The sequence below is a fragment of the Pseudoalteromonas sp. OF5H-5 genome (genome assembly GCF_021530695.1).
In the GTDB taxonomy this organism is placed as follows: domain Bacteria; phylum Pseudomonadota; class Gammaproteobacteria; order Enterobacterales; family Alteromonadaceae; genus Pseudoalteromonas.
Genome location: NZ_JAKGBF010000007.1, coordinates 230685 through 287717, shown reverse-complemented (window position 1 = coordinate 287717; position 57033 = coordinate 230685). Strand labels below are relative to the sequence as shown.

The window sequence follows — 57033 nt, the reverse complement described above, 5'->3', positions numbered from 1 at the left end:
TTTGAGCGCCGCTGATTTTCACAATATCAAACTCATTTTAAAATAGGCTCTCACTCAATCCCGAACTCTCCCACATATTCCCGTAGTTTTCGCACAATTAGCTATAGAGTTTTTGTACATTGGATCAAGTTTCGGCTCAAAGATAATGTGGAACACCCATGTACATCAAAACCCGTTTCAACAATACGACGGTTTTTTCTGTTTGGGTATAGCTTTGGGGCATAGAAAGGCTCGCGAGGTGCACTCACTCCCACCATAAACACAGTATTGTGGGAGGTTTGAGAGGGTTAGGTGGTTAAATAACGCGAGAGAAGCGGGTGTTTTTGACTTGGTTTTGTAAGTAAGCATCAAAGCACATGCAGATGATGCGAATAAACAAATTGCCGTTACTTGTGACTTTTATGGTGTGTTCATTCAGCTCTACCAGTCCATCTGCTGCTAGCGGCTCTAGAGCGTTAAGTGCTTGATCGAAATATTCGTCAAAATTTATATCATAACGTTGCTCGAACACCTTTTTATCTAACTCAAAATGACAAATAAGCTGTTTGATCACAGCCGCGCGTATTTCATCATCACCACTTAAGGTTATCCCTTTAGTGATCGCACATCTTTTATCACTTAAAGCATGATAATAAGGTTTTAACTCTTTCTCATTTTGCAAGATCATATGACCAATTTGAGAAATGGATGACACACCAAGACCTAACAGGTCGCACTCGCCATGAGTGGTATAGCCTTGAAAATTACGGTGTAGATGCCCTTCATTTTGCGCCACAGCTAGCTCATCGTCTTTTTTGGCGAAGTGATCCATACCGATGAATTGATATCCAGCAGTGGTCATCTGTTCCAGTGTTTGCTTAAAGATCTCAAGTTTTTCTCCCGCACTTGGCATGTCGGCCTCTTTTAGCTTTCGCTGTGCTGCAAATCTATCCGGAAGATGGGCATAGTTAAATACAGAGACTCTATCGGGAGAAAGCGCAATAAGTTGCTCAATCGTTTGCTTGTAGCTCTCTACTGTTTGAAATGGTAACCCATAGATCATATCCATATTAATAGATTTAAAACCGAGCGTTCTCGCTTCAGTTAAGATAGCCAGCACTTCATCTAGATGCTGTGGGCGGTTTACCGCAGCTTGTACTTCATCATTAAAATCTTGTACGCCAAAAGACACACGATTAAATCCGAGCTCGTGTAGGTGACGCATCATATTTGGTGCAAGTGATCTTGGGTCTATTTCAATACCACGCTGTGCACTTTGAGAGAAGTTAAATGCACTATTGAGCATTTCGATTAGACGTGTCATTTGCTCTGTAGTTAAGAAAGTTGGTGTACCACCGCCTAAATGAAGTTGTTCTACACGATACTCAGAAAATAGCAGCGCTTTTGCTGCGATTTCTTGTGCTAAGTAATCTAGGTAAACGTCAGCTTTGGATTGATGACGAGTAATGATTTTATTACAGCCACAGTAGTAACATAGTTGATGACAAAAAGGGATATGAATATACAGCGAGAGTGAACGAGATTTAGAGCCCGTAATAGCCGCTTGTAACTCTTTTTGGCTATAACCAGACTCAAGCGATAAGGCCGTTGGATATGAGGTATATCTAGGACCAGATATATTGTACTTGTTGATAAGGGAATCATTCCAAATAGGTAAATTAATCACGATACGCACTCTCGAGTTTTATTAAGAGTGTCAGTGTACTTTTTACCGTCTAGGTTAGATTTGCCTCAGATCAAAACACGCCGCGATTGCGACGTGTTTTGGTGTTTGATTAAAGCTTAAATTGGTTGACTGTTGAGTTCAGCGCCTTGGCTAAGTCGTTCAAGTCACGGGCTTCATCTGCCAGTACATTGGCGTGGTTGGCCGTGCTATTAACGAGCTCATTAATTTGGTTAAGACTATTGTTAATATCTTCTGCAACAACGGTTTGCTGCTCTGTTGATGTCGCAATTTGATGGCTCTGGTCTTGTACTGTCGTGACCGACTCTGTGATTTCTTTTAAGGCATCAAGCACGGCTTGCGTTTCCTCTACGGTCCCCTCTGCGCGGTCTTGACCTTGCTGCATCATCACTGAAGCTTGTTGTGCAATTTGCTGTAAACGAGAGATCATATTACGAATGTCATCGGTAGACTCTTGCGTGCGGCTTGCAAGCGATCTGACTTCATCAGCAACCACCGCAAAGCCTCGACCTTGCTCGCCCGCTCTGGCGGCTTCTATGGCGGCATTGAGTGCCAGTAAGTTCGTTTGTTCAGCAATACCGTTAATCACATCGATAACAGCACCTATGTTACTGGTTTCTTGTTCAAGTCCGGCAACCACTTTTGCGGCCTCACCAATATGGAGTGCTAGTTCAGTCATGACTTCTTGGGCTTGTGATGAACGTCCTGCACCTTCATTGGTAATACGTTGTACGACATCAGCGGCTTGGTTGGTCTCTTGTGCATTACGTGAGATTTCAGTCACCGTAGCTGCCATCTCGGTCACTGCCGCGCTTACGCTATCGACCTGTTCTTTTTCGCGCTGAATTTCGCTGTTAGTATTGTTTGATACTTCACGCAATTGGGCGGAAGCATTACTTAATTGTTCAGCTTGTGCTGCGGTATCGAGCATCATTGCTCTAAGTTTATCGATGAAGGTATTCATATGCAGCGCGAGTTGACCAACTTCATCTTTACTGGTGATATCGATACGTCTAGTTAGGTCGCCTTCACCTGATGCGATGTCTCGCATGGTTTCGGTAAGCGCTACAATCGGTTTGGTGATCATTTGCGTGGCGAGCAAGATCATTGCCACGATAATGGCTAAGATAATAATCAAGGCTGTGATTGTGCTCATTACGGCGTCATTTACAGGCGCTTCGATCAGCGACACCGGAATAAGTAGGCCAACGTGCCAATCCAATAGGGGGTTGTCTAATTTCACATTGTCATAAACAACATAATACGCTTCCCCTTTGAACGTGACTGTACTATTGCCAACGGGGTTACGCTTGATAGCGGCATTTAGAGCGTCAAAGCCTGATGTATTGGCAAACTGGGATTCAAGGCCATCTAAACCTTCTTTGCCTTTCTCGCCTTCATCTGTGGTAGAGAGTGAATGACCAGTACGCTTGGATAAATGCACAACATTTAAATCACCATCGAGCAAAAAGCCAAAACCTTTATCTTGAAACTTGATACGTTCAACCATATCGTTCAATTTATTGATCTGTAAGTCGACGCCACCCATGGCGACGAGTTTGCCGCCGTTATTGTAGATAGGTTGACGGATCACAGCAGACACTGCACCGGTATTGATATCGGTGGCAATTGGACCAACATACAATTTACCTACATCAAGCGTATCCTGCCACCATGGGCGCTGATAGGCGTAGTAAGGTCGACCATCTGAATATGCTGATGTACGATCATTTTCTTTAAAATATTCACCGGTGTTTGCTGAGGCAATAAATGCTGAGAGAATATTTTCATCACCTTTGGCGATTCTAACCAAGTCTTCATTGACCTCTTGATAGTCTTTATCTTTAGTCAGATCGGCGCCACGGGTATTATAATTTTCAAACCAATGAATGTTGTGAGGCGTAGAAACAAAGGTTTCAACTACTTTGCCGTATTGGCCAAAGAATGCTTCCATCGCCAATTTTTCAGCTTGAATATAGCTTTGCGTTTCTCGTTCAATTCCATCTCGAGAGAGCGTTGCAATATGGCTGACGAAAAAGCTTGATGCAATAATTAATAATACGGAAATGGTGCCGCCAATTAGCAGCAATATTTTCTTTCTAAGGGATAAATTCTCAAGCATGACACTTCTTATTTTTAGCTTATGCAAACGGTAATCAAACCATAGATAACAGGAGAACGCCACCGTTTGCGTTAACTTCTTTTACATAGATAATACAAGGTAACTTCTTGGTTAAGGTAATATTCATATGAAAGTATTAAATCGCAGTCTGGTGGTACTGGGCGCGGGTTGGCTCGGTGAAGCGTTGTGTCGCGAAGCTGAGTTGCAAGGGTGGCAAATAGAAGGCACCAGAACCCAAGCTAGCGAGATGCATAGCTGGTCAAGGCAGCTGGTCTTGACTGAAAATGGCACCTTAGCGCACTCAATTTCTTTACACAGCGCGTATTGGGTGTGTGCGATCCCACCAAGAGCTAGGTATGTCGATAGTAACTATTTAGAAACGCTAGAACAGGCATTGTTACTTGCAAAGAAGATGTCAGCAGCAGGTTTCTTATTGTGTTCGACCACTGGCGTTTATAGCACCGAAAATGGTGAATATGATGAACAAGGTAAGTTAGCAGATAAAGCCAACCGGCGTGTTGATATACTAAGAACTGCTGAAGAGATGGTGCTTAACACAGGCGGCAAGGTTGTACGCTTAGCAGGTCTTCAAGGTCCCGGTAGGGAGCCTGGGCGATTTGTAGCAGGAAAAGCTTTATCTAGCTCAGCGAATGGTAGAGTGAATATGGTTCATCGCGGTGATGTTGTTACCGCAATCAATACCGTGATCGCGCAATGGCAGGATGCTGCAGACATTTATAATGTTTGCTATCCAGCGCACCCCACGAGACAGGCGTTTTATCAATATCACTGTGAAAAGTTAGGGACTGAGATGCCAAGTTTCGCTTCGTCAAAAGAAGAAGCGCGCATTATCAAAGCCGAGCGTATTACCAAACTCGGCTTTGCCTACCATCATCCGATTGTTAATGAATCTAAGTTAGGCTGAAGGTAAGAGTTGTGCTGGTAGCAAGTGCGCCAGTGCAGCTTGACCCAATAACGCATTAGCACTTTCAATATCAGGTGCAAAATACCTATCTTTGTCATAAAAGCTCACGACTGCTCGTAATATTTGCTGAGCTGTAGCCACTTTGTCAGATGGCTTAAGTGGCGCTCTAAAATCTAACCCCTGCGCTGCAGCAAGATATTCAACTGCGAGTACACCTTGGGTGTTGTCAGCCATTTCCTGTAAGCGTCTTGCCGCAAAGGTTGCCATGGAAACATGGTCTTCTTGGTTTGCCGAGGTTGGGAGGCTGTCAACACTGCCAGGATGTGCGAGTGTTTTGTTTTCAGAGGCCAGTGCTGCAGCGGTGACTTGCGCAATCATAAAGCCCGAGTTTACACCGCCATTGTTAACTAAGAAAGGAGGCAGTTTTGATAAGCTCGAATCAATAAGCAGCGCGATACGACGCTCAGCCAATGCACCAATTTCAGCAATGGCTAGCGCTAGGTTATCAGCCGCCATCGCGATAGGCTCAGCATGGAAGTTGCCGCCAGAAATAATATCTCCAGCATCAGCAAATACCAGCGGGTTATCTGTTACCCCATTGGATTCTACAAGGATCACCTCAGCGGCCTGGCGGATCTGAGTTAAACAGGCACCAAGCACCTGTGGTTGACAACGTAAGCAATAAGGATCTTGTACTTTTTCACAATCAACATGAGCATCACTTATTTCTGAGCGAGTTTGTAAGATATCTCTAAACGCCAGTGCGGTGTCGATTTGGCCTTGCTGGCCACGGACTTCGTGAATACGCGCATCAAACGGCGAGCGGCTGCCCATAGCTGCTTCAATGCTCATTGAACCAACGACACAGCTTTGCGCATAAAGATCTTCTGCTCTGAATAGGCCTTGCAGTGCAAAGGCTGTAGATGCTTGTGTTCCGTTAAGTAGTGCGAGACCTTCTTTTGCAGCTAAAGTAAGTGGTTCAAGTCCTGCTATTTTTAACCCATCGAGGGCATCGATAAGCTCACCACGATAGCGGACCTGGCCTTCGCCAAGGATCGGTAAACACATATGCGATAGTGGTGCGAGATCGCCTGATGCCCCGACCGAGCCCTTCTTGGGCACACAAGGATAGACCTCGGCATTAACCAAGGCCGCTAAGAATTCAATTACATCCAAGCGGATCCCAGAGAAACCACGAGAGAGTGAATTGATTTTTAGCACCATCATGAGTCGAACGGTGCTATCGTCCATTAACTCGCCAATACCGGCTGCGTGCGACAGTACAATAGAGCGTTGTAGCAACTCTAATTCGTCTTTTGCAATTTTGGTGTTGGCCAGCAAGCCAAAACCAGTATTAATACCGTAAACGGTGCGCCCTTCTTTGATCACTTGCTGAACTGTATCTGCACTGTTAGCAATAGCGGCTTTCGCTGATTCGTCTAAGCTGAGATGAACAGGCTGTTGATTGATTTGTCGTAACGTGTTTAAAGTCAGTTGGCCTGGGATTAAATTTAGTGAGTACATACTTACTTTCCTTCCAGCATAGGTAAATCTAGTTTTTGTTCTTTTGCACAGTCTTTGGCTATGTCATAGCCGGCATCGGCATGACGCATTACACCGGTACCTGGGTCATTCCATAGTACGCGAGATAAACGGGCGTCTGCTTCGTCTGTGCCATCTGCCACAATAACGACTCCCGAATGTTGACTGAAGCCCATACCAACGCCACCGCCGTGATGCAGTGAGACCCAAGTTGCACCGCCAGCCGTGTTTAACAAGGCATTGAGTAACGGCCAGTCCGATACTGCATCTGAACCATCCATCATCGATTCCGTTTCACGGTTTGGACTGGCTACAGAGCCAGAATCTAAGTGATCACGACCAATCACAATCGGTGCTTTGAGTTCACCATTTTTGACCATTTCGTTGAATGCTCGTGCTAAACGCGCTCTGTCCTTCAGTCCAACCCAGCAAATACGAGCTGGCAGGCCTTGGAATTGAATGCGCTCGCGCGCCATATCTAACCAATTGTGAAGGTGTGGGTCATCTGGGATAAGCTCTTTAACTTTCGCATCTGTTTTATAAATATCTTCAGGATCGCCAGACAGCGCAACCCAACGGAATGGACCTATGCCTTGGCAAAACAGTGGACGAATATAGGCTGGAACAAAGCCCGGGAAATCAAAGGCGTTATCAACCCCTTCTTCTAAGGCCATTTGGCGAATGTTATTCCCGTAGTCAGTTGTTGCGGCTCCGCGCGATTGCAGCGTTAGCATGGCTTGTACTTGCACCGCCATAGATTGTTTTGCGGCTTTTACAACTGCTTTTGGAGCGCTTTCGCGAAGCGCGGCTGCCTGAGCCATAGTCCATGTTTGCGGTAAGTAGCCGTTTAGTGGGTCGTGCGCAGAAGTTTGATCGGTCACTACGTCAGGCGTGATATTGCGCTCAACCAATTCAGCATACACATCCGCTGCATTGCCCAGCAGGCCAACCGATACTGGTTGTCCAGCAGCCTTAGCTTCATCAATAATAGCTAATGCATCATCAAGTGTGGTTGCCTTTCGGTCAACATAACGTGTGTTAAGACGAAAATCGATTCGTGACTCATCACACTCAACAACGAGGGCGCTAAAGCCTGCCATAGTTGCTGCGAGTGGTTGTGCGCCGCCCATCCCGCCAAGGCCACCCGTTAATATCCACTTGCCTTTTGCCTCACCATTAAAGTGTTGCTTTGCCATTGCTACAAAGGTCTCGTATGTGCCTTGTACTATGCCTTGTGAGCCAATATAGATCCAAGAACCAGCGGTCATCTGGCCGTACATCATCAGGCCTTTTTTATCGAGTTCGTTGAAGTGATCCCAGTTAGCCCAATGTGGTACTAAATTTGAGTTAGCAATTAATACGCGAGGAGCGTTGCTATGAGTTTTGAATACGCCAACAGGTTTACCTGATTGCACCAGTAAGGTTTCGTCTTCTTCTAAGCGGTCTAACGTTTCAACGATTTTATCGAAGCATGCCCAGTCGCGAGCGGCGCGGCCAATACCGCCATAAACTACTAGTGCATTTGGGTGCTCCGCAACTTCAGGGTCAAGGTTATTCATCAACATTCGCTTTGCGGCTTCAGTAAGCCAGTTCTTTGCGGTAATGTCTGCACCTCGTGGCGCGCGGATCTCGCGGCTAGGGTCTAATCTTGGGTTATCACTCATTCTGCTCTCTCCTGTTGTATATACAACCTAAGTGAAACGTCTAGTTGCTGCGATTGCTTAGTTTCGCTAGGTTATTAGTCTATTTGTATTGCATGGCAATCTAGGCCGCCATGTCGTTTTGATTATCTGTCGCGATGTTTGGCGACACTTTATGTGTTACGACCTTTGCTTAAAGGTGAGATGACCACCTAAGCGATATTTACTGCCTGGCGAAATTAATCTTGCGAAGCTAACAATGCCTTTCGCAGACCAAGTTCGGCGGATCATTTGTAAGCATGGTTCTTCATTATAAAGTCCGAGCCATTGGCAAACCTCTCGTGATGGCATAACTGCTTCAACGGTGTGTCTAGCCTCTGTGAGCGGCGCGACTTGAGATAAATATTCATGAGGGGTGGTCAGTTCAAAGTTTTGGTCTAAATACTCCGGTGCCAACTGTGGATTGACAAAGCGCTCTTCGACTTGCAGTGGTTGTTCATTTTCATTATGTACAATTACGCTTCTGTAGACTGGCGCGTCCGCTTCTACACCTAGTGCAATGGCGATAGGCGCTACTGCAGCAATAAGTTCAAGCGTTAGTACGGTACATGAGTATTTGCCATTGCGTGCGTTGACCTCGTCGGCAATATTGCGGATCTCAAGTAACGAAGACTGAGATTTAAAACTGGCAACAAAAGTACCTAGACCTTGGCTACGAGTTAAAATTCCGGCTTCAGTTAGCTCGCTTAATGCTCGTCTTGCGGTCATTCGGCTAACATTAAATTGGTCAGCTAACTCATTTTCCGACGGCACGCGCTCGTTCTCGAGCCAGCGCGCGGCGCGAATATTATCGATAATATATTGTTTTATCAGCGCAAATTTAGGAAGCTCAGGCACAATTGTTGTCTCGAGTTCATATTTATGTAAATAAAGATGGCACACTTCTCTTGTATATACAAGTATCCCTGATAGACTCAATGAATAAATCTCGCAGTGAGCGAGTTTCTTTCAATGTGTTGGCATATGGATTTGATTTAGATTAGGACAAGTATGATGTTAGAAGCCGATTTGCTTATTATCGATGTCAATATTGCAACTATGGATCCCAATTTGGATACCCCTTATGGTGCGATAGAAAACGCAGCGATCGCCATTAAAGATGGCAAAATTAATTGGTTAGGCCCTCGTAGTGAATTACCTGAGGTTGACGCCATTGCAACACCTATTCATAAAGCCAATGGCCAATGGTTGACCCCAGGGTTAATCGACTGCCACACGCATATTTTATTTGCAGGCTCTCGGGCCAACGAATTTGAGCAACGATTACTGGGGGCGTCATATCAACAGATTGCCGCGCAAGGTGGTGGTATCGCAAGTACCGTTAAGGCGACACGATTGGCAGACAGAGAAACGCTGTATGTTAACGGTAAGAACCGCTTGAATAGTTTACTCAAAGAAGGGGTTACCACGGTTGAAAGTAAATCGGGTTACGGCCTCGACGTTGAAAATGAGCTAAAACTGCTAGAAATTAATCAACTACTTAATGAGCATCACCCGGTTGATGTGCATAGCACGTTCTTGGGCGCACATGCATTACCCCCAGAATACAAAGATAATAGCCAAGCCTACATTGATTTAGTCTGTGATGAGATGCTGCCACAAGTTGCTTCGCGCCAATTAGCAACGGCTGTTGATGTATTTTGTGAGAACGTCGGATTTACCTATCAGCAAACTGAGCAAGTATTTACTCGAGCACAACAGTTGGGATTACAGGTTAAATGTCATGCTGAGCAGCTATCTAATCAGCATGGCAGTGAGCTGGTGGCAAAGTTTAAAGGGCTTTCAGCGGATCATATTGAATATCTTGATGAAGCAGGTGTGGAAGCAATGGCGAACGGGGATGTTACTGCGGTACTTTTACCTGGTGCTTTTTATTTCTTACGAGAAACGCAATTACCACCAATTGACTTGCTTAGAAAGCACAAAGTAGCAATGGCACTCGCGAGCGACTTCAATCCAGGTACTGCGCCTTTGTGCTCACTGCGATTAATGCTAAATATGGCATGCACATTATTTAGAATGACACCGGAAGAAGCGCTTAGCGGTGTTACGGTTAATGCTGCGAAAGCCTTGGGGTTGAGCGACCGTGGAGTATTGAAAGTTGGAACGCGCGCGGACTTAGCGTTATGGGACATTACCCATCCTGCACAGTTAAGTTATCAATTTGGTGTAGCGGACCTGTCAAATTTGTGGATCTTAGGTAAACTTAATCAGTAATGATCCTTTTATAAGCAACAAATTATGCTTTCAATTTCAACAGCTAGTGGCGGAGCCACGGAATTATTGCTGTCTGAAGGAATAGCGATACTAATTACGCCAATGATGGCTGGCATGGCCGGAGCCATTGTAATGGGGGCGTTAGCATTAATGTTGCAGCGCCCCTCTGGTATGCTCAAGCTGGCTCACCTTAGCAGTGCGACACTTGCAATACTGCTCGCCTTTACGGGCAATATCACTACATTACATTTACTTACTCTGACGATACTCCTGTATCTATTCCATGGCTTACAGGAGCACAAAAGTGGCTTATTGTTGATAAGTGCTGCTGCGATAATCACTTTGGTAATGTGGACTGTGTCTGAATATCTATGGACATTTCCTGCCCAGCATGGCGCAATTGTCATTGTGTTTATGTATATTCTTTTCCTTGCCTATCAAGCGTATAGCAGCGCAAATGAATTTGAATTGAAAGAACACAATGATGACCACACCGAGCATGAAAGTTTGGGGTTACCTGGTCGGCAAAGTTTTAAACGTGCTTTTAATGAATATCGCCAAACGGAAGGGAGCCCTTGTATGCTCGTGCTAGTCCGTCTCATGGGTTTCGAGCAGGTAAATTTTCATTTAGGGCGTGAGTTTGGTGACTTGCTGCTAGCTCAGTCGGCTAATCGTATTGCACAATGTTTGCAATCAGGCGATGTTATGGCCATCACTCATGGCAATGAAACTGCGAAAATGGCGCATCTAGGTGGTCTTAACTTTGCGTTTGTATGTTCGTTAAAGCATGGTAAGCACTTTCATGAGCAGCTGATAGAGGAAATATCAAACAGCACTTTAAAGCCATTCAATGTTGGTAGCTGTACGTTAGAGATCATGATGCGTGCGAGTTATGTGAATTGCGATGAAGAAATGGGGCAGCTTGAGAACCTGATTTCTTGCGTGTTTTTAGCGCTAGATACACAATCAGAAGCGCATCAGCATAGCCATCAACAGGTCGTGCCGTATCAACAACGTATGCAAATTCATCGGCTGGAGCAACAGGTTAGGTTGTCGGAGTTAGCTAAAATCAACTTTAGATCTGAATTTGAGCTCTATTTTCATCCAGTCGTTCGTCATGAAGATAACAGCATTGAGTTTGTGGAATTATTGTTGCGTTGGCAGCATCCAAAGCAAGGGATTTTAAGTGCCAATGAGTTTATTGATGATATTCGTTTAGTTGGACTTGCCATTCCCGTTGCTGAATATGTATTAGAGCGTGCATGCGAAATTGCATTGGCACTGAAAATGGAAGGGATCAGCGTTCCCATCAGTATTAATGTCTTTGGTGCTGAGCTCTTGAGCGAAAGCTTTATCGAATTTATTGACTACACTATGCTCAACCATCAGTTAAGCCCTGGCGCTATCATTATCGAGTGTCCAGCTAGTATGCTTGCCGAACTAGATGAGCAAGAAATTGCGATGATCAGTCGTTTGAAGAACTTGGGTGTAAAAATGTGTGTCGATAGCTTTGGTGATGCGCCGCTGGTACTTGCTAAATTACCCGCACTGCGTTTTGAGTACGTGAAACTGTCGCGCAATATGACGCAAGAACCAGAGCATATGGGGCATACCAAATCCTTGGTAAAAGGCATTGTAGAGATGCATCAAGAAAAGCACTGTCGCGTGATTGGCGAGGGTATTGAATCTCTCGGGCAACTCGAGTTTGTAAAAAGCATTGGCACGGTGGCAGCGCAAGGGTTTTACTTTTCTCGACCACAGAACAGCAATATTTTGATCAGTTGGCTGAAACAAAGGCTACCTCAATAACTAGGAGCGCCTTACCTTTACATTGGTTTGGCTGTGACAGTGTTTAGCGCCTCTGTTGACGGGTACTTAAATAAGCGTTCGCAAGGTTCGTTAGTATTTGGCCACAATGTTCGATACCCGCCTGCTCACCAAGTGGGTGTCTAGCCGGGGCTGCTTCACATAAGTGCAAATATTTAGCATTTCGAGCCTGAGCCATACGGTACACAAAATATTCGGCATCGCTACTTGTGAAGCCTTGATAGGTCAGGGCACTTGCAGGCATACCGACGATGGCATCAACGTCTAACTCTACGCCTAATGGAATGTCGCTTGGCATCGTTGCCAACGCTTTGTCGAGTGATGCGGATAAACTCTGAGTTTGCCTGGTTTTTATCGCTTGATAACTTGAAAATCCGAATCCAGCGTTTTGCAATTGAGTAAGGATTGTTTGGTTGTTTTTGTGCTCGTGCAAGCCGATGACATGATAATGCGACAAACTACCAGCTTGATGCGCGTAACTGAAGCCATTACCGCTATGTCGCCCTTCACAAGCTCGAAAGTCAGCATGAGGGTCAAAGTTGATGGCACCAGCGGCATGCTTGCTGGCCTCAAAATGTGCCTGCAAAATACCAAAAGCATTATTGTGACCACCACCAATGATAATTGGCTCCAAGCCTGCAGCAAAGATAGGTGCTAGGGTTGCAATAACTTGGTTGTCGAGGTCAGCACAGAGAGTGCGCAGCTGCGCTAGCTGTTCGCTATTAGCGTTATCGAGCGATAGTGCACGCGTTTGAATAGCGAGGGTATCCACCTCGCCTAGCAACAAAACCTTATCGCCTGACAAAAACTGGTTATCGGGCTGATTCAAAAAGCGTTTTAAGAAGGCTTGCCAACCGAGCTCGGCGCCGCCTTGCCCGCAATTGGCGCGCGGACCTATATCCTCGGGGATCCCCAACAACACGTAACGGATCCCAAATTGGGCCGCGTCTCTAAGCGAAGCCGCGTAGTCATGATCACATTGTAAAAAGCTTATGCTTTGCCAAATTCTGGTTTCACCGGCTCTTGCACTGACAAAAGTGGCAATATTACTTTCATCATATATACGGACTGCTGTACTCATGACTGTTACTTCTAGCGCTTAATTGTCTTCGTTATCATCTTCTAAAATTAACTCTTCCGCAGAGATGATAATGCCGGTGGAGTCGGCGTAAACAAAATCATCTTCGTAAAAAGAGACACCTGCGAAATTAACGGGAATGCCGACTTCGCCGCTGCCACTGCTATCTGCTGCTACTGGGATAGAAGCGATTGCTTGAATGCCAATATCGCTTTCTTCTAATTCATCAACATGGCGCACCGCGCCGTAAACGATGATGCCTTGCCAGTTGTTCTCGACCGCTAGCTCAGCTAAATCAATATCAACCAGTGCACGACGAGTTGAACCACCACCATCAACGAGCAGCACACGACCAGTACCGTCTTGTTGTAGTACATCTTGGATTTGCTCATTGTTTTCAAAACATTTGACGGTAGTGATACGACCACTAAATGACGTCTGGCCGCCAAAATTGATGAACATAGGCTCTAGCACATCAACCACATCAGCAAAGTGGTCGCAAAGATCAGAAGTGCTGTATTCCATATTGAATCCTCGAATATTGATTGTCGATAACCAGTATACTCTCATACTTGTGCTTAGCAATGCTTTGATTCAACTTACATATTTGTGTCTTAAAAGTGTCACCTATTTGTTATTTTGCTCTTCTATGCTGATATTGTGAGCAATTAGGCGTGACTCGAATGATGAAAGCAAAACTAGCCGAGCTGGACGCTGCATTATACTTTGTGGTGTTTTGCCCTAAACCAAGAAACTGGTTTAGATTGATAGCATTAGGTCTATCCAAAAGTGGCAACGGTGGACTCTATGTGTTGGTCGCAATTGCGTGCGCTCTGTTTTTGGAGCAGCTAGGTCAGCAATTTGCACTCACCGTGATTTTGGCCTTTGCAATTGAAAGGCCGCTTTACTTCTATCTAAAAAATCGTTTTGCACGATTACGACCATGTGACTGCTACGCAGTGAAAGCCTTGTTGACGCCGAGTGATAAGTTTAGTCTGCCCTCGGGGCATAGTGCTGGCGCTTGGCTATATGCGACTTGCTTGATGGAGCAAATTCCACTAGCTGCGTTTCCGTTGATGATTTGGGCTTCAGGAGTGTCATTGTCACGCGTAATTGTAGGGGTACATTATCCACTTGATGTGGTGCTTGGTGCGGCAATGGGTGTTGCCTGTGCAAGTTTAGCGATAGTGATATTAGGAAGCGTATGAAAATACTATATGGTGTTCAAGGAACGGGAAATGGCCATACGACTCGAGCTCGGGTAATGGCAAATTGCTTTCGCAACATGGGAATTTCTGTTGACTACTTTTTTTCTGGACGTCCTTCGGAAAACTATTTCGATATGCATGATTTTGGTGATTATCGCAGTTGCCGAGGGTTGTCATTCGTTACCGAGCGTGGCCAGTTAAATCGTTTAAAAACTTTTCAGTCGCTCAAGTTTGGTGAGTTTATTCGCGACGTTAGAAAATTAGATGTATCAGGTTATGATTTGATCTTTAACGACTTTGAGCCTGTCAGTGCGTGGGCAGGAAAGCTGGCAAAGGTTCCGGTGATAGCAATGAGTCATCAAGCGTCATATTTATATGATGCTGTTCCACAATTTGCCGTACAGCCTTGGCACAAAGCCCTGATCCGGTATTTTGCACCAGCTGATATTCATCTTGGGGTGCACTGGCAACCGTTTGATAAGCATATTATTCCGCCTTTTATTCCTTACGAGGCTGAGCAGGAGCAATGTGCATCGATAATTAACAAAGTTTTGGTTTATCTGCCGTTTGAAGCTTTGGATAGCATTATTGAGTTGTTAAAAGATTTCCCTGATAAGGAGTTTTACTGCTATCACCCGGATGCTGACAATGCTTCTTTGCAACATATTCACCTGAGAAAACCGAGTCGTTCTGGGTTTATTCAGGACTTAAGAAATACCAGTGGTGTGATTGCAAATGCCGGGTTTGAGCTGTCTAGTGAAGCATTAAAACTCGGTAAAAAACTGCTACTTAAACCATTAGATGGTCAATTTGAACAGCAGAATAATGCGCAGACGCTAGCCGAGCTCGGTCATGCCCAAGTGATGAATTATCTCAATGCTGGGGCGCTGGAAGAATGGCTGCGAACAGACGCGAAGGCATCGTTTTATTTTCCATCCGATCCTAGCTTGCTAGTGGAGTGGTTGATAGGAGGTCAATGGCACAATATTGATTTATTGCACAATCAACTCTGGAGTGGTGTTAATAATTTGTATGTAAAAGCGGCGTAAATATATTAATTTGTAATATGAACCCAGAATAATTACCTATTATGAGGCAAGGCTGAAAGGCTTCAGCTATACTTTAGCCAGTCTATTAACATTGTAGGTAAGCCGATGGCGGTATTAGAAAATCTGACTATCAGACGTCGTTTGCAAGTGAATGCATTAGTGGTAGGGATTGCCTTGGTTGTTATGTTAATTATGATCATGTACGAAGCTCGTACTATGCTGAAATTGAATGAAACCATTCAATATGCAGAAGAGCTCGACATTCATGAATTAGCAATGCGCAAACACGAGAAAAATTTCCTTTTTTACAAGCAGGTAGATTCACTCGATGAGTTTGAAAACGAGTATCATGAGCTGCAAACTAAGCTCGCTTTGTTGCAAGGTACTTTTTCTGATTTTGATATCGATTTAGGTCGGATCAACGAATTTGAACGCTTAGCAAAAAGTTATTACGATGACTTTCAAAAAGTGGTGCAATTACAAAAAACAATTGGCTTGCATCCAAAGGATGCTCTTTACGGTGAGCTTCGTGGTGCGGTACACGAGGTAGAAACACTACTAAAAGAGCAGCAGAATTATCAACTCCTTTCAACCATGCTGCAGCTTCGTCGAGCCGAAAAAGACTTTATGTTACGTTTTGATACCAAATATCTTAAGCGTTTTGACGAGCTAGTTGCACAGTTTTCTCAGGAAATTCGTAGTGCTGGGTTTAACGCTCAATATCAATCTAAGCTACTTAGTTTATTGAGCACCTATCAATCCAAATTTGCGGGTTTAGTTCGAGCACAAGAAGCACTTGGCTTAGATTTAACGAGCGGTGCGCTTGGCAAGATGAAAGTGAGTGTTGAGAAAAGTGATGCGGTGGTCTCTGAAGTCGTGGAGCAGGCAAAGGCAGAGATCAAAGAAAACGTTGATAAAACTCAGATGCTTGCCATCGGTGTATTTGTTGTGGCTGGTATTATCGTGATGACTTTGGTGTTATCGACTAGTCGCTCAATTATTCAGCCCGTAGAGCGCGTTTATCAAACCATTGAGCGCATTCGTCGTGAAAATAATTTAAGTCTACAAATTGAACAAAGCGGTAATGACGAAATCACGATTATGACCCGTGATTTTAATAGCTTAATTTCTGACTTCAGAGATCTCATTGCTGATGTGAATGGAGCGTTGGCAACTATTAATGAAGCCACGGATCATTTAACGGAGACAACAGCCCAAACGAGTACTGGTATGGCTGAGCAGTTGCACGAAGCGGATATGGTTGCAACCGCTGCGACCGAGATGCAAGCGACGATCCAAGACATTTCTCATAATACGGGTGAAGCGGCGCATAAAGCCGAGACAACGAATGAAAATGCGCAACAAGGTCGCCGTGAGGTTACTGCAACAATTGAGCACATCATGCAGTTATCGGAATCGTTAGGTGGTGCTTCAAGTGTTGTTGCTCAGTTAGAGCGTGACGGTGAAACTATTGGCTCGGTATTGGATGTGATCCGTGGTATTGCAGAGCAAACAAACTTACTTGCGCTAAACGCTGCTATTGAAGCTGCACGTGCGGGAGAGCAAGGTCGAGGTTTTGCTGTTGTAGCGGATGAAGTTAGGTCACTTGCGCAGCGTACTCAAGACTCCACGCAAGAAATCGAAAGTATCATTTCTACACTGCAACAGCGTACACGAGAAGTGGTGAACATCATGGAACAATGTCGTGAACAAGGCAATGAAAGTGTGTCGCAAGCCGAAAAGGCTGGGGAGTTGCTCAGCATGATCACCCAAGATGTGCAAACGATTATGGAAATGAGCACACATATCGCGACGGCAATTGATGAACAAAACCAAGTTGCTTCAGAAGTGAATAAAAACGTGGTTAAGATCAGAGACATTGCGCAAGGTGCCTCAGAGCATGCTCACTCTAATGCGCAAAGTAGTGAAGAAGTCGCAGAGCAAGCGCGCGTATTACACGAAGCAGTGGCTAAGTATCAGGTATAAACACCAATTCAACCTGAGGTTCTTAATGTCAAAACCCCACTTAATTTTTAGTGGGGTTTTTATTTAGACTCAAGATAGGTATCGCTTAAATGAATACCAATGTAGCAGTGGTAAGTTACAATTCGGATTGGCCGCACCAGTTCAATAAAGAGAAACAGGCGATACTCGCTCATCTATCCAAGGCAAATGTAGCTGCTTTACACCATATTGGCAGTACATCGGTGCCACAGCTGTGTGCTAAACCAATAATAGATATGTTATTGGAAGTAAATGACTTAGATAAATTAGGTATAGAGTCAGAAAAACTGCGTGATTTAGGTTATGAGATAATGGGAGAGTTTGGTATTGCTGGGCGTCGTTATTTTCGTAAAGGCATAGCGCCTAGAACTCATCATCTGCATGCTTTTTTAGCCGGTTCTGATGGAGTTAAACGTCACCTTGCCTTTCGTGACTATTTAATTACTTTTCCAGATATAGCGAGACAATACGCTAGGGTTAAGCAAGAAGCTGTAAACGCCTGTAACCAGGATATGGAGAAGTACATTGCATTTAAGAATGACTTTATTCAATACCATGAGCAGCATGCATTGCTATGGCGGTTTGGTTAAGGCACAAACTTGATAGGTACGCTGTCCTTTTGGGTTTTATACTCTTCTACAGCGTTTACATATTCCTGCCATAGCACATCGTGTTGTGTAGCTATAGTGTATAAGTATTGCCAGCTGTAGAGCCCTGAGTCGTGGCCATCATCAAAAACAAAGCGTGCAGCATAGTGACCAACGGGTTCAATTTTCTTTATGGCGACATTCTGTTTGTTTAGCACGAGTTGCTTTTGCGCCGGACTATGCCCTTGCACTTCGGCGGATGGTGAATGTGTTCGTAAGAATTCGGCACTTAGCGTAAAACAGCGGCCGTCCTCAAAATAAACATCGAGTACTTTACTGAGTTTATGGTAATGAAGTTTGGTGACTTGATACATAATTGGTATAACTCAAAAAGCGGAGCAAGGCTCCGCTTTTGATTTTAATTTACAGAATGAAGCGGCTTAAATCTTCATCCTGAACAAGCATGTCTAAATGCTGTTCAACGTAGGCGGCATCAATTGTCAAGGTATCACCGGCCTTTTCACTGGCATCGAATGAAATCTCTTCCATCAGTTTTTCCATCACAGTGTGAAGGCGACGCGCACCGATGTTTTCAGTTTTCTCGTTGACCTGATATGCAGCTTCAGCCAGTTTAGTGATAGCGTCATCGGTAAAGTCGATAGTGACGTCTTCTGTTTTCAGTAGCGCTTGTTGCTGCTCTGTAAGAGATGCATTTGGCTCAGTTAGAATACGTTTGAAATCACCCGCAGTTAGTGCTTCTAGTTCAACGCGAATAGGTAAACGACCTTGTAGTTCAGGGATTAAATCCGACGGCTTGGCCATTTGGAACGCACCTGACGCGATAAATAAAATGTGGTCGGTTTTTACCATGCCGTGTTTAGTATTAACGGTTGAACCTTCGATAAGTGGTAGTAAGTCGCGTTGTACACCTTCACGGCTAACATCTGGGCCAGAAGATTCACCACGCTTACAAATTTTATCGATTTCATCAATAAACACGATACCGTTTTGTTCAACTGACTCAATAGCTTGCTCTTTAAGCTCTTCTGGATTAACAAGCTTTGCAGCTTCTTCTTCAATCAATAGCTTAAGTGCTTCTTTAATCTTCAGCTTACGGTTCTTTTTCTTGTCACCCGACATGTTTTGGAACATGCTCTGTAGCTGGCTGGTCATTTCTTCCATACCAGGAGGTGACATGATCTCAACATGAGGCGCCGTTTCTGCGATGTCGATCTCAATTTCTTTGTCGTCTAACTGACCTTCACGTAGTTTCTTACGAAATACTTGGCGTGTTGACGAGTTTTCATTTGGCTGAGACTCACCATAAGCGTCTTTTGCTGGTGGCAAAAGTGCATCTAAAATACGCTCTTCGGCGGCTTCTTCAGCGCGGAATTTGAATTTCTTGGTTTGTTGTTCACGTGTTAGCTTAAAAGAAACTTCGACTAGATCGCGGATGATGGTCTCAACTTCTTTACCAACATAACCCACTTCGGTGAACTTAGTCGCTTCTACTTTGATAAATGGTGCGTTAGCAAGCTTTGCTAGACGGCGGGCAATCTCAGTTTTACCCACACCCGTTGGGCCGATCATCAAAATATTCTTTGGTGTAACTTCTGCACGCAGCTCTTCATCAAGCTGCATGCGACGCCAACGGTTGCGCAGTGCAATCGCGACGGCTTTTTTGGCTTTGTCCTGACCGATAATGTGTTGATCAAGCTCGTGCACAATCTCTCTTGGAGTCATAGCTGTCATGACGAGTCCTATTACAATTCTTCGATAGTTTGGAAATTATTGGTAAATACGCAGATATCGCCGGCGATCTTCAGGCTCTTTTCCACGATTTCTTTCGCACTTAAGTCTGTATTTTCAAGTAGTGCGGTTGCAGCCGCCTGTGCGAAGTTACCACCACTGCCGATAGCAATAAGGTCATGCTCTGGCTGCACCACATCGCCGTTACCTGTGATGATTAGCGAGGCGGTTTCATCGGCTACCGCAAGTAGGGCTTCAAGCCTTCTTAATGCTCTGTCGGTACGCCAGTCTTTTGCCATTTCTACGGCTGCTTTAGTGAGATGGCCTTGGTGCATCTCTAGCTTTGCTTCAAAGCGTTCAAATAATGTAAATGCATCAGCTGTACCGCCAGCGAAACCTGCCAGTACTTTACCATTGTATAGACGACGTACTTTACGTGCGTTGCCTTTCATAACTGTGTTACCAAGCGAAACTTGGCCATCACCGCCGATAACCACTTTGTCATCGCGACGAACACTAACGATGGTAGTCATAGTAATCCTTATCTGGGCCTGTGCCCGTGTAACTCTAGATTAGTAGGAAATATGGGTAGACTTATAAAAATCAAGTCCAGCCCCAAATCCCGCAGCCAAATATCCCAACGCGCTGCAATTTGTTTTTATCGCTTTCTGCTAAACGCTTGGTATCGTAGGGGCCAAGACGGACACGATACCAGACACCGTTACTCCCTTCGGTACGACGGATCTCCGCGATTAATCCAGCAAACGCAACTTTGGCTTTCATGGCTTCGGCTTGGCTATGGGTTCTAAATGAACCACACTGCATTTGATAGGGACCTTTGCTCTCGATCTCTTTAACCTCGACCTTGATTTCATGATTTTTAATTTCTTCAATGAACTCAGGTGGGCGAGGCTTTGGTTTACTAACCTTTTGCTCGGCAACTGGGTGTGGGTTTTTGGCTTGCTCTACTTCTTTAGGATCGGCATTGGTTTTTATAAACCAAAGACCGTAGGCAAACCCTCCGATTAGTAGAAATGCAAAAATAGCAGCAATAACAGGAAATTTCGCCGATTTTTCTGGCTTGTCTTTCCCCTTGCCTTTAGGTTTCTTATTGATGTAATCGTGCTGTGCCATAGGTTATTTGATTTTAATAGCTATCCATTGGATCAACATCTATGCTCCAGCGTACTCGATTGGCAGACTCATGCGTAGCGATATAGCGCGCAAGTTGCGAAAGGTAGTCCCGCAGCACAGTGCGTTGTTGTGCGTGTATGTGTAATTGATATCTGAACTTTCCAGCTATTCGTTCAAGTGGTGCTGGAATTGGACCCAGCAATTGTATACCAGGATAGGGGGTAGCAGGAACCAAATCCGACAAAAAGCGCAATACTGTATTTATATTTGTTGCCTCGGCGCGGATGATAGCTAAGTGTGCGAAGGGGGGAAGCATAGCTTCTTCACGCTCTTGTAAGGCATATCGCGCGAAGTCGCCATAACCATTATTAATTAAATCTTGCAATAATGGATGTTCTGGAAAATGCGTTTGCAATAACACGGTTCCCGCTTCACCGGCACGTCCGGCTCGTCCAGCAACTTGCGTAATGAGCTGTGCCATTTGCTCGGTTGCTCTAAAGTCACAAGAGTAAAGTCCTGAGTCCACATCCAAGATAATCACAAGGCTGACATCGGCAAAGTGGTGGCCCTTGGCAAGCATTTGAGTGCCGACCAGAATTCGCGCGCCACCTTGATTAATTTCTTCAAGGGCGCTTTCAAGGCTGCCCTTACGGCGCGTAGAATCTCGGTCAATGCGAGTGACCGGAATATCAGTGAAGCGTTCGCTTAAAAAGCCTTCGAGTTGTTCTGTACCAAGCCCTGTGGGCATGATTTGGGTGCTGCCGCAATCTGGACACTGTCTCGGTACAAAGTCCTGCTCACCGCAATGGTGACATACCAAGCGGTTCATATTTTTATGGTACGTGGCGCTGGTAGAGCAATGTTTACAGGTATTAAGCCATCCGCATTCGTGACACATCAATGTTGGTGCAAAGCCCCGACGATTTAGAAACACCATAACTTGCTTACCGCGAGCGAGTGTTTTTTCCATCCAATGTAAACTCATTGGTGAAAACCCGCCTTGTTCTGGCTGACCTTTCATGTCGACAAGGTGAAATTGGTTGTCGTGCTGGGTCTGCGCTCGTTTACTCAGTGTGACGAGTTGATATTTGTTGGTAATGGCTTTGTGTAATGTTTCTAATGCCGGTGTTGCGGTTCCCAAAAGCAAAGGGCAGTGTGCCTGATGCGCTCGAAATGCAGCGAGATCTCTGGCGTGATAGCGCAGGCCTTCTTGCTGTTTAAACGAGTTGTCGTGCTCTTCGTCAACGATGATCATGCCGAGATTTTGAAATGGCAAAAAAACGGCCGAGCGAGTACCGATAACCAAAGCGCTCAGACCCTTTTCGGCGCGACGCCAAGTATGTAGGCGCTCATTATCGGTTAGATTTGAGTGCCATAAATCAATGGGCAGGTTATTAAAGCGCTTTTTGAAGCGGTTGACTGTTTGCGGTGTGAGTCCAATTTCAGGCACCAAGATCAGTGCTTGTTTACCCGCTTTTATTATGTTTTCAAGGCTCTGTAAGTAGACTTCGGTTTTACCACTTCCCGTTACACCTTCGATTAAAAAGGTACGGTAACCGACTTGTGCATTAACGGCGCTGCAAATAGTCGCTTGCTGGTCGTTTAGGCGTGGCTTTTCGCCTAGCTGTAATTCGTTTTGCGACCAATCACTATCATGCTCAATAGATTGTGAGATAAGCGCTTTTTCTTCCAATGCTTTAATTGTTTGGCTAGCAAATCCGAGCGCTTTGAGTTCGCTTAATTTTATTGCGCCACCTTCATATAATTGGGAAAGCAGCGCTTGTTGCTTTTTGGCTCGCAGTGTTGGTAGTTTCTGGCCTTTTTCCGTTAATCTGACGATGGGGATCTGAGTTTTGTCTGGGCTTCCTCCATCTCTGAGTACCGCCGGTAGTGCTGTGAATAAGGTATCACCAATTGGATGACAGTAATACTGAGAGACAAAGTGTAAGAAGCTAAGTTGTGCTTGATTAAAGACAGGGTGCTCGTCCAACACCTCAATAATTTGCTTGAGCTTTTCTTTTGGTACATCGGTGTCGTCTTTTTTAGCAAGTGCAATCGCAGTGCAGCGACGGTTGGCAAAATTGACGGTGACTCTCATTCCTGCTTCAACTTGCATGGTTGGTGCTAGCAAATAGTCGAATGTTCGGTGCAGTGGCAGCTTTAAAGCTACTTCAAGAATGAGCATGTATTACAATTCCATAAAGTGAGCGCAGTGACGAAGTATATACCTAAGGTGGTACGAATTGAAAACGTACTCTGCGACGGTGATAAAAAACTCTGAAATATTGCTTGTAGATTGTTCAGTTAAGCACTAAAATACGCGTCCACATTTTTGTATAACTACGTATGGTGCCAGACTTCGGGTTTGGAGAGCGATACGGCCTTAACTAGAGGTTGCTATGAAAGAAGGTATTCACCCTAATTACGAGACGATCACTGCATCGTGCTCTTGCGGTAACAAGTTCGAAACTCGTTCAACGCTATGTAAAGATATTCACCTAGACGTATGTTCTGCATGTCACCCGTTCTACACTGGTAAGCAGAAGATCCTTGACACAGGTGGCCGTGTAGATCGCTTTAACAAGCGTTTCGGTGCACTTAGCAGCAAGAAGTAATCTTGTTGGTCTAGTCGAAAAAAGCACCTTTAGGGTGCTTTTTTTGTGCCTGTTTGAAAATACCTTCTCGATTTATACATCCTATTCTGCATCAGCAGATAGACCGTCAGTCATCCCGTCTTATTGTGTCTTTTATTCTTCTAAAATAAAAAACTTGCCAGTTTGGCAGCAAAACTTTACTGATCTCTTGGGTAGAGTAAAAACTCTATTTAGCAGATAAATATTGAACATTTACGAGCTTAAGTTGTGAAAATAATCAAAGCTCATATAGTAAATACTATCAGGTATGAGCACTTAATATAAACTAAAGTCAGTATATTGCGATTAAATGTCGGTATCTTGACGTTAAAGTTAGTTAAGTTGCTATTTTCTTATTGTTTTTATAGTTGGTGTACATTTGTGCTAATTTTATACATTCTGTGCTGGTTTTAGCGTCTTGTTTTTTAAGTTTTAGTCATTTTATTTGTGAAATATTTCTTAAAATTGAGCTTATCTTCTCGGAAAAGTATAGAAAATACCATGCTAGTGGATAGACCTGATTTTACTTGAATAATGAGCAAAACTCGGTATTGTGTGAATACGGTCGATTAACTATATGTCCTATTGACATACCGCGACAGCAAAGCACATACGCTTGTTGAGTGGTTGAATGTCGTCGCTCATATAGTTAATCGCACTGTGTGTTGCTGTAACCAGCTAGCTAGGTTGCCAACATTCAGAATGCGAACGTTTACCACACTCTCACATTAACTTCGTAGGAAAATATCGCGCCATGACAGACTTTCGTCAACAAGCTCTAGATTATCACGAGAAGCCCGTTCCAGGTAAAATCAGTGTTGAACTCACTAAACCTGCCGAGACCGTAAAAGACTTGGCACTTGCATACAGCCCAGGTGTTGCAGAGCCAGTACGTGAAATCGCGGCTGATCCGGCGAATGCATACCGTTACACGGGTAAAGGAAATATGGTTGCGGTGATCAGTAATGGTACGGCAATTCTTGGCTTGGGTAACTTAGGTCCTTTGGCGTCAAAGCCTGTTATGGAAGGTAAGGCACTATTATTTAAGCGTTTTGCGGGCCTTGATTCAATCGATATCGAAGTTAAGCACAACACCACTGAAGACTTCATCAATACTGTGGCAAATATCGCAGACACATTTGGTGGTATTAACCTTGAAGATATTAAAGCGCCAGAGTGTTTTGAAATTGAGCGCGCGCTAATTGAACGTTGTGACGTTCCTGTATTCCATGATGATCAGCACGGCACTGCAATTGTAACCGCTGCGGGTATGCTGAATGCGTTGGAAATCCAAGGTAAAGATATTCATGATGCGATTATTGTGTGTCTTGGCGCGGGTGCAGCCGCTATTGCTTGTATGGAATTACTGATCAAATGCGGTGCCCAACGTGAGCACATCTATATGCTGGACAGAAAAGGCGTGATCCATACTCGTCGTGATGACCTAAATGAATACAAAGAGCTGTTTGCAAACAACACGGATAAGCGTACGTTACAAGACGTGATTGCGGATGCGGACGTATTTGTTGGTGTTTCTGGCCCAGACTTACTTTCTGCTGAGGATCTAAAGCTAATGGCTGACAAGCCAGTGGTATTCGCTTGTTCTAACCCAGACCCTGAGATCAGCCCTGAAGTTGCACACGGTGCACGTAATGATTTGATCATGGCGACAGGCCGCTCGGATTATCCAAACCAAGTAAATAACGTACTGTGTTTCCCGTTTATCTTCCGTGGTGCGCTTGATGTACGCGCAACCGCTATCAATGACGAGATGAAGATTGCAGCGGTTGAAGCAATTAGAACGATTGCGAAAGAGCCTGTACCTGCTGAAGTGTTAAAAGCGGCTGACGTAGATAGTCTAGAGTTTGGTCCTGAGTATATTATTCCAAAACCAATGGATCCACGTTTGTTACCTCGTATCGCAAAAGCGGTAGCGATAGCTGCAATTGAATCAGGCGTGGCACAAATCGATATGCCAGCTGGATATATGGAATAATACCATTGGTATTATTCAAATGAAAAAGCCTCGATTGAGGCTTTTTTTGTGTCTGTATTTCCAGAGCGAAAGAGTAGTTATCACTCTTCGTTTATTTCTGGGATCTCCAAACCGCGCTCTTCCATTATTTGTCTTACCTCTAAAGGAATACGCTCTGGATTATCTTTTCTCAAGTCTTCATCGCTCGGCAGTGGCTGGCCTGTGAAGGCATGTAGAAACGCCTCACATAAAAGCTCACTGTTCGTGGCATGACGTAAGTTATTCACTTGGCGACGTGTACGCTCATCAGTTAGCACTTTGAGTACATTCAGAGGTATGCTCACCGTGATCTTTTTTACTTGCTCTGCTTTCTTACCGTGTTCTGCATATGGGTGAATATACTCACCGTTCCATTTTGCCATAATTGTGTACTTGCCTCAGTTACATCAATGCCAATATGACTGGGTTCTGGTCTACATTATTCACCAACCGCATGAATATAGGGATAACCTTACGAATTAAAGATAAATCCCAAACTCAAATAGATGAATAAACTAATCCGCCATAGCGAGATAGAAGAATCTCTGCCATAGTTTTCAATAACTCAGTCGTATTAGCAACGCCTAGAGTGGCGAAATTTTATCGGTTTAAAAAAGATAGTCAAATACTAGTTATTTAGCCATTTAGCAGTATAAATGTTTTGACTTCTGGTTTCTGTTGTTCTAACCTTTTAGACGTCTAAACATCCAACTATCTAGGTGACCTTATGAGTCAAGTTAATAAATCGACGGTAGCAGTGCGTCACGGTATAGAAGCTGATAAAGCGCATGGGGCAGTAGTGCCACCGCTTTACCTTTCTACCACCTATTCTTTTGCCGATTTTGATACCAAACGCGACTACGATTATGGCCGCAGCGGTAACTTTAATCGTGATGTGCTTGCACAGGCACTTACCGAACTTGAAGGTGGTGCTCGTGGTATTATTACCGCCACTGGCATGGCTGCCGTTCACCTAGTAACTCAACTGCTTAACCATGACGATACGCTGGTTATTCCACATGACTGCTATGGTGGTAGCTATCGCTTGTTTACATCGCTTGCAAAGCGTGGATTACTCAAATTAACAGTCTTGGATCTCACGCAACCTGAAAGTCTTGCGCAGCTGCAGCAGATCAAACCTAAATTAGTTTGGATTGAAACACCAAGTAACCCAATTTTGCGGTTAACGGATATAGAAGCTGTCGTAAATGCAGCACACGCTGTGGGGGCTTTGGTCGCCGCTGACAACACCTTCTTGTCTCCTGCATTACAAAACCCCATTGCCTTTGGCGTGGATGTCGTCGTGCATTCAACCACTAAATATATCAATGGTCATTCTGATGTAGTGGGGGGCGCGGTGATCGCGCGTACACAGGAATTGGGTGATGAGTTAGCTTGGTGGGCGAATAATATCGGTATTACCGGTGCACCTTTTGATAGTTACCTTACCCTACGTGGACTGCGCACCTTAAATGTGCGTTTACGCCAACATCAAGAAAATGCTCAGCTTATTGCAGAATATTTAGAAAAGTCGCCGTATGTTAGCCAAGTTTATTACCCTGGCCTTGAGTCGCATCCTCAACACGAACTTGCGAAAAAACAACAGCTCGGCTTTGGTGGCATGGTGAGCTTTGATATCAAAGGCGATCTGCAAACATCTGCGAAGTTTTTAACGTCTCTAACGCACTTTTCATTGGCAGAATCTTTAGGTGGGGTTGAGAGTCTTATTTGTCATCCAGCGACGATGACACACGCGGGTATGGATCCGCAAGCACGTTTAGAAGCGGGAGTGGGTGACACGTTGATTCGTATTTCTGTAGGCATTGAAGATGCACAGGATCTCATTGCAGATCTGGAAGCGGGATTTGCATGTATTGATGAAAGTCAGGCGAGTGATGATGCTAAGTCATTCAAATTAACGCCTGCACATACAGTAGCGTTGTGGTGAGTAAATGGCAAAAGTAGTACATAAGTTTGGTGGTTCGAGTTTAAGCTCGCCAGAGCGTTATCAGGCGGTTGCCAAGATAGTGTTAGAGCAATGTCAACTAGGTGACAGTGTTGTGGTTTCTGCTGCAGGAAAAACAACGAATACCCTAGTGAAGTTATGGCAAAGCTTTGAGCAGCAAGATGTTCGCGCATTCAACGATGTTTTATTACAAGTTGAAAATCATCAACGTGAATTAATTGATGCCCTGTTTGTAGGTGAACAACACAGTGTGTTACTCAAACAGCTTGTCAATGAGCTGCAAGCAATCGCTTCAGGACGAGAAGAACAGCATCTTCACTACGCGAGTTTACTTGCACATGGAGAGCTATGGTCGGCTCGTATATTAGCAAACTACCTAAGTTCTCAAGGTATCGAAGCCAAAGCTATCGACGCTCGTACGTTATTTGTACAACAAGAGGGGGTGTTACTACACGCCCATAACAAAGAAGCGTGCTATCGCGCAATTGATGATCACGCTATCTATATCGTTACCGGTTTTATTGCCGCAAATGCACAAGGTGAAACGGTGACTTTAGGCCGAAATGGCAGTGACTATAGCGCGACTTTGTTGGCAAGTTATCTTGATGCGGCTCAAGTATCAATTTGGACGGATACAACGGGTGTATTCAGCACTGATCCACGTAAAGTCGCCAATGCCATAAAATACACAAAGGTATGTCGTGGCCAAGCTGAATTACTCGCACGATTAGGTAATCCAGTACTACATGCAAAAACGCTGTCTCCACTTAAAGATACCGATATAAAACTGCAAGTTCGCAGCAGCTTTGACGCCGATGCACTTGGCACTGAGATAGTAAAGGCAGGCTATAGCAAAGAGAAGCGCTTTATTACCACTTTTGGACAACTTGACCTGTTACGCGTTGAGCAGCTAAAAAGTGGTGAAGTGAAACAGCTAAGCCAGCTTATTCAACATAGCATTCATCATTTTGTTAAAGGTGGAGAGGCACACTTACTGGTGCCATCTGAGTTTAGCCATGTTGTGATTAAAGCGCTGGATTCGCGAGCCAATATTATTGAGTCGCAAGTACAAGGCTTTGCTATTGTTGCCCCAAGTCAGGATGTTGCTGGCTTACATCAGCAAGCTCTGGAATTATTGGATGAACATGCGATTGTCACCCGTTTTGTGCTGCAAGAGCGCCATTACAGCTTAGTGTTAACCGATCAAGCAATTGATAGCGATCTACTTGCTATATTGCACGAACGTTTGGTCAATAAAGGCAGAGAGCTTGCTGTGATTGTAGCTGGTGTTGGCAATGTGGGTGAAGTGTTTATCGAACAATGTAAAAACCAAGTCGCTAAGCTGAGTGAGCACTTTGATCTTAAGTTGGTTGGCTTACTGCGTTCTAAGCAAATGTTGTTCTGTCCAAGCGGGTTGAATTTAGCATCGTGGCAACAGCAATGGCAAAATGAGGCCATCGAATATAATGAAGCAGAGCTATTCACTCGTATTAAAGAGCTAGATTACGAGCATAAAGTGGTGGTCGATATTACTGCGAGCGAGCGTTTCAGCGAGTTGTATCCGCAGTTTGTTGAACATGACTGCCATTTGATCAGCGCTAATAAATATGCCGGCACGGCACAACAAGGTTGGTACTCCAAGCTGCGTCAGCAGTTACAAGAGCGTAACCTGTTATGGCGTTACAACACCAGTGTTGGCGCAGGTCTACCCATTAACTTTGCGTTGGCTGATCTGCAAAATAGTGGCGATGAAGTGGTGAGAATTGAAGGCGTCTTTTCCGGCACTTTATCTTGGCTGTGTAGTCGCTATGATGGTTCTGAAGCATTTTCTGAGCTAGTGCTCGGGGCGCAAGAACTTGGTTTTACTGAGCCCGATCCGCGCGAAGATCTATCTGGCCGTGATATGCAGCGTAAGCTTTTGATCTTAGCAAGAGAGTTAGACATTGAACTTGAGCTTGACGATATTGAATTAGAGGCGTTAATGCCTGAGTCATTGAGTGTGGGTTCATGGCAAACGTTTTTAGAAAATCGCCAGCAACTCGATGACTTTTATGCGACACACTATGCAAAGGCCACAGCGAATGACGCTGCGCTTCGTTATACTGGTGCGCTTGAAATTGCAAGCAATGGCAAAGTCTCTGCAAAAGTAGGCATTGCACAGGTACCAAATGGCTCGGCAATCGCGAATTTAACGCCGGGTGATAATATTTTTGTGATCCACACTAAATGGTATGAACAAAACCCGCTGGTGATCCAAGGCCCGGGGGCAGGTAAAGAAGTGACAGCAGCGGGAATACATTCCGATTTATTCTGGCTGACGCAAAATCTAAAATAACTCTTTTAAGAAAATAGATATAATACAACTGGTATAAGACAAAAATGCCGATACATCTGTATCGGCATTTCTATTTTAGAATAACTCTTCGTGAGTCGGTAGCGGCGCGGTATCGTCAAACGGTGTGCTGCTATCCGTATCCAATACGTACTTGGTTGGGGCCGTACCTTGCTCGAAATATTCAAACCGAGATGTGTAATCGTTCTTGCGAGACAAAAGCCCTGTCTTTAAGTCAATCCGAGTTGAAATAAGCCCAGGAGGCGGCTCTATTGGAGCCAAAGGCTCGTCTTTAAGCGCCTCACGCATAAAGTCTATCCAAGCAGGTTGTGCTGAAATCGCTCCGGCTTCTGCGCCAACAAGTTGATTATTACCAAGGTTAGCGTTGTAGGCCGCACGACCCAAGGATTTACTCGCATCGTCAAAGCCAACCCAGACTGTGGTGAGGACATTACGGTTAAAGCCCGTAAACCAAGTATCTACTGAGTCATTGGTGGTACCCGTTTTTCCAGCAAGGTCACGACGTTTTAACCATTGACCACGCCAGCCTGTGCCGCTCCAGCCCGTATCGTGTTTCCAGCTACCACCACCCCAGATAGCACTGTGAAGCGCATCAGCAATCAGAAATGCGTTTTGCTCCGAAATCACTTGCGGTGCACAGCGCTCAGGTTGTTCTTCCATCTGCTGTTCGTCGCAGACCAATAGCGGCTCTGCAGAACCCAGCTCAGTGCCGAATGAGTCGGTAATTTTATCGATAAAATACGGCTCAATGAGGTGACCGCCGTTGGCAAAAGTGGCCATGCCGCGCGCCATTTCAATAGGAGTCAGTGCTGCACTACCAAGTGCCAACGACTCGCTGCGATTAATATCTGCGTCTTGGAAACCAAATTTAAGCAAATGATCAGCAGCCTTATTTATGCCAACGCCTTTGATCAAACGAACAGATACCACGTTTTTCGATTGTGCAAGCGCTCGGCGAATACGGATTGGGCCGTTATACACTTCAGGGCTATTCTTCGGACGCCAAGCCACGCCAACGCTTCTGTCCCAATGATTAATCGGGGCATCATTAAGAATGGTGGCTAGGGTATAGCCATTTTCTAATGCGGATGAATAAATAAAGGGTTTGATGTTTGAACCCACCTGACGCTTAGCTTGGGTAGCGCGATTGTATTGGCTAAGCTCAAAGCTGTAGCCACCCACAATCGCCTTTACACGCCCATCCTGCGGGTCGAGTGAGACGAGGGCACTGGATGCCTGTGGCAACTGACTTAACATCCAGCCGTCGTCTTGTTTACGGACAAACACTTGCATGCCCGGCGCGAGGATATCTGCGGTTGTTTTTGGTGGTAAGCTTTGACGCGTTTCACTGATGTATTGTCTGGCCCAACTTAAGCCTGACCATTCCAATGTAATTTGCTCACCGGTTTTTAAGAGCAGGTCGGCCGTTTTCTCTGCAATGCTTAGCACCACAGCTGCTTTTAACGGCCCAATTTCATTGACCTTTTTAAGGCGAGTAATAATGCCTTCATGGCTTAGCGGCGATTCCGTTTCAGCATGCCAATAGGTTTCTTCTGCGCCTCTAAAGCCGTGACGCATATCGTAGGCATGTAAATTATCAACTAATGCATGCTGAGCAGCCTGTTGCATGTCTGATTCCACACTGGTGTAAACTTTCATGCCAGAGTTGTAAGCCTTATCAGTACCATAACGCTCAACCATATAGGCGCGAACCATTTCAGAAATATAAGGTGCATACAGCTCGATTTCGGCGCCATGGAATTTAGCCGTGATAGGAGCTTGTGTTGCCTCATCATATTCTGCTCGAGTAATATACTTTTCTGCAAGCATTCGTCCGAGCACAACATTCCGGCGCAATTGCGCGCGCTCTGGGTTACGAATTGGATTTAACGCAGAAGGCGCTTTTGGCAGGCCTGCAATCATTGCCATTTCTGCTAAAGTTAATTCTGATAGTGAGCGACCGTAGTAGACTTGCGCTGCAGCACCGATACCAAAGGCGCGATTACCCAGTTCAATTTTGTTTAAGTAAAGCTCAAAAATTTCGTCTTTCGTTAATAGCTGCTCAATATGCAACGCAATAAAGATTTCTTTCACTTTACGAATATAGGCTTTCTCTCTTGTTAAGAAAAAGTTTCTGGCAAGTTGCATGGTGAGCGTACTGGCTCCCTGCTTTTTTTGTCCTGTGGTGATAAGCACTAAAGCGGAGCGGACGATACCTATCGGATCAATACCGAAATGATCGTAAAAACGGTTATCTTCTGTCGCTAAGAATGCCTTGCGCATGGGGAGTGGAACATCCTGCAAACGTACAGGGATCCTGCGCTTTTCACCAAACTGATTGATGAGTTTTCCGTCTCGTGTAAAGACTTGCATGGGTGTTTGTAGTTGAACATCTTTCAAAACCTCTACACTTGGTATGTCAGATTTGACATAATAATAAAGACTGATAAGTGTCAACACGCCTAAAAGGGTACAAACAAAAACGAATTGTAAAAATCTTTTCAATAATTTCACGGAATTATCCCTAGTTAGACTCCCAATTACAGGTAGACACTGCTAGTATATCTTGATTAAAAAACGATTAATATTTTTGTGTGCTAAATTTTTATGGTACACAGTCTTAAAAGGAAACGGGCGCTTCACATGCTGAGCCAACTACTAAAAAAACAAGCACCTCTGATGATAGGGATCGATATCGGTTCCCATTGTGTCAAAGCGGTGTTGCTGTCGAAGACAAGTTCCAGCTACCGAGTAGAAGCCGTTGCGATTGAACCTATTCCGAAAGGAGCAGTAAATGAAAGGGCCATTCAAGACATTGAAGCGATCGGCAACGCGATAACTAAAATGAAGCGGCGCATTCCAAAGCTCACGCAATATGCAGCAGTTGCCGTATCCGGTCAGACCGTGATTACAAAAGTGATCTTTATGGATGTGTCATTAACTGATGCTGAACTCGAGTCCCAGATAGCGATTGAAGCAGATAGCCTGATCCCTTACCCGTTAGATGAAGTTAGTCTAGATTTTGAAAAAATTGGAGTAAACGAAGCCGATCCGTCAAAAATGAATGTGCTGCTCTCTGCGGCTCGTACCGAAAGCGTGCAAGCACGGGTTGGCGCATTGGAAGAAGCGGGTTTCAAAGCGAAAGTTGTTGATGTAGAAAACTACGCACTAAGTAGAGCCATGGACGTCATTTACCCTGAACTGCCAAATGATGCCTTTGATAAAATCGTAGCAATGATAGATATTGGCGCAGTGCTTACGCTGATTAGCGTTATTCAATCTGGGAAAACGATTTACACTCGTGACCAAGTGTTTGGTGGTGAGCAATATACCAACAGCATTGTTGCTTATTACAACAAAACCTACGATGAAGCAGAACTGGCGAAAACGACGGGGGATTTACCTCCAAACTATACCTTTGAAGTCTTGGCTCCTTTCCAAACTTCTATGCTGCAGCAAATTCGTCGAGCAGTGCAAATGTTTATGACGACCAGTGGTAAAGATCATATCGATTACATCGTGTTGACGGGTGGAACGGCTTTAGTGGATGGCTTAGATAAACTGCTCATTGATGAGCTTGGGATCCACACAATAGTGGCAGACCCGTTTACTGATATGGAGATTGCACCAAAAGTAGATAGGCATGTGCTGCAAAAGCATAAAGCGCAATTCGCCTTAGCGACAGGCTTGGCATTAAGGAGCTTCTCATCATGCCACATATAAATTTGCTTCCTTGGCGCGAGCAGCAAAGGCAAGCGTCGCAACAAATCTTTTTGACTATCATTGCGGTGATCATCGCGGCTTGTCTGTTGTTAATGTACTTGCTTGGCAGCTTCTATGACGGCTTGAAAACCGGGCAAGAAATTAAAAACCGCTATCTCGAAAGTGAGATCACTCAACTAGATTCACGGATTGTCGCGATTAACGATCTGAATAAGCAAAAAGAAAATTTACAACGCCGTATTCGGCTTATTGAAGAGCTACAACTCAACCGTAGTCTCGGCACGCAAATTATCGATGAAATAGCACGAGTAGTTCCGGCTGGGGTTTATCTCACCAGTCTTGAACGACAAGACAATATGATCAAAGTCATTGGTCGGAGTGAATCAAACAACCGCTTATCGCAAATGCTACGACAAGTTGAATCATCATATTTAATAGAGCGGCCGGTGATCCAAGGCATAGTAGCCGGTGAGCAAAGTTCAAAATTACTGAGTGATTTTACGATGCATTTTTATATTAAGTCTCATGACGACATCCACTTAGCCGATAAAGCGAAATAGGGCGGAGGCACAGTGCATGAATTTTGACTTAAACAGTTTAAAAGAAATAGATTGGAATGAGCTGGAGCTCGATAATATTGGTCATTGGCCATTTCCTGTAAAAGTTTTATGCTCCGTTCTGGTGGTTTTACTAATGATGGTATTGGGTTATAACCTGATGGTCTCAAGTTCCATTGACCGCTACGACCAAGCGGTTAAAAAAGAGCAAGAGCTGAGAACGAGCTACCGGATTAAATACGCAAGAGCAAACAATCTAGAGCTATATAAACAGCAAATGATTGATATGGAAGCGCAATTCACTGAGCTGTTGAGACGACTGCCAAGCTCCAACGAAACGCCTGGACTACTTGATGATCTGACTTACGTTGGTACCTCAAGCGGATTAACCTTCCTAAAAATTGGCTGGATGCCAGAGGTACGTAAAGAGTTTTATACCGAATTGCCGATTAAGCTAGAAGTGATAGGTAAGTATCATGAATTTGGTCAGTTTGTGAGTAAGGTATCTGAATTACCTCGTATAGTCAGCCTACATGATTTTAGAATCGAAAATGCAGGAAATGGCGAGCTGGTATTTAGTGTTGTGGCAAAAACTTATCGTTATGAGCAAGGAGGTCAGAAATGATCCGACTGATGCTCTGCGTGACCTCGTTGATGTTCATCTCGGGTTGTAATGATAGTACTGCAGAACAAAAAGAATTTATTGATCAGGTAAAAGCAAGCTCAACACCAAAAATCGAGCCTATACCTGAAATGCAAAATTATGAGCCATTTAAGTATAGCGCTTCAGAATTGCGTAGCCCTTTTGTTGCGCCCCAGCCTGAAGTGATTGAAAATAAGCTAGTTCAAATTAAAAACTGTTTACACCCAGATCCAGATAGAGATCGCTATCCATTGGAGAAATTTCCGTTGGATAATCTACGTATGAAAGGCATTATTGCCAAGTCTGATGGTCGTTGGGCGCTAATCGAAGCGGCGACGCAAGGCTTGTATCGTGTAAAGCGTGGTGAATATATGGGCCTGTATCATGGCAAAGTGCTGAGTGTACATGCCGATCATTTAGAATTATTAGAATTGATCCCAGATGGAACGGGATGTTGGAAAGAAAGGCTAACAAAAGTGGAAATGTTAGAAGCGGAACAAGGTGGCACGAGTGAATACTAACAATAACGTTATAAAATCAACCATTAAAAGCACTCGAACATTATGGCGTTCTGTGCTCGGTGTTGCCTTAGTTGGCCTTTCGTCAATTACGCATGCCATTCCTATGTTGTATGACATTCGCTATAACCCCGTTCCGACAGGGGAAACTCAGCTACAACTGGTGTTTGATGAAAAACTCAATACAGAGCCACAAGTTCGTGTTGTCGGCGAAAGCACCAGTATTGAATTGTTTTTCCAGCAGGCTGAGTTTGAAGAAAGCTTAAAAGCTTTGAGTATTGATAAAGCTGGTATTCAAGGCATTACCAGTGAACTCAGAGATGGTGGTTTTGCCGTTTCCATCAACATGGATGAGCTGAAGCTATATAAAACCGAGGTTAAGAATAACCTTGTGATAGTGGAAGTGTCTAATAAACCGATTGTCTCTGAACAAGATCAAAGTCAAAAAGTCACTGCGTTTATCAACCAAATTCAAGCTATCGATTTTCGTCGCGGTGAGAAAGGTGAAGCTAAAGTACTTGCGTTTCTTGAGCACAATCAAGCGGCCATCGATGTACAAGAGCGCGGTGGTAAAATCATTGCGGACTTCCACCATATCGATATTGCAGAAGACCTGCTATACGAACTCGATGTGTTAGATTTTGGCACTGTGGTATCTCGCATAGAAACCTTTAAAGAAGACAATAAAAGCCGCATTGTGATTGAGCCAAATGCGGCATTCAAGTTTACCTATCAACAGCTTGATAACATCTTTACCTTATCAGTTGAAAAAGACGAAGGTAATAAAACCTTTGGCGATAAAAAAGAATATAAAGGTCAGCCGATCACGTTGAATTTTCAGGATATTCCAATTCGCTCCGTACTACAGATCATCGCCGATACAAACAACTTTAACCTAGTAACGAGTGACACCGTATCTGGCAATATAACCTTGCGTTTAGATGGTGTACCTTGGGATCAAGCGCTTGATGTTGTGTTACGTGTGAAAGGGCTAGATAAGCGTATGGATGGCTCTATTTTGATGGTCGCGCCATCTGAAGAGCTCGCTGCTAGAGAAGCCAAGGAATTACAAGCGCGTCAGCAAGTCGAAGAGCTGGAACCATTATATAGCGAGTATATTCAACTTAATTACGCGAAAGCGGAAGAGTTTGCTGACTTACTCAAAACCGATATCAACTCTATTATTAGTCATCGTGGTAGTGTATCGGTTGATAAACGTACTAATACTTTATTAATTAAAGACACCTCACGCAGTATTGAAAGTGTTCGTCGGATGGTTGAAACCTTAGATGTGCCGGTAAAACAGGTGCGTATAGAGTCACGCATGGTTACTGTAGATGACACAGTACAAGAAGACTTAGGTGTCCGCTGGGGCTTTAGCGATCAGCAAGGCAGTGATGCCATCTCTGGTACGCTAGACGGTGCGAATGCGCTATCCAATGGCAATATTCCGTCTTTGGAAAACCGCTTAAACGTTAATTTAGGCGTAAAAGGAGTCCCTGCTGGCAGTATTGGTATGCACATTGCGAAATTAGCTGATGGCACTTTGATAGATCTTGAGTTGTCTGCACTGGAGCAAGAAAATAAAGGTGAGATAATCGCGACGCCAAGCATCACGACAGCTAACCAGAAAAAGGCGCGTATCGAGCAAGGTACAGAGATTCCTTACGTAGAGGCATCATCAAGTGGTGCAACGACGGTGAGCTTCAAAAAAGCGGTTTTAAGCTTGGAGGTGACACCGCAAATCACACCTGATAATAAAATAATTCTCGACTTAGTGATTACACAAGACACTAAAGGTGATACCGTGCAAACGCCAAATGGCCCGGCGACGGCAATCAATACCCAAGAGATCCAAACACAAGTACTGGTCGAAAATGGTCAAACTATCGTACTGGGTGGTATCTATCAGCAAGAAGTGAAAACGGCAGTAAGTAAGATCCCAATTTTGGGCGATATCCCATATTTAGGTCTATTGTTTAAGAACTCTCGTGATATTAATGAAAAGCGAGAATTGCTGATATTTGTGACGCCTAAGATCATTCAAGACAGTTTATAGGCCCGTTGACAGTAAAAGTATTGCGCTTTTTGCGTGGTTTGACTTGAAATTGTTCACGGATTACTGAGATAATCCCCTCCTTAATTTTGGGGCCAGGTCGTTAGGCGGGGTTTTATTTCAAATTTTAGAGTTCGTTTGTACTAAAAAGATATGGCTGAGAAACGTAATATATTTCTAGTAGGCCCGATGGGGGCTGGTAAAAGCACGATTGGTCGTCACATTGCAGATCAATTACACCTTGAATTTTTCGATTCGGATCAGGAAATTGAGCGCCGCACAGGTGCCGATATTTCTTGGGTGTTCGATATCGAGGGCGAAGAGGGGTTCCGCAAGCGTGAAGAAAGCGTCATCTCTGACCTAACAGAAATGCAAGGCATTGTGTTAGCGACAGGTGGTGGCTCTGTGATCAGCAAAGAAGTGCGCAACAAGTTGTCTGCGCGCGGTATTGTTGTTTACCTAGAAACGCCGATCGAAAAACAGGTAGCTCGTACTCAGCGTGATAAGCGTCGTCCATTACTACAAACCAGTGAAGACTCACGTGACGTACTAGAGCGCTTAGCTGATGAGCGTGAACCACTATATAGAGAAGTGGCAGATCACGTTGTTCGCACGGATGAGCAAAGCGCTAAAGTAGTTGCAAACCAAATTATTGAAAAATTAGATTTCTAATATAACAACACCGTAGGAGGGACGCCATGCTTGAATTAAAGGTTGATTTAAACGAGCGGAGCTATCCCATCTTTATCGGTGAACATCTCTTATCTGATGAAGGACGACTTAAGCAGTATGTTGGGCAAAGTCGTCCTGTTATCATCACCAACACCACCATAGCACCTTTATATTTAGACAATCTTTTAGCGATATTTGACGCTCAAAAACCGCTACATTTTGTTATCCCTGATGGTGAACAATACAAATCGCTAGAATGGTTTGAAAAGATCTCTGCCTTTTTGCTCGAGCATAATTGTGGTCGTGATACGTGTTTGATTGCCCTCGGTGGCGGTGTGGTTGGCGATTTGACTGGTTTTGTTGCGGCATGCTACCAGCGTGGTGTTCCGTTTATTCAAATCCCTACGACTTTGCTGTCACAAGTAGATTCATCGGTTGGTGGTAAAACAGCGGTAAATCATCCGCTAGGTAAAAACATGATTGGTGCTTTCTATCAGCCAAAAGCGGTTTTTATCGACACCAAGACCTTAAGTACATTGCCTGCAAGAGAGTTTGCTGCGGGTATGGCTGAAGTCATTAAATATGCGTTGATCTATGACGCATCTTTTCTTGATACATTAACGTATCAGCATCCTCAGCTCAGCGCACTAGATGCTGAAAGCCTTCAACAAGTTATTTATAAGTGTTGTGCGATAAAAGCCGAGATCGTCGCCAAAGACGAAACCGAAGCGGGATTGCGTGCATTACTTAATCTGGGTCACACCTTTGGCCATGCGATTGAAGCGCAAATGGGCTATGGTAATTGGTTGCATGGTGAAGCCGTTGCTGCCGGTATGATGATAGCTGCAAATTTGGCTTGTCAGCGCGGCGCGCTTAGTACTACTGATGTTGAAAAGATCCGTCGTGTTATTGCGCTTTATCAATTACCGACAGAAGCGCCAAGCGAGATGACCGCAGCGCAGTTTTTACAACATATGCGCAAAGACAAAAAGAACAAACAAGGCAAAATTCGCTTTATTCTTCCTACGCAACTAGGCCAATGTGCGCTAGTGGATGATGTTAGCGATGAAACCGTGGTTACTCTAATAGGTCGTTAAATGCAGTCGCAAATTTTACCAAGCAGAGCTGCATTGGTAGATAGAATTGCTATGCAATTCGACTATGGCCAAAACCTGATAACCTTAGTCGGCTCTTCAGGTCTTGGTAAAAGCTACCTTGCGGAATCGTTTCTTACTGATAAATACCCAGACTTTAACAAAGCGTTTGTAAAGCTGACTGCCAATACTCAAGAGTTTGATGTGGTACACCAGCTGCTTGAGCATAGCTTTCGCAGTCCTCTCATTGATCAGAAGTTATCTCTAAGTGAAAACTTCATGTTGCTCCATGATGAACAAGCTTGTGGACCATGCTTATGGGTGTTAGACAACGTCAGGCATTTAACCCAAGAGCTTGCGGAACAACTACAAAAGCTCGCAAAATCTTCTCGCGAAACAATTTACATACTCGCTACGGCGCAGCAGCCTCAGCTGATCCCTGAAAGTCTGGATATTCATATCGAGCCTTTATCCGTGCTCGAGAGTAAGCGCTTGATGAGCATGTTTTACAAAGACTTACCGCCTGACGAAGATCCTATTTTTAATACGTTTGTTGCTGAAGCTCGAGGTAATCCGAGTGTTTTACTTTCTTGGCAGCCACAGCAGCAGAGTCTAAATTTACGTGAACAAAGCTCCAAAGTAGGTAGCAAATCACAATGGCAATGGTATGTCATTGCGCTTTGTTTGGTATTAACAGCGTTAATGGTTGCTTTAGTGTATAAGCAAGAATTAAAACGATACTGGGCGCCAACTCAAGATAATGAAGAAACAGTAGCCACCGCTATTGATGCGCAAGTGGTATTTGAGGCGCCAAATACCACAGTTGAAAAAGTTGAAATTGAAAACGACGTGCAACCAGAGTTGCCAACCGAAGCGCCAACGCAAGTCGAAACAGCGCCTGTTGGCAGTATTTTATCTGCACTAACCGAAACAAAAGAAGATACGACAAACAACAATAACGCACTATCAGAGCAAGCGGTTACACCTGAAAAAGCCGATGTTGATAGTACTCCTGCCACTTTATCGCCAGTAACAGAGCTTCAGCACGCGGAGCCTGAACTATTGACGGGAAACCCTTGGTATCTCAGTCGCTCAGATGGTGAATGGGTGATCCAGTTACTTGCAGTGACAGAAAGTGAGATTGCAGCTGGGTTTATGGCGGAGCATAACGAGGTAGTAACACAGCAGTTTACTGTTTTAAGAAATGGCCGAACTTGGTTTGTAGTTACTACTGATGCTTACCAGAGTTTGGCATCTGCGAAGCAAGCAAAGGCAGTATTGCCAGAAGCGCTACAAAAAGGTCAGCCATTTTTTAAGAGAATGAGTAAAATTAAACAAGAAATTACTCAGTCTCTCGGTAATTAGCCACATTTAGTGTAAAATCGCGCAACCACTCACGACATAGAACGAGCATGCAACAAAAGACTAGAGCCTTCTTAAAATGGGCAGGCGGAAAATACAGCTTAGTAGAAGATATTTCTAAGCGCCTACAAGCAGCAAGTAATGAAGCCGACACGCTAGTAGAACCTTTTGTTGGAGCGGGATCTGTTTTCCTTAACACTCAGTTTAAGCATTATGTCTTAAATGACATTAACGCTGATCTTATCAACCTGTATAAAGAGTTGAAGCGTATTCCTGATGAATTTATCAGTGACGCTAAAAGGCTATTCGTCGAGCTGAATAACCATCCAGATGCGTATTACGCGTATCGACAACAGTTTAACGAAAGCATTGATGTGTATGAGCGTGCGATTCTATTTCTATATATGAACCGCCATGGCTACAATGGTTTATGTCGTTATAACCTCAAGGGGATCTTTAACGTCCCTTTTGGTAAATACAAAAAGCCTTACTTTCCAGAGCGCGAGTTATATGTGTTTGCTGAAAAGGCTCAACAGGCTACTTTCACCTGTCAAAGTTACAGCCAAGTATTTGAAACCATGCCAAAGAATGCGGTAGTGTATTGCGATCCTCCGTATGTACCTTTGAGCAAAACTGCGTCATTTACTAGCTATGCAAAAGGTGGGTTTAACTTAGACGATCAAGCACAGCTGGCGAATCTTGCGGAAACTGCGGCTTTTGAAAAGCAAACGCCAGTGTTAATCTCCAATCACGATACGGTGTGGACACGAAAGATTTACAATCAAGCGAAGCTAGATGTGATAAAGGTGAAACGTACAATTAGCCCAAAGGGTAATGGGCGGAATAAAGTTGACGAGCTAATGGCGCTATATCACCGTTCGTAATTTACAGCGACATAAAGGACTAAGCCAAAACTACACCATTTACAAACCAAATTAAGCCAATGACAAAAGCGGCGACAAAAACGATGCCCGCAAAAGCAAACGGCCAAAAATGCTTTTTGTTAAAGTCATATGCTTGTTTTTGACCGCTCTGCACACCAAACATTGCCGCACAGACACTTTGAATTAACGCGAATTTACTATTGGAAGAAGCCATAGTGTTTACCTCTTACCAGTTGATTGGCTCAACTGGTATTAGTAAGGAGATGAAACTTTACTACTGCTTTGATTGTCTTTAGAGCCAAGTAATAACTCAAGCAAATCCAAATAATGGAATTGCCCACTCGAACTACCGCCAGTCAACCACGCAGCCCAACTGGTGTGCGCTTCTTGCTGACATTCCACTGCATTTATTCGACTGCTTAAATTGCCAGTGCTACAAGCGCATGCGGAGTAATTTGCGGCAAGACTTTCATCATTGTCGAAAGAAAATACCCCTGCCGACACGGCTAATACCGTCCCAAGCAGAGCAATCCGTGCTTTATATCTAGAAACCATAACCCTATCCCCAGAAGTTAAATATCACATAATGATACACAATGTTCGTTTATTGCACAATCATAAAGCGCCTTAAATCGCAGACATTTTGGGCAATTTACGGTACAGTATCGCGGTCTTACGTTTAGGGGAAAAGTATGTCTGATTTTTTAATTGCACCATCCATTCTATCCGCAGATTTTGCGAGGTTAGGCGAAGATGTTGAAAAGGTACTGACAGCAGGTGCCGACGTGGTTCATTTCGATGTAATGGATAATCACTATGTGCCAAATTTAACTTTTGGTCCAATGATTTGTGACGCATTAAGAAATTACGGAATTACTGCTCCTATCGACGTACACTTGATGATAAAGCCTGTAGATAGTCTAATTCCCGAGTTTGCTAAAGCCGGAGCGAGCATTATTACATTTCACCCAGAGGCCAGCGAGCATATAGACAGAAGCCTTGCGCTGATTAAAGAGTCAGGTTGTAAAGCTGGCTTGGTATTTAATCCGGGCACACCGCTGCATTATCTTGATCATGTGATGGATAAAATTGATCAAATCCTCTTGATGTCAGTAAATCCGGGCTTTGGTGGCCAAAGTTTTATCCCACATACACTTGAGAAATTAAAAGAAGCGAGAGCACGCATTGACGCTTCCGGTCGCGATATTCGTCTTGAAGTGGATGGGGGGATTAAGGTGGACAACATTGCTGAAGTTGCAGCTGCCGGTGCAGACATGTTTGTTGCGGGTTCCGCTATCTTTAATCAACCCGATTACAAAGCGGTAATAGACGCCATGCGTCAAGAATTAGCAAAGGTAAAATAATGCGTTTTGAGGGTATTTTATTTGACCTCGATGGCACGTTAGTTGATAGCGTCGAGGATATGTATATGGCGCTCAATTTAACGCTGTCTGAGCTTGCTCATCCAATTGTTAGTCATGCTCTAGTGCGTGAATGGGTAGGTAACGGCATCGATATGTTAGTAAAAAGAGGCCTAAGCGGTAGCCATGAAGTTAGCGAAGACTTATCCGAAAGTTTAGCGTACACCGCCATTGAGCGTTTTAAAGTGCATTATGACGAATTAGTTGGTCAGTATGCGGGTTTGTATCCGCATGTTGAGACGGGGTTATCTGCATTTGCCACAGTCCCAAAAGCCATCGTGACCAATAAAAATCGTGCATTTACGCTAAAACTGCTGGATAAATTAAATCTCACTTCGCATTTTGATTGTATCGTCTGTGGTGATGACACTGACAAAAAGCCGTCACCAGCTCCGCTATTGCTGGCAGCCGAGCGTCTTGGTGTATCAGCGGATAAGCTAATCATGGTTGGGGATTCTAAAAGCGATATTTTGGCCGCTCAGGGCGCTAAGATACCTGTGATTGCGCTAAATTATGGGTATAATCAAGGATTCGATTTGAAAGAGTTCAATCCACAGTACCTTTGTGATGGATTCTTAGATATTATTCCCATTATCAATCAACGTTAATTCAATGAAGAAATAAAGGAACGACATGAGTAAACCTGTAGTATTAAGTGGTATTCAGCCAACCGGTGGTATGACAATAGGCAATTACGTAGGTGCCATTAACCAGTGGCTTAAACTACAAAACGATCATGATTGTTACTTTATGTTGGTTGACTTGCATGCCATTACGGTTCGCCAAGAGCCACAGCAACTACGCGATCGCGTATTAGACGGCGTAGCACTATATACTGCTTGCGGCATCGACCCAGATAAATCGTCACTTTTTGTGCAATCACAGGTTCCTGAGCATGCTCAACTAGGTTGGGTGCTGAACTGTTATGCACAAATGGGTGAGTTAAACCGCATGACGCAGTTTAAAGATAAGTCAGCAAAGCACGCCAATAACGTAAATGTTGGCTTATTCGCCTATCCAGTATTGCAAGCTGCGGATATTTTATTGTATCAAGCGGATCAAGTACCGGTTGGTGAAGACCAAAAGCAACACCTTGAGTTGACCCGCGATATTGCAACGCGCTTTAACAACTTGTACGGCGATGTCTTTAAGATCCCAGAGCCTTATATTCCAGAGTTTGGCGCTCGTGTTATGAGTTTGCAAGACCCGAGCAAGAAGATGTCAAAATCAGACGAAAACCCAAATGGTTTTGTGATGCTGTTGGACGAACCGAAGAAGATAGAGAAAAAGCTGAAAAAAGCGGTAACGGATTCAGATGAGCAAGCACGCATTTACTTTGATCGTGTTGAAAAGCCAGGAGTATCCAACTTACTGACTCTACTAAGTGTTGCAACTAAACGCTCAATTGAAGAGTTAGTGCCAGAGTACGAAGACAAAATGTACGGCCATTTGAAGAAAGACACTGCCGATGCGGTAGTGAATATGCTTGAGCCTATTCAAGCGCGCTTTAAAGAAATCCGTGAAGATCAAACTCTGCTGAACGAAATCATGAAAAAAGGTGCGGAAAAAGCAAGTATTCGTGCCGAAAAAACGCTTAAAGCTGTGTATGACGCCGTCGGTTTTATTCCTCGCGGTTAATAAAACACAAAGAAAGACACCATTTATGGTGTCTTTTTGTATTACAAGGGCCTATTGCCCCTTGGTTTAAAGCAGATACTAGATATAAGAAAACCCTCCTGTTGAGTTCGTGATAAAATAGACTTATAACGAACATCTTTACCCTAGTGGCGAATAGGCTGCTTGGTTCTTTTAGTGGTACCTACATGCTGTTGATGATTGATAACTATGATTCCTTTACTTACAACCTAGTGCAGTATTTTCAGCGCTTAGACGTGGATGTGCTGGTAAAGCGGAATGATGAAATCAGCGCCTCACAAATCAAGCAGCTTAATCCCAAATATGTTGTGCTATCTCCTGGCCCTTGCAGTCCTGATGAAGCGGGGATCTCGCTTGAAGTCGTAAAACGTCTACAGGGACAAATCCCTATTCTCGGCATTTGCCTTGGTCATCAAACTATTGCACAAGCTTTAGGTGGCAAAGTCATTCGCGCAAAACAAGTGATGCATGGGAAAACGTCTCAAGTGCACCATAACAATATAGGCGTATTTCAAGGCCTGCCATCACCATACGAAGTATGCCGCTACCACTCTTTGGTTGTTGAGCAAAGTAGCTTACCAAAGTCTCTAGCCGTAACGGCTTGGACACAGACACAAGAGGGGGTGCGTGATGAAATTATGGGACTTTTGGCATCCGATAGAGCACTTGAAGGTGTGCAATTTCACCCAGAAGCTATCCTCACTGAACACGGCTTAGCATTACTTGATAACTTTATAAAACGCTTCTAAAGTTTAAACAAAACCAACAGGATTTCGCCTAGGTGTTATACATCCATATTCGCTGCGTTTTTGTTGGTTAGACTAGTTTTTGATACGTAACTTTTTGATTCTATTGTGCGCAATATCAAATCATAATATTGCTTTTACTGGTATAATGTTAATCAGTAAGACGATTCTGTTGAGTGCTTAACTCAGTGTTTTTCCTTTAGATAAGTAGCATGCATGACGCAAGAAAATAAGCAAATTAGAATGGCACAAGCGCTATCCGAGCGTGCCCATGACCTTCTTATCAGCCTCAACTTTGCGCAAAAGCAAATAGGCTATATCCATACATTTGATATTAGCTATGGGGAGAATATCGCACAGCGCACTATGCTAGAGGTGGAAATTGCAGCGGCTGCAAAACGCCAAGAAAGCAGCACAAGCCATCACAAATATATTGCCAAAGCGAGTAAGCATCTACATTCCGTTATCGAAGAAGCCATTACAAAGCAACTGCATGACCTTGATAATATCTATCATGAAGTCATTGGCATTCAAGACTCCGTTCCTGCAATTTTAGACATTCTTGCCGTGCGCTCAGCTTCAGTTGGGCGTTTAGAACCTTTGGTTAATGACTTAAGTTGGTTGGGTCGTGAGCTGGTTTCGCTAGTCAACTTGCCACAGTATCGCAAAAAAAACAGTAAAGGCACGTCCATTAAGGTCGACACGCCGGCATTAGCATTAAGGTATTTAGGCCTTGAGAACTTGCAAATGGTGATCCCGACAATGGCGGTAAGACACTGGATGCCGCATGCTACAGAACCATTTGGCTTAATGAAGCGTAAATTACGCGAGCTGAGCATGAGCACGGCCATTGCGGCAAAAGAGCTGGCACCATTTTTTGGGGTAAAAGAACAGCATGCGTTTACTTTAGGCATGTTACTAGAGCTTGGGAAAGTGGCCTTGATCCGTCTTTATTTACGCACCTTTGAAAAGGTGTGGCAAGCCAAGGTGCAAATAGCACGAGACAAAAAGCAAAAAGACCTACACACCGCATTAATGGAGTTATCTCCTGATCCGTTATTTTTACGTAACTTGTTGATAGAACATTCAGCAGAGATTTCACGTAAGCTAATTGAAAAAATGGAGTTACGTTATTTACCCTTTAATGCCGTCATGGAAGAGTATGCGCAAACTTATCTACCAAATGCGCATAAAAACATTGCCGACCCATTACCACTGACACAAGTGATGCAAAAAGCCTATGGCTACGCACAACTGCTTGTTTTAAAAGATAGCCAGTTAATTGAAGACGACGAAGCCGAGATTTTGCTCAATCATTTAGAACTTACCGAGGAAATGCGTCAGCAATTGGCAAAATGTGCGTTCCATAACCTGCAGTTGACGATTTTGTAAAAAAAATTGAAATTTTTTTTGCGACTATTCATTCAAAACCTAATCTTAAATGATCTGTGCAAGGCTGCACGGCGCTTGCTTTGCCCTAAATATCTGCCCTAGATAGTTATTCACTTGAGTTGAGAATATATGTTAAACCCTTGAATACTAAGGGCTGAGAACGTGGTATAAGTGAGACAAATGGCGCTTTTTCTGGAATAATGAGCGTATGAATTTTGTGCCATCAAGGGGCGGGTCAAAATACATAGCACCGAATTGGTGTGAATAAATATCCTATCAAGTGGCGGCAACGCGCCGACCTCCAAAAGGAAATGACTCCTTGTTTGCACTTTCACTCACCAAATATGAGGAAATAAAATGACTATCAATCGTGAATTGTTTGACGACGTAATGGTACCTAACTACGCACCTTCAGCGGTAATTCCAGTGAAAGGTGAAGGTTCTCGAGTATGGGATCAGGAAGGTCGTGAGTACATCGACTTTGCTGGTGGTATCGCAGTTAACTGTCTAGGTCATTGTCACCCAGCTTTGGTGGGCGCGCTTAAAGAGCAAGGCGAGAAAATTTGGCATCTATCTAACGTGATGACCAATGAGCCTGCACTACGTTTAGCGAAAAAGCTAACTGATGCCACGTTCGCAGAAAAAGTCTACTTTGCAAACTCAGGTGCAGAAGCGAACGAAGCGGCGCTTAAACTAGCACGCCGTTGGGCACTAGATAAGTTTGGTGCTGAAAAGTCGCAAATCATCTCTTTCAACAAAGGTTTCCACGGCCGTACTTTCTTCACTGTAACTGTAGGTGGTCAAGCTGCATACTCTGATGGCTTTGGTCCAAAGCCGGGCGACATTGTTCACACAGACTATAACGATTTAGCGGCATTTGAAGCGCTTATTTCAGACAACACTTGTGCCGTGATGATGGAGCCGCTACAAGGCGAAGGTGGTATCATTTCACCAACGGCTGAGTTTGTAAAAGGTGTTCGCGAGCTGTGTGACAAGCACAACGCGCTACTTATTTTTGATGAAGTGCAAACTGGTGTTGGCCGTACTGGTGACCTGTATGCATACCAAGGTTTAAACGTAACTCCTGATATTTTAACAACGGCTAAAGCACTTGGCGGTGGTTTCCCTATCGGCGCGATGATCACAACAACTGAAATTGCTGCACACCTAAAAGTGGGAACTCACGGTTCTACATACGGCGGTAACCCGCTGGCGTGTGCGGTTGCAGAAGCGGCATTTGACACAGTAAACACAACAGCAGTACTTGATGGCGTAAAAGCAAAAGAGCAGCTGTTCCGTGAACTACTAAACGACATCAACGAAAAGTACAACGTATTTACCGAAGTACGTGGTAAAGGTCTATTGCTTGGTGGAGTAGTCACTGAAAAGTACGAAGGCAAAGCAAAAGAATTCTTGGTTGAAGGTATCAAGCAAGGCGTGATGTCACTGGTTGCAGGTGCAAACGTAGTACGTTTCACTCCATCTCTAGTTATTCCAGAAGCTGACATCCGCGAAGGGATGGCACGTTTTGAAAAAGCCGTTGCTACGGTAGTTGCTAACAACGCTTAATACTGGTTGCAAGGTCACCTTTTGGTGGCCTTGTTGTTATCCACATTTTTGAGGAGTAAGCGGGCTCATGATGATCCTTCGCCCAATCCAAGAAAGCGATTATCCAGCGCTTTTAAACATTGCTCACGAATCAGGCCACGGTTTTACCTCTTTGCCTGTTAACGAAGAGCTATTACAGAAGAAGATTGCACGCTCAGTTGCTTCCTTTGGCAAGCAAGCTGACAAGCCTTTTGATGAAGGCTATTTATTTGTATTAGAAGATACTGAAACAGGCGAGGTGGTTGGTACCAGCGGTATCGAAGCTGCGGTTGGTTTAGATGATGCGTTTTATCATTATCACCTAAGCAAAGTGATCCACTCTTCACGCACACTCGATGTTTATAAAGCAGTGGATATTTTAACGCTATGTAATGACTACACTGGCGCGACGGAATTATGCACCCTGTTTTTAAAAGATGGCTATCGCAAAGGCGCAAACGGCAAACTGCTATCTCGCTCTCGCTTTATGTTTATTAACCAACATCGTGCTCGTTTTGCTGAAACCGTTATCGCGGAAATGCGTGGTGTTTCTAACGAGCAAGGCGAAAGCCCGTTCTGGCAATGGCTTGAAGAGCATTTCTTCTCGATGGATTTCCCGACAGCGGATTATCTAACGGGTATCGGCCAAAAGGTCTTTATTGCTGAATTAATGCCAAAGTACCCAATCTACGTGAACCTGCTTAGTAAAGAAGCACAAGCGGTGATTGGTGAAGTTCATGACAATACGCGTCCTGCGATTGAGCTACTAAAAAGCGAAGGTTTCACATTTAATGGTTATGTTGATATCTTCGACGCGGGTCCAACGGTAGAAGCAAAAGTGGGGAACATCCGCACGGTTCGCAATAGTGAAACTCGTACTGTGAAAATAGGCGAAAGCAACGGTGGATTCCCTGTTATGGTCGCAAATGGTAAACTTGTTGATTATCGCGCGACAGTAATTGAGTTAGCCCTGACTGATGGCAATGAAGTTACGCTTGCTCCACATGTTGCCGCGGCGCTAAAAGTTGAAGAAGGCGATCAAGTAAGCCTAGTAAAGATTTAAGATTGGGAACAGATTATGACAACACATGCAGCACAACTAATAAATGGTGAGTGGATTGCAGGACAAGGCGCAAGCTTTAGCTCTGTAAACCCAGCAAACAACGACGTTATTTGGAGCGCAAACGCAGCTACTGCTGAGCAAGTTGACGGCGCGGTAAAAGCGGCTCGTGAAGCTTTCTATTCATGGAGCGACATGAGCTTTGAAGCGCGTCTAGAAATTGTTAAGCGTTTCGCTGAAGTATTAAAAGAAAATAGCGAAGAGCTGGCTATTGCAATTGCTAAAGAAACGGGTAAGCCACTTTGGGAAACTCGTACAGAAGCGGGTGCTATGGTAGGTAAAATCGCGATTTCTGAGAAAGCCTATCAAGAGCGTACAGGTGTTGTTGAAAATCCAATGCCAGTTGGCCGTGCCGTGATCCGTCACAAGGCACATGGTGTAGTTGCTGTATTTGGCCCATATAACTTCCCTGGTCACTTACCTAATGGTCACATCGTACCTGCGCTACTTGCTGGTAACACGGTTATCTTTAAGCCATCTGAACTAACGCCATATGTTGCTGAGCTAACGCTTAAATACTGGCAACAAGCGGGTCTTCCTGCTGGCGTGATTAACCTAGTTCAGGGTGAAGTTGAAACAGGTAAAGCACTTGCGTCACACGCGGGTATTGACGGCTTATTCTTTACTGGCTCTTCTCGTACGGGTCACTTGCTACATGAGCAATATGCAGGTCAACCGGGTAAGATCCTAGCGCTTGAAATGGGCGGTAATAACCCACTCATCGTAAAAGACGTAGCGGATACCAAAGCGGCAGTACACGACATTATTCAATCTGCGTTTATCTCAAGTGGTCAACGTTGTACTTGTGCTCGTAAACTATTCCTTCCTGCGGGTGAACAAGGTGACACAATCCTTGAGCAACTGATCAAAGCAACTAAAGCGATTAAAGTGGGTAACTTTGACGATGCAGATCAACCGTTCATGGGCTCAATGATCTCAAATGCAGCAGCCGCTGGCATGGTAAAAGCACAGCAACAGCTTGTTGAGCTCGGTGGTGAGTCGCTTATCGAGCTGACGCACACAGAAGGCACAGGCTTTGTGACGCCAGGTATCATCGAATGTACTAACATTGCAGATTTCCCTGATGAAGAGCACTTTGGTCCGCTGTTAAAAATATTCCGTTACACAGACTTTGACGCTGCTATTGAAAAAGCGAACGAGACAAGCTTTGGCTTATCAGCAGGTCTGCTTGGCGACAACGAAGCTGACTACGACCGTTTCTTACGTCGTATTCGCGCAGGTATCGTAAACTGGAACCGCCCAATCACTGGCGCTTCAAGTGCAGCTCCGTTTGGTGGTATCGGTGCATCAGGTAACCACCGTGCAAGTGCATACTACGCGGCAGATTACTGTGCATACCCAGTGGCTTCTGTGGAACTAGAAAAGGTAACTTTACCTTCTAGCTTGAGCCCAGGTTTATCTTTGGATTAAAATGCCAATATTGAGGTTTACTCAATAAAAATTGATAAGAAAAGCAGCTTCGGCTGCTTTTTTGTGTCTAGTTGACTACAAAAGTAGCAATCGAAAAAACTTTCTGCTTAAATCAATAGGAGATGTCTTTGATAGGTTCGGGTGAGCAAAGTATGGTTTTAGATAAACAAGGGTACGATGATTTAGTCATGTATTTGACGCAAAACTTAGCCTTGTTTGAGAAGTCTGGGACGGTTGAACCAGGGGCTCCAACAGTCATGGAATTAATCGAAGATGTGATCGCTGAAAACGTTATCCGTATATGCGAGCAGCACACTGAGTTATCTACAGAGCAGCGCAGCATGATCGTGCGTGAGGTAGATGGCATTGTGTACGACTTACAAGAAGTGCTATCAAGTGTTGTTGATAGACGTGTCACCGTAGAACAAAAAGAGTTTATCGAAGAATTCGCAGGTTTGGTCAAAAACCTGTTTGATTCTGCTGTATAGCTTGGCACAATCACTATCGACAGTGTAGAAAACACACTTAGAGGCAATTCTAGGTTTAAGATACACCGCCATTTGGCGGTGTTATGCTTTATAGAGGATAACTATGTTAGCTAGCGTAAAATGGGTTGAAGGAGATACCTTTATCGGTCGCTCTGCGTCGGGACATAATGTGGTATTTGATGCCGGTTCAGACAGTGCTGCGCCAAGTCCAATGGAGATGGTATTAATGTCAGCGGGATGTTGTTCGTCAGTCGATGTAGTCAGCATTCTACAAAAGGCGCGTCAGGATGTGACCGACGTGGAAGTAAAATTAACCGCAGAGCGCGCAGAAAGCGCACCTCGGGTTTTTACCAAGATCAATTTACACTTTGTGGTGAAAGGGCGTAATGTCTCTGAAAAACACCTAGAAAGAGCCGTAAGTTTATCCGCTGAAAAGTATTGTTCAGTGGCATTAATGCTTGAAAAAGCAGTAGAAATTACGCATAGCCATGAAGTGGTTGAAATTGACGAAAAATAACGCTTTTTCATAGCGCTATTTTCGTATAAAATCCGCGAACTTTTGTTTCTGCAGCGCAGATTTTTTGTATTAAGGTGGGTCTATCGTGAACAAGCCCTTTGATAAAATTAAACTCCATGGCTTTAACAACTTAACTAAGAGTTTAAGCTTTAGCATTTACGATATTTGCTACGCCAAGACCGAGCAGCAACGTAAAGAATATCTAGAATATATCGATGAGCAGTATAGTGCTGATCGTTTGACGGATATTCTAAAAGACGTAACGGATATTATCGGTGCAAACGTACTGAATATCGCGCGTCAAGATTATGAACCACAAGGGGCGAGTGTGACGATCTTAGTATCAGAAGAGCCTGTTGAACAGCAGACTTTTGATAGTAATGAAGCACCAGGACCATTACCTGATTCAGTGGTTGCACATTTGGATAAGAGTCACATCTGTGTTCATACTTATCCTGAAGCGCACCCACATGATGGCATCTGTACTTTTAGAGCAGATATCGAAGTTTCAACGTGTGGCATTATTTCGCCACTTAAAGCGCTTAACTTCTTAATTCACTCTTTAGAGTCAGATGTGGTGACGATTGATTATCGTGTTCGTGGATTTACTCGTGACGTTAATGGTGTTAAACACTATATCGACCACGCAATTCACTCGATCCAGAATTACATGACGGAAGATACTAAAGACGCATACCACATGGTAGACGTAAACGTGTATCAAGAGAACCTATTCCACACTAAGATGATGCTTAAGGAAACAGACCTAAATGCATATCTATTTGGAATTAGTACTGATGATTTAGACGCAGACGAAGAGGAAGAAATTCGTCTTAAGCTGAATCGTGAAATTCAGGAAGTGTTCTACGGTCGCAATTTACCAGAAACTGAATAATCAGCGGTAAATTGAGGAATTAAAAAAGGCGCGCAAGCGCCTTTTTTAATGTCTGAGATTCCTTGTTAAGTCATCATATAAGCGCATAGAACACGACTGTGCCCGCTTATAAAGTGACAGTTATAAAATCACTAAGATTCGCTTTCTAATTCCTCATCTGGCGTATCAGGGCGCTGTCGTTCCACAAAGCTAGTGGCCAGTATGGTCGTCAATACTAGAGCTGATAAAATTGATTTCAGGATTTCGTAGTTTTTATATACCCAGCCCCAACTCCAATAGGGCTTAGAGGCTTCTTCGGACACACCAAAAAAGAGATCCATATTGCGAATTAGATTTTCACCAAAGGCTGCCAAATCAACCAATATAAATGCAAAGAAAATACCGTATAGAATTGGGTCTGCATAGGTCATATAAATGCTACGCCAGTTATTTGGATTAGTGAGACGCATAAAGCGCAATGACCATAAAACTCTATGTTTGAGCAAGAGAAAAATTATTAAGTCCAGTAAAAAGTGAGCACCAAAGATGAAGGCGTTTGTTTTATATGGAGGTAAACCTGAAGCGCTTAATTCGAATATATAGCGAACAAAAGCGTACTCGATAACAGTAATAAATAAGAGTACCACGCTTATATGTTGTAAGTTTACTAGTCGGCGTGACACAAAGGTCACGACAACTAGTAAAACCATTATATGAATCATATAGGCAAAATCTGTAAAATAATGAAGAGCTGAAAATGCAACTGTCATTAATATAGCCAATATGCAAAAGTACCAAGAGTTTTTCATTTATTCTCCACAAGTAATGGCCTATTAGCCGTTGCGCTCGCTGAAGCTTCTTCTCCTCTAGGATCCTTTGTCTTACCTCCAAGGGTACCACCAGATACCATGTTAATTTGGCTTTTAGTTAGTGAAGTTAAGCGTGTAAATTGACATGATTTATTTTTTGTTAAAAAGCGCATAATGACGTCCTTTCTAAGTTAAGTTTTGCGGTGTTTAGTTTCCACTCCACTTTACCCCTTAAAATCAATGTTGAAAACACAGCGTTGCAAATAGACCTTATTTGTAACTTTATTGTTTGCCATTGTGGTGAGAGGCGATGAAAGTGCGCATCTTTCATTTGCCGTTATCCTCGTTACTTGATCTGCTATTTCGTGGTGTTGGAGACTTGCGCCATAACTTGGCGTCGTCAATTTTGTCTCTTAAGGCAAGGATTTGTTCTCTAAGTGGATTAAGGTTGATGCCGCAGGCGTCGCACCATACTTCAAAATATTCGTAGGGAAATTTGCTGACGCCTTTTTCGTAGTTTTCGTAAGTGCCACGCTCCACGCCGACCAAGTTAGCCATTTCTTGCGTGGTTTTGCCGGCGACTTTGCGCATGCGGCGCAGGTCGTCTCCTGTAAAGCGCTTATCATATTTCCCCACCAACTCAATCCTTTTTGCCTGTCGCACTCGCGTCACAAACAGCATCAATCCCCATGTAGCCGGATGTATGCTATTTGTTTGTCTCTATTGTTCGCTTAACCAAGTTGCATTTTTGTATCTAAACCGTAAACGCGAGTCTATCGTAGAAATTTTCTTTTTCAAGTGTATTCAGTCGAAAAATGAACATTTTGTTGCATTTAATGAATCTTCGCTCGATTTTTTAGGCGAAGCCTGAGATGAGTAACTCTTGAGTCAACGGAGGTGTTGCTATGATGGTGCTGGCGTTTTTGATTAATTTACAAATAAATTCAAAAAAATTTTCTTCGCGCAGATTTTTGCCCGAAGCTTTTGTTACTTTAGTGTGAAATAAAGTGACATGTTGGAGAGCAATATGGATTATCTACGCCAATATCATGACTTAACGATTTATTACGATGCCCTCAAGAAGGCGGCAAGGCAGGGTGACGAGGTGCCAGACACCACAACCAAATGGTTAGCACTGGTGGAAACAACCTTGTTTGAACTGCAAGAGCTTGCCCATATGGAAAAGGCTTACATGCAGAAGTCAAAAACGATGAATAATCTGGTTGAGTTGGTGTATTCCAGTGCCCCAAGCATGGAGTAACTAAAAGGGTAATTGCTTTTTGAGTTTTTGCGGTGAGGGGGAACGTTTTACTCTAATTTTACGTTCCCCCTTTTTTCTTTTTGTGCCCGTTTATCGCCTTATGTGTAGGCGATAAACGGGTCGTACTACAGTTCGTAAGTAAAACTTAGACCATAAACGCGCGGCTCGCCGTACTGTACATAGGTATTGTCTTGCCAGCCGTCTAGTGGATTATTACCAAACCTAAAGCCACGTACTACAATGTCTTCGTCTGCTAGGTTTCTACCCCAAGCCGTTAATGACCAGTTATCGCCATAGTAACTAAGGCTTGCGTTGATTAGGTTATGATTGCGCGCTTGCTCGTTGTGACTGTCCGAGAGGTAATAGTTGTCTTTGCCTTCCACCCCCAATTCAACCACTAGGTTATCCATTAACTCGTAATTGACGGCAAACGAGTATTGATAATTTGGCGCTTGTGCTTGGTCACGACCATCAAGGTTTAGGCCACTGGCAGCCACAAAGTCTTCAATCTCGGTCTCTAAATAGCCTGCGCTATAGCTAAAACCAAGGCGGTCCGTGTATTGTAGGTTGCCTTCAACTTCTAGGCCGTAGTTACTGCCTTTACTGGCGTTGTCGATGTAGCCTGCAAATTGTTGGTTAGAAACTTGCCATTGCTTTAACTGGATATCATCGCGTTGCATATAAAACGCGGTAACCCGCACAAGGTGACGTTTGTCTTCAGATTCACCTTTTACGCCAAACTCAGCGTTCCAAACATACTCTGGGTCAAAGTAATGGTGTTCGGCCGGAATGTTTAAACCTTCATCTTTGGCTTTTGCTAGTGCTTCGCCGTTTACACCGCCGACTTTGTAACCGCGAGTAAGGCTGGTGTAGATCATCGTGCGCGGTACAACTTGATATTCAAGTGCAACTTTTCCGCCCCACATTACATCATCGGTTTCAATGGTAAAGCCGTTACTATCTATATAGTCAGCGTCATATTGCTCCGCGCGAAGGCCACCGATAAGACGGGTTTTGTCAGATAGGTGATGTACGTATTGACCAAAAATCGCTCTACTTTCTACGGTGTATGCTGACGTAAATGGGTTCTCAAGCCAAGTGTAATGACGGGTCAAATCAACATCGTTACGCTTTGCAAAAACACCTACCACCCAGTCATTTTGCTTATCTTTGATTAAAAACTCTATATTGCCATTTTCATGGTTACGCTCGTAGGCATCGGTTGAGCTGTATCCTTCTGGGTGCAAGCCTGCTGCACATAGCGCTGGTTGAGCTGCGTCGTTACATACCCAATCTTCGTCGTAGCTATATAAAGTATCAGCATCTAGCCCAGATACTTTAAATTCGACATTGAATAAGTCTGAGCGAGTGTAAATTCCGCGTAGTGAAAACGCATCGGAGCTGAGGTTGTCTTGGCCCGGGGTATCAGCGACGCTGTTACGTGAATTATCTAGGGTAAAACCGTCGTACCCGTTTTCAGTATCAATATGGTGATAAGCGAACTCTAGTGCGAGGTTGTCGCTCACTTGAGAGTTAAGTTTCACTCTTGCTACTTGCTCGTCTTGTTGCTGAGTGGGTTTGTTTAGGTAGAGGTTATCTACGTAACCGTCAGACTCTCGCTGATAAAGGCTGACGCGCACTGCGGTGTCGTCGCTTAATCCAGTGCCCGCAGCAAGGCCTGCTTCATAGCTACCGTAATTGCCTGCACCTAATTTCACTTTTAATGATGGCGCTGTGGTGGCGGCTTGGGTATTTACTTCAACGATTCCAGCTAAAGCATCTGAACCGAATTTAGTGCCTTGAGGGCCGCGATACACTATCACTGACTCAGTATCAAAAAGCAGCGCACTTGCGCCTAATCCTGAATAATTAATACCGTCAATTAATAAGCCAACGCTGGGATAAATAGGATCAACAAACTGTGAACGTAAGCCGATACCACGGATTTGCATAAAGCGACCACGAGATGCACCTGCCGTAAAGTTAACGTTAGCGGTGGCACCTAGTATCTCATCTAAATATTGCGCACCACGTTTAGCGATAGTGAGTTCGTCCACCACCGAAGCGCTTGCACTTAATGTCTGGATAGTTTCATTCTGAAAATCGCCAGTGACGACAATGGTTTCTAGGTTATCGTCGGCAAGTACCTGATGAGAGAAAAATGGCAGCAGTGCCAAGGTGATCGTAGAGAGTTTTAACTTCATGCTTAATCTTTGTCCCATTTTTAATTGGGCACAGTTTAACAAAAGCCAGACCAGTTGACAGTGAAATTGTGTTATATGTTAGCCCGAAAATGTTAAACAAATAGGCCAGATATGAGTTTTAAAGTCGATTTTAAAGTCCGAGATTACGAGTGTGACTTACAGGGAATAGTTAATAACAGCGTGTATTTTAATTATTTAGAGCATGCAAGGCATGAGTTTTTACTGG

Annotated in this window: 52 protein-coding genes (1 of these 52 cut by a window edge); 33 read left to right on the top strand and 19 right to left on the bottom strand. The window is 44.0% G+C overall.

The window, feature by feature from the left end:
* Positions 1-295: 295 nt before the first annotated feature.
* Positions 296-1666 carry an oxygen-independent coproporphyrinogen III oxidase gene (gene hemN / locus L1271_RS12835; protein WP_235368007.1) on the bottom strand — a complete coding sequence of 457 codons (1371 nt, stop codon included), beginning with the start codon at positions 1664-1666 and terminating at the stop codon, positions 296-298.
* 109 nt (positions 1667-1775) lie between these two features.
* Positions 1776-3806, bottom strand: a complete 2031-nt coding sequence (locus tag L1271_RS12830; RefSeq protein WP_235368006.1) for a methyl-accepting chemotaxis protein — start codon at positions 3804-3806, stop codon at positions 1776-1778.
* A gap of 127 nt (positions 3807-3933) precedes the next feature.
* On the opposite strand from L1271_RS12830, the gene L1271_RS12825 reads away from it, so the two are divergent.
* Positions 3934-4731, top strand: coding sequence for an NADP-binding protein (locus tag L1271_RS12825; RefSeq protein WP_235368005.1), 798 nt, complete (start codon positions 3934-3936; stop codon positions 4729-4731).
* Here L1271_RS12825 and hutH read toward each other — a convergent pair.
* From hutH to hutC, 3 genes are all read right to left on the bottom strand, one after another.
* Positions 4723-6255: a histidine ammonia-lyase gene (gene hutH / locus L1271_RS12820; RefSeq protein WP_235368004.1), complete on the bottom strand. Its 1533-nt coding sequence runs from the start codon at positions 6253-6255 to the stop codon at positions 4723-4725. The two genes, L1271_RS12825 and hutH, sit on opposite strands and share 9 nt — an antisense overlap.
* A gap of 2 nt (positions 6256-6257) precedes the next feature.
* Complete coding sequence (hutU, locus tag L1271_RS12815) at positions 6258-7937, bottom strand: urocanate hydratase (RefSeq protein ID WP_235368003.1); 1680 nt, start codon at positions 7935-7937, stop codon at positions 6258-6260.
* A 156-nt stretch (positions 7938-8093) separates the two neighbouring features.
* The gene (gene hutC, locus L1271_RS12810) at positions 8094-8855 is read right to left on the bottom strand and encodes a histidine utilization repressor (protein WP_010368955.1); all 762 of its coding nucleotides are present in this window, start codon (positions 8853-8855) and stop codon (positions 8094-8096) included.
* A gap of 111 nt (positions 8856-8966) precedes the next feature.
* Here hutC and hutI point away from each other — a divergent pair, with 111 nt between their 5' ends.
* Together hutI and L1271_RS12800 are read left to right on the top strand one after the other, a co-directional pair.
* Positions 8967-10190 carry an imidazolonepropionase gene (gene hutI, locus L1271_RS12805; protein WP_235368011.1) on the top strand — a complete coding sequence of 408 codons (1224 nt, stop codon included), beginning with the start codon at positions 8967-8969 and terminating at the stop codon, positions 10188-10190.
* Positions 10191-10214: 24 nt separating this feature from the next.
* The gene (locus tag L1271_RS12800) at positions 10215-11999 is read left to right on the top strand and encodes an EAL domain-containing protein (RefSeq protein WP_010607044.1); all 1785 of its coding nucleotides are present in this window, start codon (positions 10215-10217) and stop codon (positions 11997-11999) included.
* A gap of 43 nt (positions 12000-12042) precedes the next feature.
* Here the strand turns inward: L1271_RS12800 and L1271_RS12795 are convergent, their stop codons facing one another.
* Both L1271_RS12795 and rraA read right to left on the bottom strand, forming a co-directional pair.
* Complete coding sequence (locus L1271_RS12795; RefSeq protein ID WP_235368002.1) at positions 12043-13098, bottom strand: arginase family protein; 1056 nt, start codon at positions 13096-13098, stop codon at positions 12043-12045.
* A gap of 18 nt (positions 13099-13116) precedes the next feature.
* The gene (gene rraA / locus L1271_RS12790) at positions 13117-13620 is read right to left on the bottom strand and encodes a ribonuclease E activity regulator RraA (RefSeq protein WP_010607046.1); all 504 of its coding nucleotides are present in this window, start codon (positions 13618-13620) and stop codon (positions 13117-13119) included.
* A 158-nt stretch (positions 13621-13778) separates the two neighbouring features.
* On the opposite strand from rraA, the gene L1271_RS12785 reads away from it, so the two are divergent.
* From L1271_RS12785 to L1271_RS12770, 4 genes are all read left to right on the top strand, one after another.
* Complete coding sequence (locus tag L1271_RS12785) at positions 13779-14303, top strand: phosphatase PAP2 family protein (RefSeq protein WP_010368944.1); 525 nt, start codon at positions 13779-13781, stop codon at positions 14301-14303.
* A complete protein-coding gene (locus L1271_RS12780) occupies positions 14300-15352 on the top strand; it encodes an MJ1255/VC2487 family glycosyltransferase (RefSeq protein WP_235368001.1) in 1053 nt (350 codons plus the stop codon). The genes L1271_RS12785 and L1271_RS12780 overlap by 4 nt, the downstream gene beginning before the upstream one ends.
* Positions 15353-15457: 105 nt before the next feature.
* The gene (locus L1271_RS12775) at positions 15458-17338 is read left to right on the top strand and encodes a methyl-accepting chemotaxis protein (protein WP_235368000.1); all 1881 of its coding nucleotides are present in this window, start codon (positions 15458-15460) and stop codon (positions 17336-17338) included.
* Positions 17339-17427: 89 nt separating this feature from the next.
* Positions 17428-17946 (top strand): GrpB family protein, encoded by a 519-nt coding sequence (locus tag L1271_RS12770; RefSeq protein WP_235367999.1) that lies wholly within the window; start codon positions 17428-17430, stop codon positions 17944-17946.
* Here the strand turns inward: L1271_RS12770 and L1271_RS12765 are convergent.
* The 5 genes from L1271_RS12765 to priA all read right to left on the bottom strand — a co-directional run bounded on the left by L1271_RS12765 (position 17943) and on the right by priA (position 23011).
* The gene (locus tag L1271_RS12765) at positions 17943-18317 is read right to left on the bottom strand and encodes a gamma-butyrobetaine hydroxylase-like domain-containing protein (protein ID WP_235367998.1); all 375 of its coding nucleotides are present in this window, start codon (positions 18315-18317) and stop codon (positions 17943-17945) included. The two genes, L1271_RS12770 and L1271_RS12765, sit on opposite strands and share 4 nt — an antisense overlap.
* A gap of 49 nt (positions 18318-18366) precedes the next feature.
* Complete coding sequence (gene hslU, locus L1271_RS12760; protein WP_010368934.1) at positions 18367-19695, bottom strand: HslU--HslV peptidase ATPase subunit; 1329 nt, start codon at positions 19693-19695, stop codon at positions 18367-18369.
* 11 nt (positions 19696-19706) lie between these two features.
* Entirely contained in the window at positions 19707-20225 is a 519-nt protein-coding gene (hslV, locus tag L1271_RS12755) for an ATP-dependent protease subunit HslV (RefSeq protein WP_010368932.1), read from the bottom strand.
* 70 nt (positions 20226-20295) lie between these two features.
* Positions 20296-20826: an SPOR domain-containing protein gene (locus L1271_RS12750; RefSeq protein ID WP_010368930.1), complete on the bottom strand. Its 531-nt coding sequence runs from the start codon at positions 20824-20826 to the stop codon at positions 20296-20298.
* Between the two features lie 13 nt (positions 20827-20839).
* Entirely contained in the window at positions 20840-23011 is a 2172-nt protein-coding gene (gene priA, locus L1271_RS12745) for a primosomal protein N' (protein ID WP_235367997.1), read from the bottom strand.
* A gap of 214 nt (positions 23012-23225) precedes the next feature.
* Here priA and rpmE point away from each other — a divergent pair, with 214 nt between their 5' ends.
* Complete coding sequence (gene rpmE, locus L1271_RS12740) at positions 23226-23441, top strand: 50S ribosomal protein L31 (protein ID WP_010607053.1); 216 nt, start codon at positions 23226-23228, stop codon at positions 23439-23441.
* Positions 23442-24213: 772 nt separating this feature from the next.
* Positions 24214-25455 (top strand): malic enzyme-like NAD(P)-binding protein, encoded by a 1242-nt coding sequence (locus tag L1271_RS12735; protein WP_235367996.1) that lies wholly within the window; start codon positions 24214-24216, stop codon positions 25453-25455.
* Positions 25456-25535: 80 nt separating this feature from the next.
* Here the strand turns inward: L1271_RS12735 and metJ are convergent, their stop codons facing one another.
* On the bottom strand, positions 25536-25856 hold the full coding sequence (gene metJ, locus L1271_RS12730; RefSeq protein ID WP_010368921.1) for a met regulon transcriptional regulator MetJ: 321 nt from the start codon (positions 25854-25856) through the stop codon (positions 25536-25538).
* A 344-nt stretch (positions 25857-26200) separates the two neighbouring features.
* On the opposite strand from metJ, the gene metB reads away from it, so the two are divergent.
* Together metB and metL are read left to right on the top strand one after the other, a co-directional pair.
* Positions 26201-27421, top strand: a complete 1221-nt coding sequence (metB, locus tag L1271_RS12725) for a cystathionine gamma-synthase (RefSeq protein WP_102057633.1) — start codon at positions 26201-26203, stop codon at positions 27419-27421.
* A 4-nt stretch (positions 27422-27425) separates the two neighbouring features.
* The gene (metL, locus tag L1271_RS12720; protein ID WP_102057632.1) at positions 27426-29774 is read left to right on the top strand and encodes a bifunctional aspartate kinase/homoserine dehydrogenase II; all 2349 of its coding nucleotides are present in this window, start codon (positions 27426-27428) and stop codon (positions 29772-29774) included.
* A gap of 75 nt (positions 29775-29849) precedes the next feature.
* On the opposite strand, the gene L1271_RS12715 is transcribed toward metL, so the two are convergent.
* A complete protein-coding gene (locus L1271_RS12715; protein ID WP_227386793.1) occupies positions 29850-32306 on the bottom strand; it encodes a penicillin-binding protein 1A in 2457 nt (818 codons plus the stop codon).
* A gap of 129 nt (positions 32307-32435) precedes the next feature.
* Between L1271_RS12715 and L1271_RS12710 the strand changes: the two genes are divergently transcribed.
* The 9 genes from L1271_RS12710 (at position 32436) to L1271_RS12670 (ending at position 41301) form a co-directional block, all read left to right on the top strand.
* Positions 32436-33515 carry a pilus assembly protein PilM gene (locus tag L1271_RS12710; RefSeq protein WP_010368913.1) on the top strand — a complete coding sequence of 360 codons (1080 nt, stop codon included), beginning with the start codon at positions 32436-32438 and terminating at the stop codon, positions 33513-33515.
* Positions 33503-34075: a PilN domain-containing protein gene (locus tag L1271_RS12705; protein WP_235367995.1), complete on the top strand. Its 573-nt coding sequence runs from the start codon at positions 33503-33505 to the stop codon at positions 34073-34075. Before L1271_RS12710 ends, L1271_RS12705 begins: the two co-directional genes overlap by 13 nt.
* 16 nt (positions 34076-34091) lie before the next feature.
* Complete coding sequence (locus L1271_RS12700) at positions 34092-34697, top strand: type 4a pilus biogenesis protein PilO (protein WP_010607059.1); 606 nt, start codon at positions 34092-34094, stop codon at positions 34695-34697.
* Positions 34694-35236 (top strand): pilus assembly protein PilP, encoded by a 543-nt coding sequence (locus L1271_RS12695; RefSeq protein WP_010607060.1) that lies wholly within the window; start codon positions 34694-34696, stop codon positions 35234-35236. The genes L1271_RS12700 and L1271_RS12695 overlap by 4 nt, the downstream gene beginning before the upstream one ends.
* Positions 35226-37292, top strand: coding sequence for a type IV pilus secretin PilQ (locus tag L1271_RS12690; protein WP_010607061.1), 2067 nt, complete (start codon positions 35226-35228; stop codon positions 37290-37292). The genes L1271_RS12695 and L1271_RS12690 overlap by 11 nt, the downstream gene beginning before the upstream one ends.
* Positions 37293-37442: 150 nt before the next feature.
* Complete coding sequence (gene aroK / locus L1271_RS12685) at positions 37443-37961, top strand: shikimate kinase AroK (RefSeq protein ID WP_010607062.1); 519 nt, start codon at positions 37443-37445, stop codon at positions 37959-37961.
* Between the two features lie 26 nt (positions 37962-37987).
* Positions 37988-39058 (top strand): 3-dehydroquinate synthase, encoded by a 1071-nt coding sequence (gene aroB / locus L1271_RS12680; RefSeq protein ID WP_235367994.1) that lies wholly within the window; start codon positions 37988-37990, stop codon positions 39056-39058.
* Complete coding sequence (locus L1271_RS12675) at positions 39059-40420, top strand: SPOR domain-containing protein (protein ID WP_235367993.1); 1362 nt, start codon at positions 39059-39061, stop codon at positions 40418-40420. It abuts the gene before it with no gap.
* A 47-nt stretch (positions 40421-40467) separates the two neighbouring features.
* Positions 40468-41301 carry a Dam family site-specific DNA-(adenine-N6)-methyltransferase gene (locus L1271_RS12670; RefSeq protein WP_010607065.1) on the top strand — a complete coding sequence of 278 codons (834 nt, stop codon included), beginning with the start codon at positions 40468-40470 and terminating at the stop codon, positions 41299-41301.
* 19 nt (positions 41302-41320) lie between these two features.
* Here the strand turns inward: L1271_RS12670 and L1271_RS12665 are convergent, their stop codons facing one another.
* On the bottom strand, positions 41321-41515 hold the full coding sequence (locus L1271_RS12665; RefSeq protein WP_010607066.1) for a DUF2970 domain-containing protein: 195 nt from the start codon (positions 41513-41515) through the stop codon (positions 41321-41323).
* A gap of 38 nt (positions 41516-41553) precedes the next feature.
* Positions 41554-41856 carry a hypothetical protein gene (locus L1271_RS12660; protein WP_010607067.1) on the bottom strand — a complete coding sequence of 101 codons (303 nt, stop codon included), beginning with the start codon at positions 41854-41856 and terminating at the stop codon, positions 41554-41556.
* Positions 41857-41993: 137 nt separating this feature from the next.
* Here L1271_RS12660 and rpe point away from each other — a divergent pair, with 137 nt between their 5' ends.
* The 11 genes from rpe (at position 41994) to speD (ending at position 52554) form a co-directional block, all read left to right on the top strand.
* A complete protein-coding gene (gene rpe / locus L1271_RS12655) occupies positions 41994-42665 on the top strand; it encodes a ribulose-phosphate 3-epimerase (RefSeq protein WP_010368892.1) in 672 nt (223 codons plus the stop codon).
* Complete coding sequence (locus L1271_RS12650) at positions 42665-43330, top strand: HAD-IA family hydrolase (protein WP_235367992.1); 666 nt, start codon at positions 42665-42667, stop codon at positions 43328-43330. The genes rpe and L1271_RS12650 overlap by 1 nt, the downstream gene beginning before the upstream one ends.
* A 25-nt stretch (positions 43331-43355) precedes the next feature.
* Positions 43356-44360, top strand: a complete 1005-nt coding sequence (gene trpS / locus L1271_RS12645) for a tryptophan--tRNA ligase (RefSeq protein WP_039494036.1) — start codon at positions 43356-43358, stop codon at positions 44358-44360.
* A gap of 185 nt (positions 44361-44545) precedes the next feature.
* Positions 44546-45127, top strand: coding sequence for an anthranilate synthase component II (locus tag L1271_RS12640; protein ID WP_235367991.1), 582 nt, complete (start codon positions 44546-44548; stop codon positions 45125-45127).
* Between the two features lie 213 nt (positions 45128-45340).
* Positions 45341-46516, top strand: a complete 1176-nt coding sequence (locus L1271_RS12635) for an HDOD domain-containing protein (RefSeq protein ID WP_010607070.1) — start codon at positions 45341-45343, stop codon at positions 46514-46516.
* A 357-nt stretch (positions 46517-46873) separates the two neighbouring features.
* Positions 46874-48085 carry an aspartate aminotransferase family protein gene (locus tag L1271_RS12630; protein ID WP_102057626.1) on the top strand — a complete coding sequence of 404 codons (1212 nt, stop codon included), beginning with the start codon at positions 46874-46876 and terminating at the stop codon, positions 48083-48085.
* A 67-nt stretch (positions 48086-48152) separates the two neighbouring features.
* Positions 48153-49166 (top strand): arginine N-succinyltransferase, encoded by a 1014-nt coding sequence (astA, locus tag L1271_RS12625; protein WP_010607072.1) that lies wholly within the window; start codon positions 48153-48155, stop codon positions 49164-49166.
* A gap of 15 nt (positions 49167-49181) precedes the next feature.
* Positions 49182-50654 (top strand): succinylglutamate-semialdehyde dehydrogenase, encoded by a 1473-nt coding sequence (gene astD / locus L1271_RS12620; RefSeq protein WP_010368876.1) that lies wholly within the window; start codon positions 49182-49184, stop codon positions 50652-50654.
* Between the two features lie 152 nt (positions 50655-50806).
* Positions 50807-51142 carry a DUF3802 family protein gene (locus tag L1271_RS12615; RefSeq protein WP_029215895.1) on the top strand — a complete coding sequence of 112 codons (336 nt, stop codon included), beginning with the start codon at positions 50807-50809 and terminating at the stop codon, positions 51140-51142.
* A gap of 103 nt (positions 51143-51245) precedes the next feature.
* Complete coding sequence (locus L1271_RS12610; RefSeq protein WP_010607074.1) at positions 51246-51659, top strand: OsmC family protein; 414 nt, start codon at positions 51246-51248, stop codon at positions 51657-51659.
* Positions 51660-51744: 85 nt separating this feature from the next.
* Positions 51745-52554, top strand: a complete 810-nt coding sequence (speD, locus tag L1271_RS12605; protein WP_095726638.1) for an adenosylmethionine decarboxylase — start codon at positions 51745-51747, stop codon at positions 52552-52554.
* 131 nt (positions 52555-52685) lie between these two features.
* Here speD and L1271_RS12600 read toward each other — a convergent pair whose 3' ends face one another.
* Both L1271_RS12600 and L1271_RS12595 read right to left on the bottom strand, forming a co-directional pair.
* The gene (locus L1271_RS12600; RefSeq protein WP_102057624.1) at positions 52686-53342 is read right to left on the bottom strand and encodes a hypothetical protein; all 657 of its coding nucleotides are present in this window, start codon (positions 53340-53342) and stop codon (positions 52686-52688) included.
* 327 nt (positions 53343-53669) lie between these two features.
* Positions 53670-54023: a helix-turn-helix domain-containing protein gene (locus L1271_RS12595; RefSeq protein ID WP_102057623.1), complete on the bottom strand. Its 354-nt coding sequence runs from the start codon at positions 54021-54023 to the stop codon at positions 53670-53672.
* A gap of 346 nt (positions 54024-54369) precedes the next feature.
* On the opposite strand from L1271_RS12595, the gene L1271_RS12590 reads away from it, so the two are divergent.
* Entirely contained in the window at positions 54370-54603 is a 234-nt protein-coding gene (locus L1271_RS12590) for a hypothetical protein (RefSeq protein ID WP_010607079.1), read from the top strand.
* 125 nt (positions 54604-54728) lie between these two features.
* Here L1271_RS12590 and L1271_RS12585 read toward each other — a convergent pair whose 3' ends face one another.
* Complete coding sequence (locus L1271_RS12585) at positions 54729-56807, bottom strand: TonB-dependent receptor (protein WP_102057622.1); 2079 nt, start codon at positions 56805-56807, stop codon at positions 54729-54731.
* Positions 56808-56918: 111 nt separating this feature from the next.
* On the opposite strand from L1271_RS12585, the gene L1271_RS12580 reads away from it, so the two are divergent.
* Positions 56919-57033, top strand: the 5' portion of a protein-coding gene (locus L1271_RS12580; protein WP_010607081.1) for an acyl-CoA thioesterase. Its footprint extends 293 nt past the window's final position; the window shows 115 of its 408 coding nt (coding positions 1-115); its start codon is at positions 56919-56921; the stop codon falls past the right edge of the window.

Bases quoted from the DNA above. Each gene is read 5' to 3' on its own strand.
- L1271_RS12830 (WP_235368006.1), bottom strand. From the start codon at position 3,806: ATGCTTGAGAATTTATCCCTTAGAAAGAAAATATTGCTGCTAATTGGC.
- L1271_RS12825 (WP_235368005.1), top strand. From the start codon at position 3,934: ATGAAAGTATTAAATCGCAGTCTGGTGGTACTGGGCGCGGGTTGGCTC.
- hutH (WP_235368004.1), bottom strand. From the start codon at position 6,255: ATGTACTCACTAAATTTAATCCCAGGCCAACTGACTTTAAACACGTTA.
- hutU (WP_235368003.1), bottom strand. From the start codon at position 7,937: ATGAGTGATAACCCAAGATTAGACCCTAGCCGCGAGATCCGCGCGCCA.
- hutI (WP_235368011.1), top strand. From the start codon at position 8,967: ATGTTAGAAGCCGATTTGCTTATTATCGATGTCAATATTGCAACTATG.
- L1271_RS12800 (WP_010607044.1), top strand. From the start codon at position 10,215: ATGCTTTCAATTTCAACAGCTAGTGGCGGAGCCACGGAATTATTGCTG.
- L1271_RS12795 (WP_235368002.1), bottom strand. From the start codon at position 13,098: ATGAGTACAGCAGTCCGTATATATGATGAAAGTAATATTGCCACTTTT.
- rraA (WP_010607046.1), bottom strand. From the start codon at position 13,620: ATGGAATACAGCACTTCTGATCTTTGCGACCACTTTGCTGATGTGGTT.
- L1271_RS12785 (WP_010368944.1), top strand. From the start codon at position 13,779: ATGATGAAAGCAAAACTAGCCGAGCTGGACGCTGCATTATACTTTGTG.
- L1271_RS12780 (WP_235368001.1), top strand. From the start codon at position 14,300: ATGAAAATACTATATGGTGTTCAAGGAACGGGAAATGGCCATACGACT.
- L1271_RS12775 (WP_235368000.1), top strand. From the start codon at position 15,458: ATGGCGGTATTAGAAAATCTGACTATCAGACGTCGTTTGCAAGTGAAT.
- L1271_RS12770 (WP_235367999.1), top strand. From the start codon at position 17,428: ATGAATACCAATGTAGCAGTGGTAAGTTACAATTCGGATTGGCCGCAC.
- L1271_RS12765 (WP_235367998.1), bottom strand. From the start codon at position 18,317: ATGTATCAAGTCACCAAACTTCATTACCATAAACTCAGTAAAGTACTC.
- hslU (WP_010368934.1), bottom strand. From the start codon at position 19,695: ATGACAGCTATGACTCCAAGAGAGATTGTGCACGAGCTTGATCAACAC.
- hslV (WP_010368932.1), bottom strand. From the start codon at position 20,225: ATGACTACCATCGTTAGTGTTCGTCGCGATGACAAAGTGGTTATCGGC.
- L1271_RS12750 (WP_010368930.1), bottom strand. From the start codon at position 20,826: ATGGCACAGCACGATTACATCAATAAGAAACCTAAAGGCAAGGGGAAA.
- priA (WP_235367997.1), bottom strand. From the start codon at position 23,011: ATGCTCATTCTTGAAGTAGCTTTAAAGCTGCCACTGCACCGAACATTC.
- rpmE (WP_010607053.1), top strand. From the start codon at position 23,226: ATGAAAGAAGGTATTCACCCTAATTACGAGACGATCACTGCATCGTGC.
- L1271_RS12735 (WP_235367996.1), top strand. From the start codon at position 24,214: ATGACAGACTTTCGTCAACAAGCTCTAGATTATCACGAGAAGCCCGTT.
- metJ (WP_010368921.1), bottom strand. From the start codon at position 25,856: ATGGCAAAATGGAACGGTGAGTATATTCACCCATATGCAGAACACGGT.
- metB (WP_102057633.1), top strand. From the start codon at position 26,201: ATGAGTCAAGTTAATAAATCGACGGTAGCAGTGCGTCACGGTATAGAA.
- metL (WP_102057632.1), top strand. From the start codon at position 27,426: ATGGCAAAAGTAGTACATAAGTTTGGTGGTTCGAGTTTAAGCTCGCCA.
- L1271_RS12710 (WP_010368913.1), top strand. From the start codon at position 32,436: ATGCTGAGCCAACTACTAAAAAAACAAGCACCTCTGATGATAGGGATC.
- L1271_RS12705 (WP_235367995.1), top strand. From the start codon at position 33,503: ATGCCACATATAAATTTGCTTCCTTGGCGCGAGCAGCAAAGGCAAGCG.
- L1271_RS12700 (WP_010607059.1), top strand. From the start codon at position 34,092: ATGAATTTTGACTTAAACAGTTTAAAAGAAATAGATTGGAATGAGCTG.
- L1271_RS12695 (WP_010607060.1), top strand. From the start codon at position 34,694: ATGATCCGACTGATGCTCTGCGTGACCTCGTTGATGTTCATCTCGGGT.
- aroK (WP_010607062.1), top strand. From the start codon at position 37,443: ATGGCTGAGAAACGTAATATATTTCTAGTAGGCCCGATGGGGGCTGGT.
- aroB (WP_235367994.1), top strand. From the start codon at position 37,988: ATGCTTGAATTAAAGGTTGATTTAAACGAGCGGAGCTATCCCATCTTT.
- L1271_RS12675 (WP_235367993.1), top strand. From the start codon at position 39,059: ATGCAGTCGCAAATTTTACCAAGCAGAGCTGCATTGGTAGATAGAATT.
- L1271_RS12670 (WP_010607065.1), top strand. From the start codon at position 40,468: ATGCAACAAAAGACTAGAGCCTTCTTAAAATGGGCAGGCGGAAAATAC.
- L1271_RS12665 (WP_010607066.1), bottom strand. From the start codon at position 41,515: ATGGCTTCTTCCAATAGTAAATTCGCGTTAATTCAAAGTGTCTGTGCG.
- L1271_RS12660 (WP_010607067.1), bottom strand. From the start codon at position 41,856: ATGGTTTCTAGATATAAAGCACGGATTGCTCTGCTTGGGACGGTATTA.
- rpe (WP_010368892.1), top strand. From the start codon at position 41,994: ATGTCTGATTTTTTAATTGCACCATCCATTCTATCCGCAGATTTTGCG.
- L1271_RS12650 (WP_235367992.1), top strand. From the start codon at position 42,665: ATGCGTTTTGAGGGTATTTTATTTGACCTCGATGGCACGTTAGTTGAT.
- trpS (WP_039494036.1), top strand. From the start codon at position 43,356: ATGAGTAAACCTGTAGTATTAAGTGGTATTCAGCCAACCGGTGGTATG.
- L1271_RS12640 (WP_235367991.1), top strand. From the start codon at position 44,546: ATGCTGTTGATGATTGATAACTATGATTCCTTTACTTACAACCTAGTG.
- L1271_RS12635 (WP_010607070.1), top strand. From the start codon at position 45,341: ATGACGCAAGAAAATAAGCAAATTAGAATGGCACAAGCGCTATCCGAG.
- L1271_RS12630 (WP_102057626.1), top strand. From the start codon at position 46,874: ATGACTATCAATCGTGAATTGTTTGACGACGTAATGGTACCTAACTAC.
- astA (WP_010607072.1), top strand. From the start codon at position 48,153: ATGATGATCCTTCGCCCAATCCAAGAAAGCGATTATCCAGCGCTTTTA.
- astD (WP_010368876.1), top strand. From the start codon at position 49,182: ATGACAACACATGCAGCACAACTAATAAATGGTGAGTGGATTGCAGGA.
- L1271_RS12615 (WP_029215895.1), top strand. From the start codon at position 50,807: ATGGTTTTAGATAAACAAGGGTACGATGATTTAGTCATGTATTTGACG.
- L1271_RS12610 (WP_010607074.1), top strand. From the start codon at position 51,246: ATGTTAGCTAGCGTAAAATGGGTTGAAGGAGATACCTTTATCGGTCGC.
- L1271_RS12600 (WP_102057624.1), bottom strand. From the start codon at position 53,342: ATGAAAAACTCTTGGTACTTTTGCATATTGGCTATATTAATGACAGTT.
- L1271_RS12595 (WP_102057623.1), bottom strand. From the start codon at position 54,023: ATGCTGTTTGTGACGCGAGTGCGACAGGCAAAAAGGATTGAGTTGGTG.
- L1271_RS12590 (WP_010607079.1), top strand. From the start codon at position 54,370: ATGGATTATCTACGCCAATATCATGACTTAACGATTTATTACGATGCC.
- L1271_RS12585 (WP_102057622.1), bottom strand. From the start codon at position 56,807: ATGAAGTTAAAACTCTCTACGATCACCTTGGCACTGCTGCCATTTTTC.